Raw genomic sequence first — 57,163 nt, 5'->3', positions numbered from 1 at the left:
CCGCCTGCACGGTACGCGCGATGGCGTCCGGGCTGAGATCGGTCGAAGACGCGCTGCCTTTGCGATTCTGATGATAAACGGTAATGCCTAAAGCGCCGTCGCTGTTAAATTCAACGTTTTCTACTTCGCCGTAGCGGGTGCTGACGCCGATCCCCGTGGTTCTGGTGACGGCGACTTCCGCCCCATCGGTGCTGGCTTTGGCCAGCTCGAGTGCTGTTGCGACCGCCTCTTCGAGGGTTTTACGCTGTTCTGCAACTTGGGAGAGTAATTTCATCGACCTACCATATAATTAACAGAGGGCTTTTCTGGGTATACGCCACCAGATTTCCGGACTCTTCAGGGTTTCAGGTTTACCTGAGTCTAACAGACTCAGCGAACAATTTCGCAGTAGCCTGAGTTTCCTGATAGCATTAGCCTCTTTTTTAGGGAGCCTCCCATGACCAAACAGCCTGACGACTGGCTCGATGATGTACCAGATAACGAAGAAGAAGATGATGAAATTATCTGGGTCAGTAAAAGTGAAATTAAACGTGATGCCGAAGAGCTGAAGCGCCTGGGCGCCGAGCTGGTAGAACTGAGCGGTAACTCGCTGGATAAAATCCCGCTGGATGAAGATCTGCGCGCCGCCATCGAGCTGGCTCAGAAGATCAAGAAAGAGGGACGCCGCCGTCAGCTGCAGCTGATTGGCAAAATGCTGCGCTCGCGCGACGAAGATCCTATCCGGCAGGCGCTGGACAAGCTGAAGAACCGTCACAACCAGCAGGTTGCGCTGTTCCATAAGCTGGAGATGCTGCGCGATCGTCTGGTTGCCGAAGGCGATGACGCGATGGCGGACGTTTTACAGCTTTATCCGAACGCCGATCGTCAGCAGCTGCGCTCGATGATCCGCAACGCCCAGAAAGAAAAAGCGGCCAATAAGCCGCCGAAAGCTTCCCGCCAGATCTTCCAGTATCTGCGCGAGCTGGCCGAAGCCTCCTGAAAACGCTGCGGGTTTGCTTGCCCGCAGCGCCGACTGGCTGGCCCGTTACGCCAGCCGATCCAGCAGCTTCTGATGAATGCCGCCAAATCCCCCGTTGCTCATCACCAGGATGTAGTCGCCCGGCTGCGCCGTTTTAGCAATCATCTCTACCAGCGTATCCACGTCCGCGCTCCAGTGAGCGGGCTGTACGCACGCCTCTGCCACTTCGGCGACCTGCCACGGAATATGGTGCGGCTGCAGCAAAAACACCTCATCGGCCCGGCCCAGCGCAGGCGCTAAATCGTCTTTGCTGATGCCCATTTTCATGGTGTTGGAGCGTGGCTCCAGCACCGCCAGGATACGCGCTCTGCCGCCTACCTTGCTGCGCAGCGCGGTCATGGTCGCCAGAATGGCGGTAGGATGATGCGCAAAATCATCGTAAACCTTAATGCCATTGGCTTCGCCGCGCAGTTCCAGGCGACGGCGGGCGTTGATAAAGTCGTCCAGCGCCTTGCCGGCATCTTCCGGCTTCACGCCTACGTGGCGTGCAGCGGCAATGGCCATCAGGCCGTTATGCATGTTGTGCTCGCCCACCAGCGACCAGTTCACTTCCGCCACGCGCTCGCCGTCCAGCCAGACTTCCCAATGCGAGGCGTCCGGCGTCAGCTTTTTCGCCTGCCAGCGGCCGTTTTCGCCGGTGCTTTCCTGCTCGCTCCAGCAGCCCATCGCTATCACCTGCTTCAGGTTGCTGTCCTGCTCCGGCACGATAATCCGTCCCTGACCCGGCACGATGCGCACCAGATGATGGAACTGCCGCTGGATCGCTTTTAAATCATCGAAAATATCCGCATGGTCGAACTCAAGGTTATTCAGGATCAGCGTGCGCGGGCAGTAATGCACGAACTTTGAGCGCTTATCGAAGAACGCGCAGTCATATTCATCCGCCTCAATCACGAAGAATGGGCTTTTTCCTAAAGTTGCGGAAACGTCGAAGTTACCCGGCACGCCGCCGATGACAAAGCCCGGCTCCAGCCCGCACGCCTGCAGGATCCACGCGGTCATGCCCGCCGTAGTGGTTTTTCCGTGCGTTCCGGCAACCGCAATCACCCAGCGGTCGCGCAGGACGAAATCGTGCAGCCATTGCGGGCCGGAGAGGTAAGGAATATTCCGTTCCAGCACCGCTTCCACACAGGCGTTGCCGCGCGTCATGGCGTTGCCGATGATCACTAAGTCGGGCGCGGGATCGAGCTGGGAAGCATCATATCCCTGAATTAAATCAATGCCTTGCTTTTCTAAAAGCGTGCTCATCGGCGGATAAACGTTGGCATCGGAACCGGTCACTTCATGACCCAGCGATCGGGCCAGCATTGCCAGACCGCCCATGAATGTGCCGCAGATACCGAGGATGTGAATACGCATAAAAGGTCCGTTTACTGAAAGGGTCGGTGCACAGTGTAGCGTCCTCATCGTGCGGAAGAAACGGAATTTGCCCTATGTTCTTTAGCCCTCATTCGGCTAAACTGCCTCGACATACGTTGGCAGTTTGTATCGCAGGCTGCTGTTCAACCGCAGATTCAGGGATTGTGTTATGAAAACGTTAGGCGAATTTATCGTCGAGAAGCAACACGACTTTCCTCACGCCACAGGTGAACTGACGGCGCTGATTTCAGCTATCAAGCTGGGCGCAAAAATCATTCACCGTGACATCAACAAAGCGGGGCTGGTCGATATTCTGGGCGCCAGCGGCGTGGAAAACGTGCAGGGCGAACAGCAGATGAAGCTCGATCTGTTTGCCAACGAAAAACTCAAGGCTGCGCTGAAAGCGCGCGGCATCGTAGCCGGTATCGCTTCTGAAGAAGAAGATGAAATCGTTATTTTTGAAGGCGTTGAAAACGGTAAATACGTGGTGTTGATGGATCCGCTGGACGGCTCTTCCAACATCGACGTCAACGTTTCCGTCGGCACAATTTTCTCTATCTACCGCCGCATCACGCCGCCAGGCACGCCGGTAACGGAAGAAGATTTCCTGCAGCCGGGCAGTCAGCAGGTTGCCGCGGGCTATGTCGTCTACGGTTCCTCTACCATGCTGGTTTACACCACCGGCTGTGGCGTGCACGCTTTCACCTACGATCCTTCGCTGGGCGTTTTCTGCCTCAGCGCGGAAAAAATGGCTTTCCCGGAAAAGGGCTACACCTATTCCATTAACGAAGGCAACTACATCCGTTTCCCGCAGGGCGTGAAGAAATACCTGAAGTTCTGCCAGGAAGAAGATCAGCTGACCCATCGCCCTTATACCTCGCGCTATATCGGCTCGCTGGTGGCGGATTTCCACCGCAACCTGCTGAAAGGCGGCATCTATCTCTATCCAAGCACCGCCAGCCACCCACAGGGCAAGCTGCGCCTGCTGTATGAGTGCAACCCGATGGCGTTTCTGGCCGAACAGGCCGGCGGCAAGGCCAGCGACGGCAAAAACCGCATTCTGGATCTGGTGCCGGAAACCCTGCATCAGCGCTCGCCGTTCTTTGTCGGCAACACCGATATGGTTGACGACACCGAGCGTTTCCTGCGCGAATATCCGGACGCTTAAGGCCGACGGCTATGCAGACAGGGCGATCTTCGGATCGCCCTGTTTTTTTTGCGTGCGCTTTGCCAGCACGTTAAATAATCGGCCAGCGTACTGGAGCATTCTGAAAGCCCAAAAAGGGGGCATACTTTCATATCCAGTTGGCTATAATGAGCGTCACTTGATTTAAGACGATTAAAGGAATTCACCATGAGTTTAAACCAGGTTCCAGCGGGTAAAGATCTGCCAGAAGATATCTACGTTGTTATTGAAATCCCGGCCAATGCCGATCCGATCAAATATGAAGTAGATAAAGACTCCGGCACGCTGTTTGTTGACCGTTTCATGTCTACCGCGATGTTCTATCCGTGCAACTACGGTTACATCAACCACACGCTGTCTCTGGACGGTGACCCGGTAGACGTGCTGGTGCCGACGCCATACCCACTGCAGCCAGGCTCAGTGATCCGCTGCCGTCCGGTTGGCGTGCTGAAAATGACCGACGAGTCTGGCGAAGACGCCAAGCTGGTTGCGGTTCCGCACACCAAGCTGACCAAAGAGTACGATCACATCAAAGATGTGAACGACCTGCCGGAACTGCTGCGTGCGCAGATCACCCACTTCTTCGAGCAGTATAAAGCGCTGGAGAAAGGCAAATGGGTGAAAGTGGAAGGCTGGGACAACGCTGAAGCGGCGAAAGCTGAAATCATCTCCTCTTTCGAGCGCGCGAAGAAGTAAACCGCCGCCCGGACAGTAGATAAAAAAACACCGCTCAGTGAGCGGTGTTTTTATTTATGTCACGCGTGTCAGGCAGGATCCTGGTTATCCCGCAGCAGCCAGTCTCCGCTGGCTATCCGCTGCTTGCCCTCTACCGAACGCTGATAAACGTACAGCCATGCGCTGCCGTAAGGCGTCGGCATCAGCTCGCGCTTATACTCTCCGCCTTTGGTTCTGAGCGCGTCCAGCTCGCCCAGCGTGGAGGCGTCCACCCGGTAGACCTCGCAGTAAACCTGCCCGCTACCCGCGACGACGCCGGGGTAGAGACCCAGATTATATAGCTCGTAGCCGTCGATCTGATGATCGCCCAGCCACTGCCCGTTGGTCATCCAGTGACTGTTGCCTTGCTTGCGTCTCAGGCTGCCGTAGACAATTATTCGCATTGCTAGAACTCAAACTGATAGAGCACATCAAGCGCCTGGTCTACACCAGACACCGCTTCCAAATAAAGTTTGGGCATCAGGCGATAACGTAAAGTTAAGGTCGCCAGTGAATCAAATATGCCAACACCATATTTTACCTGTAGACCCGGCAGCACGTAACCGCTGACCTGAACCTGCTGGCTGTCGCCGACGCCCGCCGTGTCCAGCGCGAGATTACTTACGCCGAAAGTCTCCCCGATTTTACCCACAACCTGCCCACTTTGTGCAAGCCCTAATCCCACCAGCGCCGAGGTTAATGCGCTGCTGTCGCTGCCGGTCGCGTCCAGACCCTGTCCACGCAGCAGATAAGAGAGCGCTTCCTGCTGCGACATAGCCGGATCGGAGAAGACTTCCGCCTTCGGCTCGTCGGCCAGACCGGTAACGCGCACGCCTGCTGTGACGTCATTTTCCGTGGCTTCCGGGTTGCGGATAGCCTCGATGTTGAGGTAAGGCTGGTTGGCCGGGCCAGAGAATTGCAGCTCGCCTTTACGCACGATCAGATCCTGACCGTAGGCATGGAAACGCCCGGAAGGAATGTTGATCTGGCCGTTCAGCCCCAGCCCGCGTTTATCCTGCGCCAGCTTCAGATCGCCGTTCAGCTTCGCTTTCAGCCCAAAGGCGCTCAGACGCACGTCGTTACCGACGTGAATAACCAGGTTGCTGTTGATCGGAATCGAGGTGCTTTTCGGCGCAATCGGCTTGAGGTTTTCATCCAGCAGCACTTCATCCGACGAGACGCCAACGGCGCTTTCCGGCACTTCCTGGACGGTCACGCGCGCCCAGGGAATATCGACGCGGCCGTTCAGGTTAAACGCCTGCGGCGTGGCTTCAAACTCCAGATCCGGCGAAACGTCCATGCGGATCATCGGCGGCACCGTCACGCGGATTTTGCTGCCCTTCGCCGCAATACGCGCCCGCCAGGCGTCCAGCTGCGCCCAGTCCGCGTCGCCGCTGAGCGCCAGCTGCCCCTGAGACGTCTCGATCAGACCCTGTAGGGTAGAACTCATGCCGTTAAAGACCATGTTCAGATTGGCTGAGGTCAGATCGACCGGCATAAAGCTGCCCTGAACATCGACGTTTTTCAGCCCCAGTTGACCAAAGACCTGCGGTTTTTGCAGGCTGCCGCCCAGGCGCAGCGCGCTGTTAAGCACGCCAGCCACTTTTTCGCCCTGCATCAGCGCCGGATTGAGCAGCGTCAGATCGATGTTTTTAATATTAACGTTGCCGGAAAGCCCGCGTTTGTTCTGCGGATCGGCGATCTGCACATTGCCATCCAGCTGGCCGTTTTTAGCGATGCGGATCAGCCAGTCGAGCTGGGCGCGACCGTTACGCAGCGCCGCGTTCAGGTTCAGCGTATCAAAGGCTACGGGCAGCGTATTGCCGTCCACATCCTGCGCGACCTTCACGCCGTTGCCTTTCAGCGAGACGCGGCCCTGCGGCAAACCGCCGTCTGCTGTCCAGCTGACGTCGGCATCGCCGCTGAAGACACCGCTGAGTTTGGTTTCATCCGTCAGGAAAGATTTCACCATCGCCAGATCGAAACGGTTGAGCGTCACCTTCGCATGGCCGGACGGGCCGGCTTCGATGGTTTGCGGCACGCACAGTTCAGCGTTGGGGTTTTGCCAGCAGTGCGGGCCAACCGAGACCGTCTGGCTACTGTTGAGATAGTCCAGCGCAATGGCGCGCGTTAAGCGCCATTCCCCTACCGGGGTGTCGAAGCGGGTATTGTTCAGCGTGCCGCGCCAGCGCTGCTGGCTGCGATCGAAGCTGCCGTTCAGCTGGAGCTGGCCGGAAACCGGATCGCCATTGACCGTCAGCTTCAGCTGGTGCGCTTTTTCATCGCCGCTGGCGTCCAGATCCAGCCGGTTAACCGTCAGCGTGTCCTGCTTCAGCCGATCCACGCGCAGCGCCAGCTTGCCCTGGATCTGCTCGCCTGATTTCACGTCGCCCTGTAGCGCGACGCGGGCGATGCTCATCGCCTGCCAGCGGAGGCCGGTAGCGGTTAAATCAGCCAGCAGCTGCGGCGTTTTCAAATCGCCGCGCGCTTTGATGGTGCCCTTCGCCACGCCGCCCAGGCCAGGCAGCGCGTTATCCAGATGCTCAGCGTCAATATTGGCGTCCAGCGACAGCTTGTCGCCGAGCGAGCCTTTAACATCGACATTATTACGGCCCAACACCAGTTTGATGCCGGGAATATCCCACTGGTTGTAGCTGTTGCCGTAAAGCGAGCCGTCAGCGCTAACCGCATTCTGTTTCACGTTGCCGCGCAGCTTCAGTTCAGGTACGCGCATTTGCCAGCTGCCGCCGTACAGGCTGCCGCGCGTGGTGATTTTACCTTCCAGCTTCGCTGGCCAGTCGGGATACTGCCGGGCGGTGTTGATGCCGTTAAGCTGAAGCTCGCTGCGCCAGCTGATCGCCTTGCTCCAGTCCACCAGCGCCGTCAGGTCGGTGGTGCCCTCCAGCGCGGCCAGCCGCAGCTTATCCAGCGAGAACTGCTCCGCGTTACCCTTGCCGTCCAGCGTAAGCGTGGCGGGCGGAATGGCCTGGCCGCGCAGCGCGGCTTTCAGCGACATAACATAGTCCGTCGCTTTGCCTTTTATGCTGAAGTTCAGGTTATCGGCCTGATACTGCGTTTCGCCGGTCAGCGGCCAGCGCAGCTGCGCGCTTTGCATCGTCATCGCCAGCGGCAGGCCCGCTTCGGCCAGCTTCGTTTGCGCGTTCAGCTGCATCCGCACGGGGCCGGAAAGGTTCAGTGCCAGATCCAGCTGCTCACGCAGGCCGCCGCCGACGGTCATTTTGATCTTCTCGCCTTTGATCGGATCGACGTTAAGCGAGCTGGTGAGGTTGAAATTCACCGGCCAGGCATCCGCCAGCTGTGCCTGACCGCTGGCGTTGAGCTGACCCTGCGGCGAATCTACATCCAGCGTTTCCAGACGCAGCAGGCGATCCTGCGTTTGCGCCTTCACCAGCAGACGCGTGATGGCGATATCGGTATCGCCGGTAATGCGCAGCTGCTCGCCGAGGATCTGCTGGACGTTTACATCCAGCGGCATTTTGAAATCAGGCAGATCCGGCAGCAGCGGTTTGGCGAACATCGCCTTCAGCGTTTCGCCCAGCGGCGGCTCGTTAGCCTGCGGCTGCTGCACTTTTGGCTGCACCACCTGCTCGTCGGCCACTTTGGCCGCCTTCGGCAGCGCAATCAGCAGGCCCTGAATATGGGTCGGCGTTAAGGTCAGCGCGCGCTGCTGCCAGCTGAGGCCAGAGGTAAAGTCCGCCAGCGAGATCGCCGTGTCGTCTACTTTTACCGTGACGTTATGCAGCGCCAGCTGGCGCAGCGTAATCGGGTACGGCGTGCTGAGATCGCCGGAAGAGGCTTCATCCTCTTTCGCTTCCGGCGCGGGCGGCCCCAGCTTTTTGCTGTCCACCACCACGCTGACGTCGCGCAGTGCAAGGTCATTGACGCAGAACGCGCTGTTTTTCAGGCAGCCCAGCTGCAGGGCCAGATGAAACTCGCCGGCATTAACCGTCACGCCAGGCATCTCATACTGCACGCCTTTTAACGTCAGGTTACGCCAGCCGCCGCTGACCTGTTTGATGTCCAGCCCCGGCACCCAGCGCGCCGCGCCGTTCAGCACCAGATGTAATCCGGTGGTGGTGCCAATTAAAAATGCCACGCTGCCGAGCAGCACAACCAGGAAAATCAGGATGCCAATAAGGACCTTTTTCCAGCGACTCATAATTCAGGCCCCAATCCGATATAAAACTGTATGTCCCGATCTTCGCTGTCGCCGACCGGACGGGCGATATCCAGCTTGATCGGCCCAACCGGCGACTGCCAGCGCACGCCGAAACCGGCGCCGGTTTTGACATTGCTCTGCTTGATGTCGTTGACCGCTTCGCCGGAATCCACAAACACCGCGCCCCACCATTTACCGGTTACGTTGTACTGATATTCCACCGATCCGGTCGCCAGCTTCGAGGCGCCGGTCAGCTTGCCATCGTCGTCGCGCGGCGAAATGCCTTTGTACTTGTAGCCGCGAATGCTGCGGTCGCCACCGGCGAAAAAGCGCAAATCAGGCGGCACGCGTTCAAAATCGTTGGTTTCAATCCAGCCGAGATTGCCGCGCAGCACGAAGCGATGTTTATCCGCCAGCGTGCGGATCCAGACGTTTTGCGCCTGCACCACGGCGAAATCGATATCCGAGGCCCAGGTCGTATCGGAGACATCCAGCGAGTAGCGCTGCGAGTCGCCCCACACGGGCATCAGACCGCCGCGCGAACGGGTGCGGTTAACGCTGACGCCGGGATAGATCAGCATGGTGGTGTTGGTGACGTTACCCTGGGTAAAGTGATCCAGGCTCCAGTGCAGATTAATGGCGCGCTGCCAGCCCGTAGAGGATTCCCAGTAGCGGGACGCGGCCAGCGTGGTGGAGTCGGATTTGGTGTCGTTCAGGTCGGTTCTTTTCAGGCCGCCCTGCAGCAGGTAATACTGCTCGACCGGGTTTTTCAGCAGCGGGATTTTATAGCTGAAGTCGAGCTGCTGCTCCGGCGCAGAGATATTGGCGCTGGTGGTAAAGCTGTGGCCGTAGGAGTTTACCCAGGGCCTTTTCCAGGTCGCTTTAACGCGCGGGCCGACGTCGGTGGAATAGCCCACGCCCGTTTCGATGGTGTTTTCCGTACGCGGACTGACCACGCCGTGCAGCGGTAATATTTTATTTTTGCGGGATTGATCGAACTGCGGCGCGACCACCACGGAATTAAACCAGCCGGTAGAGGAAAGGCGGCGGTTCAGCTCGGCCAAATCGCGCGAGCTGTAGTAGTCGCCCTTTTTAAACGGCACCAGGTTTTGCAGGTATTCCTCGCGGATCTGCGACCCTTCAAAGGTGACGTCGCCAAAGCGGTAGCGCTGACCGCTGTCGTAATCGATATCCCAGAAAGCTTCGTGCCGCTCGACGGAAACGCCCAGCTGGCGTTTGCGGTAGTCGCCGTCAAAATAGCCTTTGCGCAGCGCCAGATTGCTGAGCGAGCTTTTAAAGCTGTCGTAGTCGCTGTGGTTAAGCACGCCGCCGATTTTGGCTTTGCCGGTGCGTACCAGCGTCTGGTAATCCTCGTCGGTGCGCGCGCCACCGCGAATAATCACCGTTTCGCCCGCCAGCTTCACCGGCGGGCCGGGCGTGACTTTCGTCAGCAGCACCGGACGTCTGCCGCCCGCAGGCGGCGGCTGCAGTTCAAATTCAATTTCCGGCTCGTAGTAGCCCAGCGCCTTAAGTCCTTCCTTAACCGCTTCGCTGACGCGCGCGCGGAAACGCCCATCGGAGGTCACTTCCTCGCTTGCGATGGTCGACAATCTTGCGCGCACGTTTTTTTGTAATTCCCCAGACAGGCCAGTGACCTGCAAACGCACCGTAGCCGCCTGAGCGGCAGGCACGGCTGCGATCAGACCTAACATGCAATAGACATGGATTCGTGGCACGCTAACTCCTGAATTTATTGCCGGCCCGGATTCCAGATGGGCGCAACTGCTGAATCTTGAAAATAGCCCGCTTAAGCATGGCAACTTTTTACGGGTTCAGAGGCTCTTTTTCACTGAAAGGCCGAAATTTGCGTTATTGTGTGCAAAGAATCGCCAGGTTACAACCATGGATCGTGAGGGAATGTTACGCTATATCAGCCTGCAATGCAGACTCGGATAAATCTCACCGCCGGTTCGCCTGCAGCGCCGTAATTGTAAGCAATCCTCACCACAGCTATAATCTCTGGCAGAGGCCGCGCTGCGGCCAGTTAACGTCTTTCTGCCCAAGCCAAATGGCGCAGACATTTTTGGCACGGATAGCCCGGTGCCGCTCACAGGTACAGAAGGTCAGCTGCTCCTCATCTGCTGCCCAGGCCAAAAATGACAGGTAATCAACTTAAGGCCTGCTTTAGCGCATTTTCCTCTGAAAGCGCCTGAAGCGGCCATTTAATGGATGTTTTATGTTAGACAGCTTGCTTGTCATCTTAATGCTGATCGCCATCAGCTCATTTTTTTCACTTTCGGAAATCTCTCTGGCCGCCTCGCGCAAAATCAAGCTGAAGCTGCTGGCGGACGACGGCAACATCAACGCCCAGCGCGTGCTGAAGATGCAGGAAACGCCGGGGATGTTTTTTACCGTGGTGCAGATAGGCCTGAACGCCGTGGCTATTCTGGGCGGTATCGTGGGCGATTCCGCGTTTTCGCCCGTGTTCCGCTCGCTTTTCGATCGCATCACCGGCCCGGTACTGGCGGAGCAGCTGAGCTTTATCGCCTCTTTTACCGTGGTGACCAGCCTGTTTATCCTGTTCGCCGATCTTTTCCCAAAACGTCTGGGGATGATCGCGCCGGAAACCGTCGCGCTGAAAATCATCAATCCAATGCGGATGTGCCTGTTTATCTTTCGGCCGCTGGTGTGGTTCTTTAACGGCGGCGCCAATATTATTTTCCGCCTGTTTAAGATCCCGCTGGTGCGCAAGGACGATATCACCTCGGACGATATCTACGCGGTGGTAGAAGCGGGCGCGCTCGCTGGCGTACTGCGCAAGCAGGAGCACGAGCTGATTGAAAACGTGTTTGAGCTGGAGTCGCGCACCGTGCCCTCCTCCATGACCTCGCGCGAGAACGTGGTGTGGTTCAATCTGCATGAGGATGAGTCGAGCCTGAAGGAGAAGATTGCCAATCATCCGCACTCCAAGTTTCTGGTCTGTAATGACGATATCGACCATATCGTCGGCTATGTCGATTCCAAAGAGCTGCTGCTGCGCGTGCTGGGCAACCAGAGCATGGCGCTTAACAGCGGCGTGCAGATCCGTTCGGCGTTGATCGTGCCGGATACGCTGACGCTCTCCGAGGCGCTGGAAAGCTTTAAAACCGCAGGGGAAGATTTTGCGGTGATCATGAACGAATATGCGCTGGTAGTGGGGATCATTACCCTGAACGATGTGATGACCACGCTGATGGGCGATCTGGTTGGCCAGGGAATGGAAGAGCAGATCGTGGCGCGCGACGAGAATTCCTGGCTGGTGGAAGGCGGCACGCCAATCGACGACGTGATGCGCGTACTGGATATCGACGAGTTCCCGCAGTCAGGCAACTACGAGACTATCGGCGGCTTTATGATGTATATGCTGAGAAAAATCCCTAAACGCACCGACTTCGTGAAGTTTCACGGCTATAAGTTCGAGGTAGTGGATATCGACAGCTACCGTATCGATCAGCTTCTGGTGACGAGGATTGATGAAACCCGACAGGGTGCCGCCGTGCTGAACAAAATGGTCGAAGAATAAAAACAGAAAAGGCGCGAATTTCGCGCCTTCTTTCTTTTGAACCGGCCTGCCGGTTGCTAGTTGAACTCGGTCTGCAAACGCAGCACCTGACGGTTCACTTCTGACATCACGCTATAGTGCTGCTTATCTTTAATGCGTGGGATCAGGATCTTACCTTTATCGAACTCAAATGCGCCTACATCTTTGATGTAGATCCGGCCACGGAACAGTGTTTTGACATATTTGGCCACCTGCAGCGGATTATAGCGCTGGAAAATCTTCATGTTACAACTCCTGAAAGATGATGCGTGCTGCGTCGTTTCCAAGTTCGGTACGAATCTTTGCAGCACAAAGTGGATACACTATAGACCAGGTTTCACTTCTAAAATTCCTAAAACCGAGTTTTTTTACTGTTTTTACACATCATGACAGTAGGCTCTTTCACCCGGCTGCATGAACGCAGTATAAACCTTCGACCTTTACGGAATTGTGCGTTGTGTTGCAAAGATGTTGTATCGCTGCGACAGACGCATCATCCACGTTTATTATTGCAGAAACATGACTAATGAGTTCAATCATGATTTTTCGTCTTTTACTGCTGCTGTTAACGTTGCTGTCGTGCGCCGCCAGCGCCCATAACCTGGTTACAGGCCAGCGCGTGCCGCCTGTCGGCATTACCGATCAAGGCGAGCTGCGTTATCAGCAGGAGCAGTTCAGCTATCGAGTCTGGAACAGCGCCGCGCTGCCGGGCAAAGTGCGCGTTCTTCAGCACATCGCCGGACGCGCCTCGGCCAAAGAGAAAAATGCGGCGCTGATCGAGGCGATTAAATCGGCCCGGTTTCCCCACGATCGCTATCAGACCACCACGCTGGTGAATACCGACGATGCTATCCCCGGCACCGGCATGTTTGTCCGCAGCAGCATTCAGAGCAATAAGAAACAGTATCCCTGGTCGCAGTTTATCGTCGACAGCGACGGCACGGCCAAACGGGCCTGGCAGCTGCAGGATGAAGGGTCGGCGATTATTGTGCTGGATAGCGGAGGAAAGGTGCGTTTCGTCAAGGATGGCGCGCTGACGCAGCAGGAAGTCCAGCAGGTGATTATGCTGGTGCGTCAGCTGTTACGCTGACGGACAGAGGGAGGCGCCGGTGCCGCCTCCCCTGGCCGATTAAAAGATCGAGACGCGGAAGCCCGGATTCAAAAAGGCTTCGCGCGGCGCATAGTCCAGCGTTTTCCCCTGCCAGTCATGCACGTGCGCGCCTGCGGCAATGGCTACGGCGTGGCCTGCACCGGTATCCCAGATATTCGTTGGCCCAAAGCGGGGATAGAGCTGCGCCTTGCCTTCCGCGACCAGACAGAACTTCAGCGAGGAGCCAATAGCAATGGTCTGATGCTCGCCCAGCTGGCTAAGGTAATCCTCCAGCTCGCTGTCGGAATGCGAACGGCTGACCACCACCAGCGGCGGGCGCGCCTCGCGCACGTGGATCTGCGTTTTTACGCCGCCCTCTTCCTTCCAGGCTTTCCCCTCGGCGGCCGAATACATCACGTCCATCACCGGCGCGTAGACCACGCCCAGCACGGGCTTGCCGTTTTCAATCAGCGCAATATTGACGGTGAACTCGCCGTTCCGCTTGATAAACTCCTTGGTGCCGTCCAGCGGATCGACCAGCCAGTAGCGCTGCCAGTGCTGGCGGATCTCCCAGCCCGGCGGATCTTCTTCAGACAAAACGGGCACGTCGGGCGTCAGCGTGGTCAGCCCCTTCAGGATCACCTTGTGTGCGGCGATATCCGCTGCGGTGACCGGCGAATCATCGGATTTTGTGGCAACATCAAGCGGCGCCTGACCATCGTATATCTGCATGATGGCAACGCCCGCGTCTCGTGCCAGCTGGCATATATTCTCTAACATTGTCCACCTCTTGATTTGCTGGCTGGCGCTGGCTATCACTTTGCCAGCGCCAGCGCTCTCTGTTGATCATAGTCGATAGCAAAGATCGAAGGCCAAACGATCCGCCAGCGCTTAATTATCAATAGCATAAATTATTTTACGCCGCAGGGGCTGCTGTTTTTCATCAGGTTGACCCCGCAACGACCTTAATCGTTCCCGACGGGCCGGGCCATAAGAGATAAATATTTGTAGCTGCTCACATAATTATGAGAAAGAAGGTATTAGTTTCATAAAACTTTGCGACGTTAGGGATTACACAAACGCTATTAAGGAGAAACAATGATTAAGTCCGTTGTGACGCCCGTTGCGCTGCTGGTCAGCTGCGCGCTACATGCTGCCACGGTCGATTTCCGCCTGCTGGAAACCACCGACCTGCACAGCAATATGATGGATTTCGATTACTACAAGGATACCCCAACGGAAAAGTTCGGGCTGGTGCGTACCGCAACGTTAATTGAGGCGGCGCGTAAAGAGGCCGCCAACAGCGTGCTGGTGGATAACGGCGACATTATTCAGGGCAGCCCGCTCGGTGACTATGTGGCGGCCAGGGGCTTACAGCAGGGCGAAATCCATCCCGTTTACAAGGCGCTGAACACGCTGGATTACACGGTAGGCAACCTGGGCAACCATGAATTCAACTATGGCCTGGATTACCTGCAAAAAGCCATCAGCGGCGCGAAATTCCCCTACATCAATGCCAATATCATTGATATCCACAGCGGTAAGCCGCTGTTCACGCCTTTTTTGATTAAGGCGACGGAAGTGACGGATCGCGAGGGCAACAAGCATCAGCTCAAAGTGGGCTACATCGGTTTTGTGCCGCCGCAGATTATGGTGTGGGACAAGAAAAACCTCAGCGGTAAAATTACCGTGGAGGATATTACCGAAACCGCCCGTAAATGGGTGCCGGAGATGCGCCGCCAGGGCGCGGATCTGATCGTGGCTATCCCCCATTCTGGCCTCTCCAGCGAGCCGTGGCACGCGATGGCGGAAAACTCCGTTTACTACCTCAGCCAGGTTCCCGGCATCGACGCCATCCTGTTTGGCCATGCGCACGCCGTTTTCCCCAGCAAAGATTTTGCCGCGATCAAAGGTGCCGATATCGCTAAAGGTACGCTGAACGGGATACCGGCGGTGATGCCGGGCATGTGGGGCGATCATCTGGGCGTGGTCGATCTGGTGCTTAATAACGATGCAGGCCGCTGGCGGGTAAGCGAAGCGACCGCGCAGGCCCGGCCCATTTACGATACGGCGGCGAAAAAATCGCTGGCGGCGGAAGATCCGGCGCTGCTGAAGGTGATGGCGCCCGATCATCACGCCACGCGTGAATTTGTCAGCCAGCCTATCGGAAAATCGGCAGACGTGATGTACAGCTATCTGTCGCTGGTTCAGGACGATCCGACCGTGCAGATTGTGAATAATGCGCAGCGCGATTATGCAGAGCGCTTTATTCAGGGCGATCCGGATCTGGCCAATCTGCCCGTGCTTTCCGCCGCCGCACCGTTCAAAGCCGGCGGCCGTAAAAACGATCCGGCCAGCTATGTGGAAGTGGAAAAAGGCCCGCTGACCTTTCGTAACGCAGCGGATCTTTACCTCTATCCCAATACGCTGGTGGTCGTAAAGGCCAGCGGTAAAGAGGTAAAAGAGTGGCTGGAATGCTCGGCGGGTCAGTTTAACCAGATCGATCCGGCCAGTACTAAACCGCAGCCGCTGATTAACTGGGATTTTCGTACCTATAATTTCGACGTTATTGACGGCGTGAGCTACCGAATCGACGTCACGCAGCCTGCCCGCTACGATGCGGAATGTCAGTTGATTAATGACAAGGCTTCCCGTATCCGCGATTTAACCTTCCAGGGAAAACCAGTCGATCCCGAGGCGACTTTTCTGGTGGCGACCAATAACTATCGCGCCTACGGCGGCAAATTTGCCGGAACCGGCGAGGATCACGTCGCTTTTGCTTCTCCGGATGAAAATCGCGCTGTCGTAGCGGCATACATTACGGCGCAGACCCGGGTGCATGGCGAAGTCAGCCCGCAGGCGGATAATAACTGGCGGCTGGAAAATATTAACGCTAAGGTCCCTCTGAATATCTTTTTTGAGACCTCGCCATCTTCAAAAGCAGCTGAATTTATTAAAAACCATGGCCAATATCCGCTGAAGCAAGCAGGCCAGGACGATATCGGCTTTGCGCTTTACCATATTGGCCTTAACTGACGAATCTTTCATAAAAAAGCCAGCCTGGCATACAAGGCTGGCTTTATTTATTACCAGTGGTAATAAACTTATGCGCCGGTAGAGGATTTCAGGCTATTAATGGAGTCAATACCATATTTGACCAGGCCAACCACGCCCGCACCAATATCGTTAATCGCACCGGAAATGTTTAACTCCAGTATTTTACCAATTCCGCCGCCCAGTTGGGAAACAGCGTCAACGGAAGAAGTTGTTAAGCCACCGGCAGAGGCGCCCTGGTCGATCACAGAACCGATAAGAAAGCCAATACCTTTGCCGATATCAGAAAAAAGCCCGGCGCCTGCAACCGCGGCCATTTCATTGTTGGTCAACTCGCGCATTTATAGTTCTCCTTGATAATAATATCATCAGCATTACTATGGCATTCATTGCCACGTCGAGAACTTATTTCAAAAAAGCGGCGTAGTCAAACCTTCCTTCAGGATCAAAATAATCCAGCAGGGTATTTTCAGAATCGGCTGAATATATTTTCAACGCGTGAGAAAAGGCTATTAGTTAAAGCATCCGCGTTATTTAACGCGTAATAAAATTCATATCAGGCAATATTGAGGAATAACAGGTATCCTGCCGGAACAACAACAATCGTTATCCCGGCAGGATCGGCTGTTACAGAATTTCTAACAGCTCAACTTCAAACACCAGCGTGCTGAATGGCGGAATGGAAGCGCCAGCGCCGCGCTCGCCGTAGGCCAGGTTCTGTGGGATAACCAGCTCCCACTTTGAGCCGACCGGCATCAGGGTCAGCGCTTCGATCCAGCCTGGGATAACGCCGCTGACCGGGAACTCAGCCGGTTCGCCGCGCGCCACGGAGCTGTCAAACACGCTGCCGTCGATCAGTTTGCCGGTATAGTGAACGCGAACGCGATCCTGGCGAGACGGAATAGCGCCGTCGCCCTGCTTGATGACGCTGAACTGCAGGCCGGATTCGGTGCTGCTCACGCCGTCACGCTGACCGTACTCTTCCAGGAATTTCTGGCCTTCGGCGGCCATCGCCTGCTGACGCTCGCGACGAACCACGTCGGCACGCTCGTGCACTTCACGCAGCGCGCGGTGAACAACGTCAACGGGCACAGCCGGGGAGTTCCCTTCCAGCGCGTCGCGCAGGCCAGCCAGCAGCGCTTCTGGCTGCAGCCCCTGCAGCCCGGATTCCAGCAGCTGCTGGCCAACCTGTAAACCGATACCGTAGCTTGCTTGTGCTTCTACGCTGTCTAAAGAAGGGGTAGTCATGGATTTTCCTTTACTGGTAATAAAACTGAGGACGAAGCATAACAGCGCAGGCAACAGGGGTAAAACGCCATCTTCTTCAGGTGACATTTTCAGCGTAAAAGGAAACAATAACGCTGCTCCGCTTACGCTATAAAAGCCGCGCGGAGAGTGCGCTATCAGCTATATTTCAGTAGAGGTTAACATGGGCCATATTGCCCGCAGACGAAGGAAACGCCGGCCGGCTTTGTTAAAGCGGTTTATTTTATTCGCGCGAGGATCGCGCAAGGAGGACGACGCCATGCCCGTCACTAAAGCGTCACCAGCATCGAAGTGGTTCAACTGGCTCTGGCACCTGGCGGATTCCGCGCGCTGGATGGATCCGCTGCCGTCTTTCCACCGTCGCGGCATTATCCTGGCCGGGGCGCTGGTTTTGCTGGCTTTTTTGTGGCCTTCGCCGCGACAGCCGGAGCAGACGGAGCGCCCCGTTAACGTTGAGCGCACCACAACAGACGTGCCGCTACAGGCGGAGCTTAGCGGTCGGGTGGATAACAGCCAGCAGCCTAAAGGCGATGCTCAGGGACAGTGGACAAACTACCAGATTGCCAACGGGCAAACGCTGGCGCAGCTGTTCCGCGACCACAATCTGCCGGTAAATGATGTATTTGCAATGGCCCGCGTGGAGGGCAACGACAAGCCGCTGAGTAATTTGCAGGCCGGTCAGGCGGTCAGGATCCGCCAGAATTCGCACGGCGTGGTGACGGGACTGGCCGTAACTACGGAGCAGGGGGAAATTTTATTTACCCGCCAGCCGGACGGCGCGTTTCTGCAGGTTCATTAGCCAAACAAAAACGCCGACGCGATGTCGGCTTTTTACATTACAAACTTGCTCAGAAAACGCTTTTCACAAACAAAAACGCCGGCACAAGGCCGGCGTTTTTAAGCGGTAGAGAAGCGATTAAGCTTCAGTAACCACGTTTACAGTCAGTTTAGCGAAGACTTCGCTGTGAACCTGGAAGTCCACTTCGTGCTCACCGGTAGTGCGCAGAACGCCGTTCGGCAGGCGAACTTCGCTCTTGGCTACTTCAACGCCGGCTGCAGTTACAGCGTCAGCGATGTCGCGAGTACCGATAGAACCGAACAGTTTACCTTCGTCGCCTGCTTTAGACGCGATGGTAACGGTGCCCAGTGCATTGATTTTCTCAGCGCGAGCGTTAGCAGCGGACAGAACGTCAGCCAGTTTGGCTTCCAGCTCTGCACGGCGTGCTTCGAAGAACTCAACGTTTTTCTTGGTAGCAGGAACAGCTTTGCCCTGTGGTACCAGGAAGTTACGAGCGTAGCCCGCTTTAACGTTTACCTGGTCGCCCAGGGTGCCCAGGTTTGCTACTTTATCAAGCAGAATAACTTGCATTACCTTATCCTCTTAAAGTCGTTAATTGACAACAGCCGTTACTGATGACGATCGGTATACGGCAGCAGAGACAGGTAACGCGCGCGCTTGATAGCACGAGCCAGCTGACGCTGGTATTTAGCGCGAGTACCAGTGATACGGCTTGGTACAATCTTACCGCTTTCAGTAATGTAGTTTTTCAGCGTTGCGATATCTTTATAATCGATCTCTTGAACGCCTTCCGCGGTGAAACGGCAGAACTTGCGACGACGGAAATAACGTGCCATTTGGCTAGTCTCCAGAATCTATCAATTCAATCTGCTCGGCATGCAGCACCGTCTTATTCAGCCCATTGCGCCCTTGATGGCTGCTAATGAAACCTGAAACGGTGACCGGCGTGCCGACCGTTATACTTTGAGTAATGGCCTGATGGGCTTTGCCGCTGATAATCACCGGCATGCGACACCAGGCTTGCCGGGTAAAACCGGCCTCCACCTGCATCGATCTGTGCTCAAGCACGAACTGGCAGTGTGGAATACCTGAGGGGCTTACTTTACGCATCGGCGTCTTGCACACGGTGCCAGACAGCGTCAGCCGATTAGCCTCCACGGTCAATTACTCTTCAGAATCCCCAGCATCTGCTTCATCAGAGGTTTCGTTAGCAAAATCTTCACGACGCTCACGGCGCTCGTCTTTCGCTTTAACCATCGGAGAAGCTTCAGTTACCGCGTGCTTAACGCGCATAACCATGCTGCGGATAACGGCGTCGTTGAAGCGGAAGTTAGTTTCCAGCTCATCGATCGCTTCCTGCGGCGCTTCAACGTTCAGCAGAACGTAGTGAGCTTTGTGCAGTTTGTTGATCGGGTAAGCCAGCTGACGGCGGCCCCAGTCTTCCAGGCGGTGGATCGTACCTTCTGCACCAGTGATGGTCGCAGAGTAGCGCTCGATCATGCCAGGAACCTGTTCGCTCTGGTCAGGGTGAACCATAAATACGATTTCGTAATGACGCATCGAATTTGCTCCTTACGGATTATTCAGCCTCCTGTCGGGGTCAACCGCGGCCCATGGAAGCAAGGAACGTTATAAGCCGTGACCTGACAACTATCGGGTCACAACCTGAGAATGCGGCTGAAAAATTGACGCGTAATCATACTGGCGGCGGGGGGGAAACTCAAGGTAAAGTCGCGGCCTGATGTAAATTATTTGTCAGCCTGAGCCAGGCTGCGGTGGGAAGCGAAAGGGATCAGGCAATTAGCCTGTTTTTTCGCCCCTAAAGCGCGACGGTAAAAAGCAAGAATTACTAATACACTTTATCGCGAACGGCGCTAAACTTACAGGGTGAAGACAAGACCCTGACGCCCGGCGTCAGATTTGTTACCTGATTGTGGAGTTGAATCATGAAAACCATCGCAATCGCCACCTTACTCGGACTCGCCCTTTCCACCCCCGCCCTTGCCGATACCGACTGTGGGCAGAGCGTAGCCAGCCAGGCGGCGAACAGCTACGTCTATGTAAACCGTATCGATTCGCCAACGGGACAGATGACGGACAAGCCTTTGGTGACGATCCCCGCTGCGCAACGACTGGCGCAGCAGCTGTGATCCCGTCTACAAATGACGTTTGAAAAATGCTGTCGTGGCTTCCAGCGCCGACGGCGTGATGCGATGCCCGATGCCCTGCTCCGTGAGAAACGTCAGCCCGGCATCGAGCTTCGCTTCTCTTAACGCTTTTTCCAGCCGCACGCTCTCTGCCACCGGTACCATCTCATCCGCTTCACCATGCCAAATCAGCAGCGGCCGATCGGCAATTTTCTCCAGCTGCCGACTGATATCATAATCCGCCAGCGGCGCCATTCGCTGAGCAAAAGCCTGCGCCTGCTCGGGCGTATGCACGGCCAGCGGCGGAAACAGCGTGTGGGACAGCGACATATAATAGCCCGACCCCATCAGGCAGGCGACGCTGGTAAAACAGGGGTAGCGCGCCATCGCGCCCAGCGCGGTCATGCCGCCCATTGAGGCACCCGCCGCCGCAAGGCGCGTACCCTCAATCAAATTCTGCTGCCGCAGCGAGGCTATAAGCTGCGGTACTTCATCAATATTGCTTTTCAGGATTTCCCAGAAGTGGGACAGGCGATATTCGCTATCGCCGTTATAGCGCGCGCCGTGCATATCCGCGTCGGGCAGGATCACGCGAAAGCCCGCCAGCGCCAGCGCCACGCCGAAATAGCTATAGACCTCTTTCGACGAGGTAAACCCGTGATAAAAAAGGATAGTAGGCAGCGGCTCGTCTCTTTTGCCTGTCGGCGCGGCGTGCAGGCATTCAATCCCCGCAAAAAATTCCGTACTGACTTCAATCATCACTTTCCCCTTAAGTCGTTGCGCTACAGGCTACAAATACAAATAGCCAGCTAATCATGCTGTTATTTGAGTTTATTGCTTATTTAATTGATCTGCATGCTGAAGCGCTCACTAAATATTTTCTTTTTCCAGCCGTTAACCGTTATGACCCCCCTCTTTTAATACAGGCTATTTTATGAAATTTCTCGCATTTGGGCGCTGGAGCCTCGGCGTTAAGCTGTCGGTAATAACCTCGCTAAGCGTAGCCGCATTATTTTTAGTTTTAACGCTGGCGCTGACCAATAACGCGTCGAATCAAATGCAGGCGTTAACGCTGGAAAATATGGAAAACCAGGTCGACGGCATCGGCGATATGGCCACCATGTTCAACAGCACGCTGAGGGAAGAAGTTGCTAACTATACCGCGCTTTTTCAAAGCTTTTTGCCGAAGCAGTTCTCCATCGATCCTGGCGAACGCGTAACGATTGGTGCCGAACAGGCGCCAGTCCTGCGTGCGGGGCTAAAAACGCTGAATCTGGACGAAAGCCTGGTGGATGATTTTCTGGCGCGCACCGGCGCTATCTCGACCGTTTTCGTGCGTACCGGCGACGATTTCCTGCGCGTGTCGACCTCGCTACGCAAAGAGAATGGCGAGCGTGCTATCGGCACCCGGCTGGATCGCGCCAGCCCGGCCTGGAAAATGGCGCAGCAGGGCCAGATCTTCCAGGGCGTCGCCATGCTGTTTGGCAAACGCTATATCACGCAGTATCAGCCGGTAAAAGACGCCAGCGGACAGGTGGTCGGCATTCTGTTTGTCGGCGTGGATATTACCAAACAGTACGCGTTGATTAGAGAAAAAGTGCTGGTGAAAAAGCTGGGCGAAAGCGGTCACTTCTCCGTGCTGAGCGATGCCGCAGGCAAAACACGCGGCCAGTATGTCTTCCATCCTGAACGCGAAGGCCAGCTGCCGGCCTGGCCGGAAGCCACCCGCCAGCTGCTGCTGAGCCAGACTTCTGGCAAGGTGGAAGTCAAAGACGCCAACGGCGAAACGCAGATCATGGCCTGGCATCATCTGCCAGACTGGCACTGGATAATTCTGGGCGAAGTCAATAAAGCCAGCCTGCTGGCGCCGATCCAACATACCCGCAATCTGTTCCTGACGCTGGGCGCCGCGCTGGTTGCGCTGTTCGCGCTGGGCTTTATCACCACCACGCATCGTTGGATAAGCAGGCCGCTACAGCAGGTCATCGAGCTGGCCGAGCACTACTCTGCCGGTAATTTGCAGGCCACGCTGGAAACCCGGCGCCATGATGAAGTGGGCAAGCTGATCGTCGCAATCAACGGTATCGGCGACGGGCTGGATCGTATCGTTTCTCAGGTGCGTGAAGCCGCTCAGGAGATCAGCAGCGGAACGGATGCTATCGCCTCCAGCAGCGAAAACATCAGCGAGCAGATCACGCGTCAGGCGGCCAGCGTGGAAGAAACCTCGGCCAGCATGGAGCAGCTGAGCGCTACCGTGGCGCAAAACGCCGCTAACGTTTCCCAGGCGTTGACGCTGGTAGGCGAAGCGGCGGCGGCGGTCGGTAAAGGCGGCGAAACGGTGACGCGTTCCGTGACGACCATGACCGATATCAAGAGCGCTTCGCAGAGCATTGCCGATATTACTCAGGTGATTGAATCTATTGCTTTCCAGACCAATATCCTGGCGCTGAACGCCGCAGTGGAAGCGGCGCGCGCGGGCGAGCACGGTAAAGGCTTTGCGGTGGTGGCGGCGGAAGTCCGCGCGCTGGCGCAGCGCAGCGCCACGGCGGCCAAAGAGATTGACGGCCTGATTGAAAACTCGCTCAGCAAAGTGGTACAGGGCCACAATCTGTCCGAGCAGACGCGCCAGTCAATGGAGGATATCGTTGGCCGTATCGAGCAGGTGAAAGTGCTGATGAGCGAAATCAACATTGCGTCTAAAGAGCAGTCGGCGGGCATTGGCCAGGTCAATATTGCCATGAACCAGATTGGCCAGGCGACGCACGAAAGCACCGAGCTGGTCGCCACCTCAGAGCTGACCGCGCAAGAGCTGAGCCGCAAAGGCCATCACCTGACCGCTCTGGTGCAGGTTTTCCGCGTCAAGGCATAAAGCATCGGGATAGCTTACACTTCAGGCAGTCCATCAAGAGGAGTGCTTATGTCCAGGTTATCCCTGTTTTTCGTGCTGCTGCTTACGGGCTGTAGCCTGACCCAAACCACGCCGCAGCCGCCCCCGCCGGTACAGGCGCAGGCGCAGGAGATCACGCGCGCGCAGAGCACGACGCTGACGCGGCTCGGCACCGTCAGCGTGTCGGTACGCGGCTCGCCAGATGATGCCGCGCGGGCTATTGCCGCTAAAGCCAACGAGGCGGGCGCGAAGTATTACGTCATCCAGATGGTCAGCGAAACGGTCATGCCGGGCCGCTGGTATTCAACGGCGGTGCTTTATGGGCCGTCAGCTAATGCCGGTGGCGCGCAGTAGCAAACGCTGACAGACTTTTTCCGACAGCGGCGCCGGCCCGCGCAGCTGTCGGCACCAGGCGTCGGCTATGCAGGGTTCCAGCTGCCTCATGACCTGCACGCCGCAGGCCAGGTTGAACAGGCTTTCGCAGATTGCACGCGCCTGGGCTTCCTGCGGATGGCGCAGCAGCAGCTTTAACTGGCGCCAGGCACCGTCGAAGTAGCGGCTTTGCCCTTTCACCGCCTCAAACTCTCTGGCCAGCAGCTCCATGGCGGCTGGCTGCTTACTCAGCACGCGCAATACGTCCAGGCACATCACGTTACCGGCACCTTCCCAGATGCTGTTAACCGGCATTTCACGATAGAGCCTCGGCAGCTCGCTCTCCTCGCAGTAGCCGATACCGCCCAGCATTTCCATCGCCTCCGCGACAAAGCTGATGCCGCGTCTGCACACCACGTATTTCGCCGCAGGCGTAAACAGTCGGCTGAAGAGTTTGCCCGCTTCACCGCTTTCCGCCGACCACGCGCCGGCCAGCCGCAGCAGCATCGCCGTCTGCCCTTCCAGCAGCAGGGCCTGCGAGCAGAGCTGCTGACGCATCAGCGGCTGATCGACCAGGCTTTTGCCCTGCACCTGACGCTGATGGCAATGATAAAGCGCAATGGAAAACGCGCGGCGCATCATCGCATGGCTCGCCAGCGCGCAGTCAAAACGGGTATAGCCGCCCATTTTTAAAATCTGCCGGACGCCTTCGCCCTCTTCGCCAATCAGCCAGCCGCTGGCCGCAAAGAACTCCGCTTCGCTGCTGGCATTGGACCGATTGCCCAGCTTGTCCTTCAGCCGCTCCAGATGCACGGCATTACGGCTGCCGTCCGGCAGCAGGCGCGGCAGGAAAAAGCAGGAAAGCCCGCCTTTGGCCTGCGCCAGCACCAGATGCGCATCGCTTTGCGGCACTGAAAAAAACCATTTATGGCCGGTGAGCCGGTATTCGCCGTTGCCCACGGGTTCGGCGCGTGTGGTGTTGCTCAGCACATCGGTGCCGCCCTGTTTTTCAGTCATGCCCATGCCGATAAGCAGCCCGCGCTTGTGCTCGCCCGGCTGCAAATGCGGATCGTAACGGTCGGAAAGCAGCGGCGTAAGCCAGCCGCGAAAAGGCGCAGGCAGATGGGATTTCAGCAGCGGAATAGCGCCGAAAGTCATGGTGACAGGGCAAAGCGTGCCCGCTTCCACCTGGGCGTGCAGGATAAAGCGGGCGGCCCGCGCGACAAAGGCTGCGGGCGGCGCATTCTCCTGCCACGGCAGGTTATGCACGCGGTTGCTGCACAGCCCCTGCATCAGCAGATGCCAGGCGGGATGAAAGCGCAGATCGTCCAGCCGTTCGCCTACAGCATCGTAGCGCAGCAGCTCCGGCGGATAGCTGTTGGCCAGCCTGCCCAGCTCTGACGACTCGGCGCTGCCCAGCTGCTGCCCGACGGACGCCAGCAGATCGCAGTCCCAGCCCGCGCCTTCGCGCAGCACGGCCTCGCGCAGCGGCGTATCGGAAAGAAAAAGATTGCTGTTGGTCAGCGGACGGGGCTGATTAAAGACGTGGTGGGTACGGTTCATCCTGACCTCCTTCTGTAGGCACACACTCAGTATGCAAAAGAGGACGGCGCAGGCGAGGAGCAGAGAGGGATTTCGGGGCGCGGATCACGCCCCGGCGTGATTATTTCGCGCGCTGACGCACGGCCTCAAACAGGCAGATGCCGGTAGCGACCGATACGTTCAGCGAGGAAACGCTGCCAGCCATAGGAATGCTGATTAGCTCGTCGCAGTGTTCACGGGTCAGACGACGCATGCCTTCGCCTTCCGCGCCCATCACCAGCGCCATCGGGCCGGTCATTTTGCTCTGGTACAGCGTATGATCGGCTTCACCCGCCGTGCCGACGATCCAGACGTTGGCTTCCTGGAGCATACGCATCGTGCGCGCCAGGTTGGTGACGCGGATCAGCGGGACGTTTTCCGCCGCGCCGCTGGCCACTTTTTTCGCCGTGGCGTTCAGCTGAGCGGAGCGATCTTTCGGCACGATCACCGCATGAACGCCAGCCGCATCGGCGCTGCGCAGGCAGGCGCCCAGGTTATGCGGATCGGTTACGCCGTCCAGGATCAGCAGGAAAGGTTTCTCCAGCTTTTCCAGCAGATCCGGCAGATCGTTTTCCTGATACTGGCGGCCGGCTTTGACGCGCGCCACGATCCCCTGATGCACGCCGCCCTCGACCTGGCTGTCCAGCCACTGACGGCTGGCGACCTGGATCACGATGCCCTGCGCTTCCAGCGCCTTCACTACCGGCTGCAGACGGCGATCGTCACGGCCTTTAAGGATAAACACTTCCTGAAAGCGCTGCGGATCGCTGTCAAGCAGCGCCTGCACGGCATGGAGTCCAAAAACTATTTCACTCATTCACTGTTACTCAACTGGTCGTTACATGCCGCATCCGGGATGCGGCGAGGTTATGCGTCTGCCTGCCTTCAGGATGCGGGCGTATCGGTCTTTTTCGCGGCGCGTTTGGAACGCGTCGCGGCGGCGATTTTACGGCTTTTATCCGACGGCTTGCGCGGTTTTTTCTCGCTTTTCGCGCCGTCTGCCGCACCGGCCTTGCTTTTGCCGTTGCGGAAGGCGCTGTCCGGCTCGAAGTTCACCTTTTTGCCCTGGTCGCGACGGCGTTTGCCGCTGTGCTGGGCGGCGGGTTTCTTCGCCCGATCGCGCTCGGTTTTGCCTTCGCCACGCGGTTTGCGCGCGCTTGAAATCAGCGCGAAGTCAATTTTGCGCTCGTCCATATGTACCGCGTCCACGCGCACTTCAACCGTATCACCCAGGCGATAGGATTTGCCGCCGGACTCGCCAACCAGGCGCTGCCCGATGGCGTCAAAGCGGTAGTAGTCGTTGTCCAGCGTGGAAACATGCACCAGCCCGTCGATAAACAGATCGTTTAAGCGGACGAAGAAGCCGAAGCCGGTAACGCTGGAGATCACGCCGGTAAAGGTTTCGCCCACCTGATCCTGCATAAAGTCGCACTTCAGCCAGTCGGCTACGTCACGCGTCGCTTCGTCCGCACGGCGTTCGGTCATTGAGCAGTGCTGACCAAATTGCAGCATCTGCTGCATTTCATAGTGATAGCCACCGGTCGGCGTGGTGTTGCCCTGCAGCGTGTTGTTCTCTTTCGCCAGCAGGTATTTGATGGCGCGATGCAGCAGCAGATCGGGATAACGACGGATTGGCGACGTGAAGTGCGCATAGGACGCCAGCGCCAGGCCGAAGTGGCCACGGTTTTCCGGGTCGTACACCGCCTGCTTCATCGAGCGCAGCAGCATGGTTTGCAGCATTTCGGCATCGGGACGCGAAGAGATCTGCGTCAGCAGCTCGGCGTAATCCAGCGGATGCGGCTTGTTGCCGCCGCCCAGCGTCAGGCCCAGCTCGTTCAGCACGGAACGGAAGCTTTTGATGTTTTCTTCACTTGGACGATCGTGATCGCGGAACAGCGCCGGCTCGTGGTTTTTCTCCACAAAGCGCGCTGAAGCGATGTTCGCCAGGATCATGCACTCTTCAATCAGCTTGTGGGCGTCGTTGCGCGCCACCTGCTCAACGCGCTCGATACGGCGATCGGCGTTGAAGATAAATTTGGCTTCGTCGGTTTCAAAGGAGATACCGCCGCGCTGCTCGCGCGCTTTTTCCAGCACCAGATACATGCGGTGCAGCTCTTCCAGATCCTTCACCAGCGGCTGGTACTGTTCGCGCAGCTCCTGATTGCCCTGCAGGATGCTCCAGACCTTGTTATAGGTCAGGCGCGCCCAGGAGTTCATGACCGCTTCGTAATGCTTGTAGCCGGTCAGCTTGCCGGTGGCGGAGATGGTCATTTCACAGACCATACAGAGGCGATCCACCTGCGGGTTCAGCGAGCAAAGCCCGTTGGACAGCACTTCCGGCAGCATTGGTACCACCTGCGACGGGAAATAGACCGAGGTGCCGCGGTTAACCGCTTCGTCATCCAGCGGCGTGCCCGGACGAACGTAATAGCTGACGTCGGCGATAGCTACCCATAAGCGCCAGCCGCCGCCGCGTTTTCTTTCGCAGAAGACGGCGTCATCAAAGTCGCGGGCGTCTTCGCCGTCAATGGTGACCAGCGGCAGATCGCGCAGATCTACGCGGCCCGCTTTGGCTTCTTCCGGCACTTCTTCCTTCAGCTGGGCGATCTGGCGCTCCAGCGCTTCCGGCCAGACGTGAGGAATATCGTGGGTACGCAGCGCCATTTCGACGGCCATGCCGGTACCCATATTGTCGCCGAGCACTTCCACCACTTTACCGATAGCCTTGCTGCGACGGGTAGGACGCTGCATCAGCTCCACCACCACCACATAGCCCATACGGGCGTTCATCAGCTCTTCCGGCGGGATCAGGATATCAAAGCTCAGTCGGCTGTCGTCCGGCACCACAAAGCCGACGCCGGCTTCGGTAAAGTAGCGGCCAACAATCTGGTTATTACGCGGCTCCAGCACGCGCACTACGCGCGCTTCACGGCGGCCTTTGCGATCGGCGCCCATTGCCTGGGCCAGGATCACATCGCCGTGCATACACATCTTCATCTGCTCGGCAGAGAGATAAAGATCGTCTTTGCTGCCCTCGGCACGCAAAAAGCCAAAGCCGTCGCGATGGCCGATAACCTTGCCGCGCAGCAGATCGAGACGCTCCGGCAGCGCATAGCACTGGCGACGAGTGAACACTAACTGTCCGTCGCGCTCCATCGCGCGCAGGCGGCGGCGCAGCGCTTCGGTTTGCTCTTCGCCAGAGATAGAAAGTTCATCCGCCAGCTCTTCACGGCTGGCGGGCTTTTCGCGTTTATCTAAATGGGAAAGGATAAATTCGCGGCTGGGAATGGGGTTCTCATATTTTTCAGCTTCCCGTTCCTTAAATGGATCTTTTGACATAGCGGTTCCTCCGTTGTCATCAGCTGCGGAAAGAGGGTTGCTCAATTCGCAGCAATTGGTAGAGCGGATGGTTGTCGGTAACCAAATCGGCCAGCGTGTAGCCGTCCAGCACGGCGAGAAAACACTGTACGGCCTCGTGCAGCGCCGTTTTCAGGCGGCAGGCCGGGGTGATGTGGCAAAAGTCACTGTGGCAGTTCACCAGCTGGAGCGGCTCCATATCGCGGACGACCTGGCCTATCACGATCTCGCTGGCCGGTTTACCCAACCGGATGCCGCCGTTTTTGCCCCGTACCGCAGCGACATAGCCTGCCCGACTCAGCTGATTGATAATCTTAACCATATGATTACGCGAGACGCCGTAAGCCCCGGTGACTTCCGTGATGCTGGTCATCCTGCCTGCGGGCAGCGCGGCCAGAAAAATCAGCGCGCGTAAACCATAATCAGTGAAACTTGTTAGCTGCACGGTTACCTCAACGGCACGGCGCTAAACGCGCCAGCAATCCGCTCAAAAATGAGTGTGTTGTCAATGATGATAAACCAGCCTTCGCATTCGAGGCCATTTTATTTCAGTAAGCGCTGATAAAGAGAGGGCGGGACGAGAGAGCGGGAGAGGAAATCAGGCCGGATATTGTCCGGCCTGGCTAACATCTTATGCGTCAAAAGGGTCACGCAGGATCATCGTCTCGCTACGGTCAGGACCGGTAGAGATGATGTCTACCGGCACGCCGGTCACTTCTTCAACGCGCTTGATATAGTTGCGCGCCGCCTGCGGCAGGCCTTCCAGCGTTTTCACGCCAAAGGTGGTTTCGCTCCAGCCCGGCAGGGTTTCATAAATCGGCTCAATGCCTTCCCAGCCTTCTGCTGCCAGCGGCGTGGTGGTCACTTCGCGGCCGTCCGGCATACGGTAAGCGACGCAGATTTTAACTTCTTTCAGGCCATCCAGCACGTCCAGCTTGGTCATGCAGAAACCAGACAGCGAGTTGATCTGCACCGCGCGACGCACGGCAACCGCATCCAGCCAGCCGGTACGACGACGGCGGCCGGTAGTGGCGCCGAACTCGTTACCCTGCTTGCACAGGAATTCGCCGGTTTCGTCGAACAGCTCGGTCGGGAACGGGCCTGCACCAACGCGGGTGGAATAGGCTTTTACGATGCCCAGCACGTAATCCACATAGCGTGGGCCCAGACCGGAACCTGTCGCTACGCCGCCTGCGGTGGTGTTAGAAGAAGTTACGTACGGATAGGTGCCGTGATCGATATCCAGCAGCGTGCCCTGCGCGCCTTCAAACATGATCAGGTCACCGTTTTTACGCGCGCCGTCCAGCAGTTCGGAAACGTCCACCACCATGCCGGTCAGGATATCGGCAATGGCCATGATATCGTTCAGCACTTTGTCGTAGTCGACCGCTTCTTCTTTGTAGTAGTTCACCAGCTGGAAGTTATGGTACTCCATCACTTCTTTCAGCTTGGCCGCAAAGGTTTCTTTATTGAAAAGGTCGCCAACGCGCAGACCGCGACGGGCAACTTTGTCTTCATAGGCTGGGCCGATGCCGCGACCGGTGGTGCCGATCGCTTTGGCACCGCGCGCTTTTTCACGCGCCACGTCCAGCGCGACGTGATATTCCAGGATCAGCGGACAGGCTTCGGAGATAAACAGGCGGTCGCGTACCGGAAAGCCGCGATCTTCCAGACCCTTCATCTCTTTCATCAGCGCGGCCGGTGAAAGCACCACACCGTTGCCGATGATGCTGGTTACGTTTTCACGCAGAATACCAGAGGGAATTAAATGGAGGACGGTTTTTTCACCGTTGATGACCAGCGTGTGGCCCGCGTTATGACCACCCTGATAGCGAACCACGTATTTCGCACGTTCGGTCAGCAGGTCAACAATCTTTCCTTTACCTTCGTCACCCCATTGGGTGCCCAGTACGACGACGTTCTTACCCATTTCTAAAATCACCGATTGCTTAAAAATGGATTCTACCACCGTAAAACACGTCTTTCAGCTCTTTTAGCACACGTTTGCGTACTTTTTTACCCGTCGCGCGGTCCGGTGCCGACGGGCGCTTTTTCGTACCGTTATCCGCCGCCGTGGACGCTGACGCTATACCAGATCACCAGGCCCGCGACCACCAGCCCGCCGCCGAAACGACGCAGTAATCGGTCGGGAACCTGCGCCATCGTGAGGATCAAACGCCGCCAGATACGCGGCAGCAGCATCGGGCCAATCCCTTCTAAAATCAGCACTAATGCCAGCGCTAACCAAACATTTGCATTCATAAATGACGATCCGGAAAAAAGAGCCGTAGTATGCCACGGCTTTTTACCGGTTTGGCCGGGAAAATGAAAGAAATCATGTTAAAGCGCTAAAACTGTATTCCCGCTTTCAGCCACCACGAGCTGGCGCTGCTGGCGTGCTCGCTGCGTTGCCCTGAACCGTTATAAAAGCGGGACGAAGGCGCAAACCAGGCGGCGCTGGCCTCTATTCGGATATGCGGCGACGCTCGCCAGCCCGCCACGATATCCAGCGCCGATCCCAGCTTTTTCGTACTCAGACGATCGTATTTAGCCTGCAGCGCCGTACTGTTTTTGACCTGCTGGCCCAGGCGATCCTGACGGTAGTAATGGCCGATAACATCAAGCGAAAGACGGTCAGTGATATTCACACCCACGCCTGCGGTGAGGATATGGATATTGCTCAGTTCAGGATCGAGCGTGTCGCCATAGATTTTATATTTCGCCAGGCCGCCGAACCGGGCCTCGTTCCCCTGTAATCCGGTCTGTCGATAGCGCCTGGAAATGTTATCGCCATCGCGGTCGCCGCTGCCCCAGGCGTAGCCCAGCGTCAGCCGGGGACGTAACGCTATCTGTTTAAAGGTCAGCGTGACGCCGCCGTCCAGCGCATAGCCCCGCAGCGCCTGCCGCGCTTTTTGCCCGCGTACCGCGCCGATATCCAGCCAGTGGCTGACCGGTGCCTGCGGAGGCGACCAGGATCGCAGCCCCATGTTGAGCTGCCTGTCGCCTTCTGCGGCGCGATTATACTGCCAGAAGCTATAGCCGCCGACTCGCCACTGTGGGTTGATCCCGTAACGAGAAAACAGCATCAGCAGCGTGGTCTTATCGCCGCGCGTGTGGCTATCCAGCAGGTTTCGCTGCCAGTAATTGACGCGTCCCACGCCTACTGCCGTTTTTAGCGCATCGCCAAAGCGCGCATGGACGCCATCCACGTTTTCATCAACCAGCCATTCCCGCTCGTCGCGCAGCAGCCAGCGCCCCAGCCGCAGTTCGGTTTCCGGCAGCAGCAGGTTATCAACACGCAGCCAGAGCTGGTTGAAGTTCAGCGTATCGGTGGTATTGCCGCCGCTTCCCGTCTGGCGCTTTCGTTTCTGGATCAGCTCCAGCTCGCTGAAAAAAGAGACCGGCTCGTCTTTAAATCCCCGCACGTTCAGCCGCAGCGTCGGCTCGGTTTCTGTTTGATTGCTGCGATCTTCGCCATATCTGAGCTTGCTGTTCTGCAGCGTTTTCGCCTCGTAAATCGCCCGCCATTGAAAGCTGACCGGCTCTGCCTGCGCCTCGACCGGGTAAAAATGCGGCAATACTATAAGCACAAGCACGCCGCGCCGGATCATCAGCATCCTCTCCGTGCAGCCGCGTGCTTTAGCCGCGCCTCGCAAAGCGCCAGCAGACTGGCCGTTGTGTGGTGACGTTCAGGAAAGAGCAGGCTGATGGCGATATGGCGCGCCAGCGCCAGCGTGGTAAAAATGCTGATATTAGCGATATCCGCTGCGGCCGATCGCGCCAGCCAGGCCGCCAGAAAAGCATCTTCATGCACGGCCAGCGCTTTGTCGTCGCCGTAGTCCCGCAGCGCCTGCTCGCGCAGATGAGCGATATAGTTGCCTGCATCCAGCGATGGCGGCCCCAGGGCGGCAAGATCGAAATCCAGTACGGCAAGCTGCCCTGGCCGTGCGTCCGTCAGCAGCAGCTGGGCGGGATAGAAATCACGATGGAGAAAAAGGCCGGGCGTGGGGCTTAGCGCCAGCGCCAGCTGCTCACAGGCGCGGCTGACGTCGGCTATCCTGGCGGCCCATGCAGGGCGCGTCGTCGCGGCTTGTTTCAGCCGCTGCCGCAGCGTTTCCAGCTCGTCTTTTACCGACCAGCGCTTACCCGCAACGGCCCGCTGCGCGGCGCGGCTGTGCTGTAGCCGGGCCAGCGCCGTGCCGACCAGCTCGCCCGTTGCCGCCAGCTGTTTATTATCCGGCGACAGCGCTTTAGTGACGCGCTCACCGGCGATATGCTGCTGGAGCCAGAGATTTTGCGCTTCGAGCACGGCCAGAGGCTCAGGCACGATAATATCGCTGTCACCGCTAAAACCGTTGCGCCACAGCGCCTGCTGGACAAGAAAACCATGCGGCTCGAACCCTTTATAACGGTATTTGCCAATAATGCTCAGTTCGTCCGGCGCTGATGTCCAGCGCCAGGCCAGCACTGCGCGACGACCGGGCTTGTGGGTAACGAGCGTAGCCTCCTCCAGCATGGCGGCGGCAGGCAATCCCAACGCCTGACGCAGCAGCGGCGCTATGCGCGGCTTGCTCAGCAGCCCGGACAGCGTCGCTGCCGGATCGGCGGGCGGCTCGCGCTGCGCCATCAGCTCTCCGGCCCGCTGCAACAGTTCGTCGATATGCTGCGGCCAGCCCGCCGTGCGCTTGCGAAACGGTTCAGCGGCCAGCTGCAACAGCGCCAGCGCCGTATAATCAGCCAGCAGCGGCGGCAGATGGCCGCGCTGCTGACGATATCCCTCATGTAGCGCGGCGACAATCCGCCTGGCCTGGTTTGGCGTCAGCGTTTTCTCAATGACCTGCAGTTCCAGCCTGGCCTGAAAAGCGGCCAGATCGACGGCGGGATGACCGGCTGTGGCTCTGTCCCAGTCAATCAACCGCAGCTGGCTCTCCACGGTGCGTTTGACCACCTGATCGACAGTGAAATCGCCGTGGATAACCACGCGCCGGAACAGGCGACCCGTCAGTTTTTTTGCCAATCCGGTTAACAGTGAGATAAATTTTTCTTGCTGGATGGGCACCACAACCTTCAGCGTGTTCAGCACCTGCCATGCGTCCCTGATGCCGTCCGGCAGCGGCGCGTCTGGCAGCGATATTTTCAGGCTGTGCAGCCTGGCCAGTTTGCCTCCCAGCAGGAAAACATCCTGCTCCGTCAGGTTGCCGGCCTGCTCCACGCACAGCGTTTCCCCCTCAATCCAGCGGGCGATCAGCAATCGTTGCTCGGGCAGCGCCGCCAGCAGTTCAATTTCGCCGGTGGCGTGCCCCAACCGGTTGCCTGTCAGCATTGCCTGATAACGTTCATCGCTGGCAAAACGCAGCGTGGCCCAGGGCTGACCGCAGCAGCGCAGCAGCGCCAGCAGCCTGCGTTCCGGCTTATAGCGCAGGATGTTCAGCTCAAGACGCGCCCCGACGGCAATGTCAGGCAGCCAGCTGCGCAGCTGCGCGTCCCGCTCACGCGAGCCATTCAGCAAAGCGAGGCCGGGAAGCGCGCGATCGTGCTGTGGATAGCTCAGGATGATCCCCAGCTCGGGAATAGCCAGCGGGGCAAAAGGATCGCCGTTGTTAATGAGCTTTTGCCGTCTGGGATGCCGCCAGGAAACCTCGAAGCGCGTCAGCGTCAGCGCCTTGGCGGCCAGCCAGCGCCGCTGTCCGTCAGCGAACTGGAGGATCAGCGTTGCGACGCAGCTGGTGGCGGGTTTATAACGGATATAGTCGATTTTAAGCGAGCGCAGCCCGGCAAACGGCGGTAAAGCACGTATTTTTGCCGTCAGCAGATCTTCATCAAATAGCGCCGCCAGCCCCGGCAGGTCGCCGTCTTTCCCGATCGGTTCATGTTTATCCCGTAGCATAGGATACGTCCCTGTTGTTGCTTTGCTGTAGTGCCCACAGACAGGCGTAGCGCCCGCGCCTTTCCAACAGCAGCTCGTGCGTGCCCTGCTCAACGATTTCGCCCTCTTCCATTACGAGGATCCTCTGGGCTCGCGCGGCAAAGGAAAGGTTATGCGTTACGATAATCGTGGTGCGGCCAGCCATCAGCCGGGTCAGCGCGCCGGTCAACCGATGCTTGCTTTCGCAGTCCAGGCCCGTATCCGGCTCGTCCAGCAGCAGCACCGGGCTTTGCCTGACGGCGGCGCGTGCAATCGCGATACGCTGGCGCTGGCCGCCGGACAGCGAGTGTCCCCTTTCGCTGAGCACGGTGTCGTACCCCTGCGGCAGCCGCATAATAAACTCGTGCGCGCCTGCCAGCCTGGCGGCGGCGTAAACCTGTTCATCCGTCACGGCTTTCAGCGCCGCCATGGCAATATTTTCCCGAACGCTCAGGCCGAATAACAGGCTGTCCTGAGGCACATAGCTGATATTTTGCCGCACGCTTTTAATCGTACAGTGCCGAATATCCCGCCCGTCGAGCAGAATACGGCCCGCCTGCGGATCGTACAGCCGCAGCAGCAGGCTAAGCAGCGTGGATTTCCCCGTGCCGGAAGATCCGACAATAGCCAGCGACTCGCCGACGCCCAGGGAAAAGCTGATATGCCGCAGCGTGCCGTGCTGTTGCGAGGCCGAATAGCTAAAGCCGACGTCTTCGCAGCAGATTTCGCCGCGAACGCTGACCGTCTGCGCGTCCGGCCGATCGACAATTACCGGCCGGACATCCATCAGGCTGGTGACGCGCTCGCCTGCGGCCAGCGCTTTGGACAGGCGTCCGGCATATTTAGCGTACTCGCGCACGGGCCGAAATGAGTTTTTAAGGTAGGAGACAAAAATCAGCAAATCGCCGGGCGACATCCGGCTTTTCAATACTTCGCTTGCGCCATAATAGAGGACCGCTGCCGTGGCGAAAGCGATGATCAGATCGGCTTTCCGTTCCAGGCCCGCCAGCAGGCGACGGGACTGTACGTTTTGCCGCAGGCTTTTTACGTCGTCAACCGCGAAACGGCCGGCGGCGACGGACTCCAGCGACAGCGCCTGCACCACGCCTATCGCACCGAGAAATTCAGCGGCGCTGGCAGCCAGCGCCCCTTCCCGCTTGCGCTGATCGCGGCTGACCTTATGCACCTTCACGCTGGTGCGACGAATGCTGAACAGCAGCAGCGGCATCAACAACAGCGACAGCAGCGTCAGTTTCCAGTTGATATAGAGCATCATGCCGAACATGCCGGTCAGGATCAGGATATTCGCCAGCATGGGCACCATCGCCGTAATCATCGCCTCGCGCAGCATGCCGATATCGTTGATCAGCCGCGTGGTGAGATCGCCGCTCTTCGCCTGATGATGAAAGCTTAACGACAGGCTTTGCAGATGACTGAACAGCGCCTGACGAAGCATGCTGATGATGCGATTGCCCGCCATCGCCAGGCCGACGGTGCTCAGGTAGCTCAGGCCGGCTTTGACGGCGGCAATCAGGATGACGCTGCCGGCGCAAAGCAACAGCAGACCCGCCGCGCTAAAATGGCCAACCAGCGTATTCAGCCTGCCCGTAACCGGCGCGCCAGGCTGCGCCAGCACCTCGTCGATAATAAAGGCCAGCGGCCACGGCTCCAGCAGGCGCATGCCCGTCGCCAGCAGCAGGAAAAGGAACGAACGCACGATTAAGCCGCGCTGCTGGCGAAGCCAGGGAGCGAAACGGGCAGCAATGGGCAGCCAGGGCAGAGACATTAGCTTGCGCTCCCGACAGGCATTTGCGCCAACCGCAGCGTCTCGCTGACTATTTTATCCCAGCTGTGATGCTCCGTGACGAAGCGTCGGGCGGCTACCCCCAGGCGCTGGCGCAGCAAAGGCTGATCCACCAGCTGCCGAAGCAAAACGCAAAGCGCCGTGGCATCGCCTGGCTCTACCAGCATGCCCGTGACGCCGTGGTCAATCACTTCGGCAAGATGGCCGACCCGCGTTGCCACAACCGGCAGCTGCGCGGCCATATACTCATAGATTTTCAGCGGCGAAAAGTAGAAGTCCGCCAGCTGCGGATAGGGCGCGACGGCAATGTCTATCCTGTTCAGCCAGTCCGGCACCGTCGCCGGGCTAACGGCACCGGCGAAAGCGACGCCGGAAATCGCTCTCGCCTGCACCGTTTTTTGCAGTTTCTGCCGCTGTGGCCCATCGCCAACAATCAATAGCCAGACGTCAGGACGCTGCAGCTGGAGCAGTACAAAAGCATCCAGCAGCGTTTCTACGTCGTGCCAGGCCTTAAGCGTGCCGACAAAGCCGATGGTTATCGCTCCCCAGCTGGTTTCCGGCTGTGGCGGCGCGATGGGAGGCCGAAAGCGCAACGGATCGACACCGTTAGCAATAATGTGGATGCGTTCAGCAGAACCGGCAAAGTCAGTCAGCCACTTTTTTACGCCGGGCGAAACGGCAATAACCACCGTCGCGCTGGCAAGCAGCTTTTTCAACACCGCCACGGCCTTCTTTTCTGCCACCAGCTCGCGGTAGCGTTTTTGTTCCTCAATCAGCGGCGCGTTGACTTCCAGCACCGTGCGCCAGCCCTGTCGGTGCGCATACGCCAGTCCGGCGAAGCTCCACAGGGAATAGCGTTCATAGACCAAATCAAACGGGCCTTCCGCCTGGAGCGCCTGCTCCAGCTGAGAATTAACGGCCAGCGCCGTTTCAACCCGCGTCAGCGCATTGTCCACCGCTGGCGGATCGAAGGGATCGAGCGAAACAAGTTTGATCCCTTGCAGATCGTCGGGCGGCGTGGCAATGCGACGAGCAAAAAGCACGATCTTCGCGCCCTGTCGGAGAAGCGCGCGCAGCACTTCCTGAATATGGACGGATGCACCCTTACAGCCAAAAACGGGGATCCCGCTATCTGCACAGATGAAAGCAACTCGCATAAATGAAAATCCTTTTTTCATACGCAGAATTTATTTCTGCTGTGGAGTAAATATCTTTTGCATTTCCATGATGTTACGGTCGATGTCGTAGTCGCGAACAATCATCCTGCGCGCCTGCCTTGCCAGCTTTTCACGCATATCCTGCCCGCTCAGCAGCATCACTATCGCATCGGCCAGCCCGATGGCATCATCAGGGTCGACGCACAGCCCGGTTTGACCATCAATGACCAGCTCCGGGATCCCTGCCACGCGTGTGGAAATCACCGGTGTACCCAACGCCATCGCTTCAACCAAAATGGTTGGCAGACCGTCGCGATCGCCGTCCTCGCTAATGGTGCAGGGCGCAACCACCATGGCGCTCTCCTGCATCGCTGCCGCCACCTGCTGGCGCGGTAACAGACCGGTAAAAGTCACCTGTGCCTGTAGCTCGCAGGCCGCGACAGCCGCCTCAAGCGCCGCCCGTTCCGGGCCGTCGCCAATCAGCGTGCAGTGGAACGGAATGGCTCTGGCCTGCAGCTGCGCCAGGGCGGCAAGCAGCGTCCGAAACCCTTTTTTAGGCACCAGCCGCCCCACCGCCAGAATAGCGGCCTGCCGCCTGAGCGGGGAAAGCCAGGGAAACTGGCGCAGATCCAGACCGTTATAAAGCCGGCTGACTTTCTGCCAATCGCCGCCGTAACGCTTGCATAGCCAGGCAAGATTGTAATCGGACACGGTTATCACATGGCTGGCGTCCTCTATTTTGCGGGCCAGCCGGATATCCGTGTCATAGCGGTAATAGATGTCTTTTGCATGGGCGGTAAAAGACCAGCTTATGTTGCTGAACTTTGCACCAAGCCGCGCCACGGTAGCGGCCTGGGTGGCAAAATGCGCATGCAGATGCCGCAGTGCGTGCTGTCTGACGGCCAGCGCGAGCGCTATGCCCTGCGCCAGCTCGTGCACGTCGTGATCCCGCTCCTCTGCCAGCCGGGTGGCAAAATCAGGCAGCACCTCCAGTGCCTCTTTTACCAGGCTCCAGAAAAGTTCGGTGTTACGCTGCTTATTCGCCAGGCGAATAACCGGCGCTTTCACCGTGCCGATATCGGGCTGAAAATGCGTTTCCATCACCGGCCCGAGCGCAAAAATCGTCAGGCTGAGGCCCGTACGCTCATGCGCCAGGATTTCACTGACGACAAATGTTTCTGAGAAACGTGGGTAGCGTTTCAGCACGTAGCCCACGCGCAGCGGTTCAGACGCCATCAGACATACTCCCCGATACGCCTGCCGTTGAGTATTTGCCGGACGCTGACGGCTACCTTTTCCAGACCGTCAAAATTAAGCTTTTCACGCGGATTAACAAAATGGCGCGGCTGCTTCAGCCAGTCGCCCAGCCGTTCCTGGGTCAGATGAGCCGGATGCAGCGCGTCAATCAACCCCAGCGCGGCAAGTTTCGTCGCTCTGATCCACTGTTCCTGGCGGGGAGCGATGCGCGGCACAATCAGCGCCGTTTTATTAAAAGCCAGGATTTCCGTCAGGGTATTATATCCGCCCATCGCAATAACGCGGCTGGCGTAGCGCAGCAGTTTTAGCGGTTCCGCCACGAATTCCACCACGGTTTTTTCAGGAAACCCTACGGCCAGTTTTTTTAGCCGTAGCCGCTGCGGCTCGGGCATCATCGTTCCGGTCACTAATACGCCGTGCATCCCGTTGGGCAATACGGTGCTGACAAAGCTTTCCGCCAGGCGAAAGCCATCCTGCCCGCCGCCCACGACGCACAGCGCATAAGGCCGGGCGACAGGCGCAGCCTCATCATCACCAAAGCTTTGAATGCGGCGCGTCGCGTCCAGATAGCCGGTAAAAATCATCTTATTTTTGGTCGCGGCGTCAAAGTGATATTCGCGAGCCAAATCGTAAAGCGCCCTGTCGCCGTAAACCCAAATCGATGAATAAAATTTCCTGAGCGCCGCACTGTTTTCTTGCTTATACCACTGTTTTTTCACCGCTTCGGGGTCGTCAATAATATCGCGCAGGCCTAATATCAGATGCGTTTTTTTAGCGGCCAGCAGCGGCAGACTGAGATCCAGCTCGCGCATGGCGCCGCGCGGCACGTTATCCACAATCATAATATCCGGTGAGAAAGCGTTGATAGCCGCGTAAATAATTTGCGAGCGAAGCCTGACCAGCGGCTGAACCTTTTTGCCCAACGCGCGGGGGCGATACTTTCCCTCTACGGTCTTCTGCCAGGAAGGCAGGATAAGGCTGTCTGCGCCGGGCGGCAGCATAAAGGCACCGGCTGCACGCACGCCTGAAATAAGCAATATCTCAGCATCAGGGCAGGCTGCTGTTATTGACTGACTGAGCAACATATTTCGGCGTATATGGCCGAATCCCATTGTATCATGTGAATAAAAGACACAGCGGGGATTTCTGGAAGGATCCATTTCCATTCATCCTGTTATTAACGCTATTTTAAGATGGCTGCCCGGCTATTTCACCCGTAAAACTCCCGGCTTATTTAAAAGCGGCAAATGCTTATCATGGTTAAATATTTGCAGCCATTAATCATTTAATAAAATAAGCGTAAAAAAAGGCTACACAAAGCGCGGCAGGCCGTCAACGGCAAGGGGGAAAAAGCGGAATAATCACATTTTTGCGAGAATATTAATTAATAATTAATTAACAAATGCATTACGCTTGCGGCGAGAAATAAAAAAGCCGGGGAGGATCCCCGGCCTGAGTGTGAAGATGCTTAGCGAGTCGCTTTGGAAGGCGACTGCATAAAGCGGAAGAAGTCGCTGTCCGGGCTCAGTACCATTACGTCCTGATTGCTGTTGAAGCTGCTGTCGTAGGCGCGCAGGCTGCGGATAAAGGCATAAAAATCCGGATCCTGACTGAAGGCGTCGGCAAAGAGTTTCGCCGCTTCGGCATCCCCTTCACCGCGCGTCATCAGCGCGGTACGCTGCGCTTCGGCCAGGGTGCGCGTGACCTCATAGTCAGCGCCCGCACGCAGTTTCTCTGCCTCTTCCTGACCCTGTGAACGCTGGCTACGAGCAACCGCTTCACGCTCGGCGCGCATACGATTGTAGATAGCGTCAGACACCTCGGTCGGCAGGTTGATCTGCTTGATACGCACGTCAACGACCTGAATGCCCAATGCCGCCATACTGTTCGGATTCACCGCTGGCTCTTTGCTGCTGGTTTCGCGCTCTACGCGCGCCGCAGCGGAAGCGATAGCATCATCGGCCGCTGGCGTGGCGATCTCGTCATCCTGGCCTGCGCTGCCGGTGTTCAGGGCGTCACGCACGTCGGTAGTCAACCGTCCACGCGAGTCGGTAACGATATCTTTAACGTCCAGACGACCAATCTCAGAACGCAGACGGTCGCTGAATTTACGTTTCAGCAGCACTTCCGCCTGCGAAACGTCGCCGCCGCCGGTAGCCAGATAGTAGCGGCTGAAATCGCTGATGCGCCATTTGATATAGGAATCCACGATCAGATCTTTCTTCTCTTTGGTGACGAAGCGATCGGCCTGGTTATCCATCGTCTGCAGGCGCGCGTCCAGCGACTTCACGGATTCCAGGAAAGGGATCTTGAAGTGCAGGCCCGGCGCATAGACCAGCGGTTTATTTTCATCGTCGCGCAGTACTTTGCCAAAGCGCATAACGATGCCGCGCTGGCCTTCCTGCACCACAAACAGCGATGCGTAAAGCACCACCAGCACCACAATTAATACCACGATTAATGGCTTACGCATCCTTAATCTCTCCCTTCGCGCTGGGTGTCGTTACGCTGAGCATTAACCCGACGCTGATCCATAATGCTGTCCGGGCTGAACGACGAGCCGTTGCTGGCGCGTTCATTGCTGCCCGAGGCTGCCGGCAGATGGAGCAGGCTGTTATTGTTCTGCCCCGCTGACGCTGGGGCGCTCTGGCCGCGCATCAGCTGATCCAGCGGCAGTACCATCAGGTTGTTGCCCTTATCGTTAACCAGCACCTTACGGGTGTGGCTCAGTACGCGCTCCATGGTTTCAATATAGAGACGCTCGCGGGTAATCTCCGGCGCGGCTTTATATTCCGGCAGCAGCTTGGCGAAGCGTGCCACTTCACCCTGCGCTTCCAGCACGGTACGCGTTTTATAAGCGCGTGCTTCTTCCAGAATACGCTGAGCCTGGCCGTTGGCGCGCGGCTGGACTTCGTTGGCGTAGGCTTCCGCTTCACGAACGTACTGCTCGCGGTTTTCACGCGCGGCAATGGCATCGTCAAAGGCGGCTTTCACCTCTTCCGGCGGACGAGCGGCCTGGAAGTTGACGTCCAGCAGCGTAATGCCCATATCGTAAGGACGGATCGTCTCTTCCAGCTCGCGCTGGGTATCGCTACGCACGACGGTACGACCTTCTGTCAAAATGCGATCCATCGTTGAGCGGCCGATTACGCCGCGCAGCGCGCTGTCCGTCGCCTGGCGCAGGCTGTCGTCCGCGCTGGTTACGGCAAAAAGATAGCGTTCCGGGTTGGTCACGCGGTACTGCACGTTCATTTCCACGCGCACCACGTTCTCGTCCGAAGTCAGCATCGTTCCTGATGCAGCCAGTTCGCGTACCGCCTCAACGTTGACGGCACGAACCTGATCGATAAAGGTCGGCTTCCAGTTCAGGCCCGGCTCTACCAGATGGCTGAACTTGCCAAAACGTGTTACCACGCCGCGCTCCGCCTCTTTAATGGTATAGAAACCGCTGCCTGCCCAAATCACTACCGCAGCAACGGCAACGATGCCGATCAGGCGACCGCCGCGTCCCGGCGCCTGCTGGCCGCCGTCGTTTTTACCACCGCCGAAACCGCCAAGCTTTTTGCTTAACTTGCGGAAAATATCATCCAAATCAGGAGGCCCTTTATCGCGCCCTCCTTTGTTTCCCCCGGGGTTGCCGCCTTGATTATTGCTGCTCCCCCACGGGTCGCGGTCCTGTCCGTTATTCCCGGGCTGATTCCACGCCATGTTTCTGCTCCATTTATTGTGTATGCGGTGTTATCCCAGAGCCGGGATACGCGAGTCGGGCGTCAAACAATGTAATCCACCAGCTCCGGTTCCTGTTTACACAGGCGGCGCCAGTCAACGATGGGCATGCGTATCTGTAACCCTACGCTGCCGTCATCTTCATTCCACTCTTTTTCTATCGCCTGCAGCTGATAAAAGCGGCTGCGCAGCCGCCCCGCTTCCGGCGGCAGGCGTAAATCGTATTGGGCTATTTCGCCTGCCAGCCGCTCGGTCAGCGCCTGAAACAGCAGCGGAATGCCTTCGCCCGTTTGCGCGGAAACCCAGACGCGAACCGGCAGGTTTTCATCATTGCGATCGATCCTGGGGATAAAATCTTCCAGCGCATCAATCTTATTCATCACCTGTAGCGTCGGAATGTCGTTTGCTTCGATCTCTTCCAGCACTTCTTCTACAGCTTCAATATTCTCATCCACGCGCAGATCGGCGGCGTCGATAACGTGCAGCAGCAGCGTGGCCTGCCGTGTTTCCTGCAGCGTCGCTTTAAAAGCGGCGACCAGATCGTGCGGCAGGTGACGGATAAAGCCAACGGTATCCGCCAACACCACTTCGCCTACGTCCGCCACGTCCAGACGACGCAGCGTGGGATCCAGGGTCGCAAACAGCTGGTTGGCGACATAGACCTCGGCAGAAGTAATGCGGTTAAAAAGGGTGGATTTTCCGGCGTTGGTATAGCCGACCAGCGAGAGCGTAGGCACATCGGCCTTGTTGCGCGCCTGACGTCCCTGATCGCGCTGCTTCTCTACTTTCTCAAGCCGGGAAAGGATAAGCGTGATGCGGTTGCGCAACAGACGACGGTCGGTTTCCAGCTGTGTTTCACCCGGGCCACGCAGGCCGATACCGCCTTTCTGGCGTTCCAGGTGGGTCCAGCCGCGTACCAGACGCGTGGCGAGATGGCGTAGCTGAGCCAGCTCGACCTGAAGTTTACCTTCGTGGGTACGCGCACGCTGCGCGAAGATATCCAGGATCAGGCCGGTGCGGTCGATTACGCGGCACTGGCACAACGCTTCAAGGTTGCGCTCCTGAGCCGGACTAAGGGCGTGATCGAAGAGCACGACAGAAGCGCCGCTGGCTTTAACCGCCTCGGCTATTTCTGTGGCTTTACCTTCACCAACAAAATATTTTGGATGTGGCGCCTTGCGGCTTCCGGTAATTACGCGTAGTGCTTCGACACCAGCGGAAGAGACAAGAGTTTCGAACTCCTGTAAATCTTCCATATCTCTGTCTTGGGAGAAATAGATGTGTACCAGTACGGCCTGCTCACCGGCATCATAACGGTCAAACAAACTTAAAACCTCTCAGAACCTTGTTGAACCTGCTTTACGATGGCCATACTGCCTGGGATCAGAGGCAAAATGCACATTTGCGCTAACTAGCGACGCCCGTTCGCCTTTTCCTGAGAAGAGGCGCGAGTCAGGGACATTGCCAGGACGGGCGAGCCGGCCCGTCCTGAAAGAAGAGCGATTACTCTGCGTCGTCACTTTCCTGCTGGGGCTGCGATGATGCTCCCTGATTACTGCCACCGTGATGATAGTTGCTGCTTCCGCCACCCGCGTTGTTGCTATGATGGGAGACCGGACGGGACGGAACAACGGTAGAAATGGCATGTTTATAAACCATCTGGCTAACCGTGTTTTTCAGTAAAATTACAAATTGGTCAAATGATTCAATCTGACCCTGCAGTTTAATACCATTCACCAAATAAATCGAAACCGGAACACGTTCGCGACGCAGTGCGTTCAAGAACGGATCTTGCAATGATTGCCCCTTAGCCATTCTATCTTTTCCTTATATGCTTGTTGTTTACTACTTAAGAGCTTGCGCTCTGAAATACTGCGTAAAAATTTGCGCACGATAACGCACCAATTGTACACAATCACCCAGCCTTCGCACTAAGAACCTGTAATACCTCTGCCAGCGCCGCCTCAGGTTGTTCGCTATCCAGCCAGTGAACATCCTTCCAGCCGCGCAGCCAGGTTATCTGGCGCTTGGCTAATTGCCGTGTTGCGCAAATTCCCCGATAAACCATTTCATCGTAATCGATCTCGCCCTGCAAAAATGACCACATCTGGCGATAACCCACACAACGAATGGAAGGCATGTCCGTATGCAAATCACCTCGTGCAAAAAGTGCCCGAGCCTCCGCTTCAAATCCTGACGCTAACATTTGCTGAAAACGCAGCGCGATACGCTGATGGATGGTTTCCCGCTCACGAGGAGCGATGGCGAACTGCACCACCTCGTACGGCAACGCTTCACCTGCGGTTTTCGTCAGTTCTGTTAAAGTTTTACCTGAAATAAAAAAAACTTCCAGTGCTCGCGAGAGTCTCTGGGGATCATTCGGATGAATACGATTTCCAGCAATGGGATCTATTTCACATAACTGACGGTGAAGCGCTTCCCATCCCTCTTCACTCGCCCTTTGCTCTATACGCTGGCGTACTTCAGGATCGGCCGGGGGCAACGGCGATAATCCTTCCAGCAGCGCCTTGTAGTAGAGCATGGTACCACCAACAAGCAGCGGGATACGCCCGCTTCGGGTAATCTCTGCCATTTCCGCCAGCGCATCGCGGCGGAACTCCGCCGCCGAGTACGTTTCAGCGGGATCGCGAATATCCAGTAAACGATGGGGCGCCAGCCGCAGCTCCTCTGCCGAGGGCTTGGCGGTGCCGATATCCATACCGCGATAAATCAGGGCGGAATCGACGCTAATCAGCTCAACCGGCAGCTGCTGGCGCAAGGCTATCGCCAGCGCCGTCTTGCCGGAGGCCGTAGGCCCCATCAAAAATATAGCCTTAGGCCGGCCAGCCGTAGATAAGTCACTCATGCTTCAGGGCATTCATCGCCAGTTCAGTATCAACATACTGTAGTAGTCCGGATGGCGGCGATTTAATCAGCTGCGGGCAAAGTCTTTCGACCTCTGCCAGCAGCGCAATCGCCTGCGAGTGATTCCAGTGCGGACGCTCGGTCACAGCGTGCCGCGCTAACCATTGCGCCACCTGCCTGACCGCAATCTCCGGCTGTTGAGCAAGGTAGCCTAACAGTTCTGGAATCAAGATTTGTAAATTTTGTTGGCGCAATGGTAAAGGTACGGCGCGCAGCGTGATGTGCTGCCCGTCCGCTTCCAGCTCTATGCCCATTTGCTGCAATAACGACGCTAAACGACTGGCAGCTTCGCGCTCCGGCTTCGCCATTTTTATCCTGACCGGGATCAGCAGCGGCTGCGGTTTTAACCCTTCTTCGCCAGGCTCCAGCTGCGCCTGCTTCAGCCAGCGCTCCGCCACCGGCAGCGAAATCAGAGCCAGGCGCTCGCGAGATTCCACCAGCGCAAAGTCGTTATGCAGCACGGTCAGCACGCGGCCAAAGCTTTCGCTGTGACCGCTGAGCGTTGGCTCGGGTTCAGGCTGCGCGCGTGCGCTTTTTGGCTCAACCGGACGCGACGACGCCTCGCGCGCGGCAGGCAATTCAGGCGTTTGCAGCAGCTGGCGATAGAGCGCGCCCTCTTTTTTCTGGTAGCCTGGCTCCTGATGTTGCCAGCCTGCCGCGGCTTTCCCGCCGCTGTTGCCTCCGCCGTTACTTCCGCCGTGGCCGCCAGCATTACCTTCACCATTACTTCCGCCGTTGCCGCCGCCATTACCTCCACCGTTACTGCCAGCGTTTCTGGCCGGTGCAGGCGCGGAAAAATGGTTGCCGCCCGCCGCCTGTCGGTTCTCTGGCTGCCAGCGCTCGGTCGGCGCTTGAGCCGTCACGCCCGGCAGCGTCTCCGCACCGGCTTCCTGCAGCACGCTGATCACGCCCTGATAGATAAAGTCATGCACCAGCCGCGACTGATGGAAACGCACTTCATGCTTGGCAGGATGCACGTTGACATCTACCTGATGCGGATCGATGGTCAGGTAAAGCACATAGGCAGGCTGATGGTCGCCCAGCTTATCCTGATAGGCCTGGCGGATAGCATGATTGATCAGGCGATCGCGCATCATGCGGCCGTTAACATAGCAATATTGCAGATCGGTAACGGCGCGAGCGCCGATCGGATCTGCGACCCAACCCTGTAGCACGAGATCGCCGTGCTGCCATTCGATAGCCAGCGCATGGCTGAGAAAAGCAGTTCCGCAGATTGCGCCCAGGCGGCGTTCACGCTGCTTGCTGTCGCTGACGGCGCGATACTGGCGGATAAGCTTGCCGTTATGGGTCAGCGAAAACGCCACGTCGAACCTTGCCAGCGCAATACGCCGGATCACCTCGTCGATATGGGTGAATTCGGTTTTCTCCGTGCGCATAAATTTCCGGCGGGCGGGCGTATTATAGAAGAGGTCCAGCACTTCAAGCGTGGTGCCGACCGGATGCGCCGCAGGCTTGATGGTCACGTCCATCTCTCGCCCTTCCGCGTAGGCCTGCCAGGCTTCCGCCTGTTCAGCCGTACGCGAGGTCAGCGTCAGGCGCGAAACGGAACTGATACTGGCCAGCGCTTCGCCCCGAAAGCCGAGGCTCATAATGGCTTCCAGATCGTCAAGCGTGGTGATTTTACTGGTGGCGTGGCGGGCCAGCGCCATCGCCAGCTCGGCTTTGCTGATGCCGCAGCCGTTATCGCGGATGCGGATCAGTTTGGCGCCGCCTTTATCGATCTCGATATCTATTCTTGTCGCGCCAGCGTCCAGGCTGTTTTCGACCAGTTCTTTCACCACCGACGCCGGACGCTCTACCACTTCACCTGCGGCAATCTGGTTGGCAAGCTGTGGCGGCAGTACCTGAATCGGCATAAAAGATCCTTGTTTACGAGGTTGGAATAGTTAACGTCTGCCCCAGCATAACATTTTGCGATTTCATATTATTCGCCTGCTGTATCGCTTTCGGGCTGACGCCATAGTGTGCGGCAATGGCGGTCAGCGAGTCACCGCGCACCACTTTATGCCGCTGCGGCCGGCTGGCGCTCACGCTCTGCGCGCCGGAAGCCGGCACTTTCAGCCGCTGGCCGACCCAAACGACATCCTTCTTCAACGTATTCATCGAACGCAGCATCGCCATGCTGACGCCGTAGTGGTCGGCAATCCCGGAAAGCGTCTCGCCTCTTTTCACCACGTGGCGCGTTACCGCACCGGCATAGCGCGTGCTGACCGGGGCGGGATTAGGCTGAACATTAACCGCCGTTGCGGACTGCAACGGTCGGTTTTCCTCCTTTGGGATGGATTGCAGCGGGTGCGCCAGGAAGTAGTTGCGCAGGCCTTTATAAATCGACTCGGCAATCTTCTGCTGGTAAGCGCTACTGCCGAGCAGTCGCTCCTCCGAAGGGTTACTGATAAAGCCGGTTTCCACCAGCAGCGAAGGGATATCCGGCGAGCGTAATACCCCCAGGCTGGCGTGTTCCGGGCGTCGTTTGTGCAGCGAGCCAACGCGCTGTAGCTGGGCGATAACCTTAACCGCTACGTCATAGCCAACGCGCTGCGAGTGGCCGAACTGCAAATCGAGCACCGCCTGGCTGAGATAGGGATCGGCCTGGCTGTTAGCCAATAGATCGCCCGCGCCGCCCAGCAGCTCCGACTGTTTCTCGTGCTGCTCCAGCCATCCCGCCATTTCGCTGTTGGCGCGGCGGTTAGAGAGTACCCAGACGGACGCGCCGGACGCGCTACGGTTCGGCGCGGCATCGGCATGGACAGACACCAGCAGATTAGCGTTCTGCTTACGCGCCACGTCCGAGCGGCCCATCACGGAGATAAAATAGTCGCCGTCGCGGGTCATCACGCCTTTAAACATAGGATCGGCATTCAGCAACGCTTTTAATTTGCGCGCTATGGCGATAGTCACATTTTTCTCTTTCAGCCCGTTCGCGCCGATAGCACCCGGATCCTGGCCGCCGTGTCCGGCATCTATCGCCACGATAATAGCTTCGTCAACGGCACGCACCGTTCTGCCCGGCACCGCGACTTCGTTGCCGTTGCTGACCGCCGTAACGGCGTTGCCCTTAAACGGATTGTCTGCCGGAACGGGCCGCGAAACGCTGCTGACGGCGGCAGATCGCGGAGCCGGACGCGTGCCGTTGATGGTGAAAACCACGTTATAGGTGCTGCCGTTACGCTGGGTCACGGCGCGCGTTTTTCCCGGCTGCGTCAGCTCGAACACCAGCCGGATGCTCTGCTTATCCTTTGGCGTGCTGGCGCGAATACGCTTCACCATATTATCGCCGCTGAACGTCAACGGCAGGCCTTTGATCACGCCGCTCTGGCGAATATCCAGCACCACCCGTTCCGGATTGTGCAGCGGAAAGAAGCCATACACCGGTTGACCACCGAAGCTCAGCGTGATCGAGGCCCTGTCGTTGCCGTTTGAAACCTGTATATCCGATAAATTAGCGGCCAGAGTGGAAAACGTACTCAGTAAAGCAGCCAGCAGCAGTCCCAGCTTGATCATTGTCCGTCTTTCTCCATGCGGGCCAGGATCGCCTCGCCCTCTGCCGAGCAGGCCTCAAGCTCTGCCTGACGGGCTTCGCCCTGATAACTGAGACGCAGTTCAATATCCGGCGGCGGAAGAAAGCCCGCACCCTGCTGCGGCCATTCGACCAGGCAAAGGCTGTCGCCGCCGAAATAGTCGCGGATCCCCATGAATTCCAGCTCTTCAGGGTCGGCCAGCCGGTAGAGGTCGAAATGATAAATGCGACGATCCGGCAGAACGTAAGGCTCTACCAGCGTATAGGTCGGGCTTTTCACGTTGCCCTGGTGACCCAGCGCCTGTAAGAAACCGCGACTGAACGTGGTTTTCCCCGCGCCCAAATCGCCATACAAATAGAGTGTTGCCGCGCTGTGACAGGCGCGGGCCAGGCTGGCTCCCAGTGCGAGAGTGGCAGCCTCGTCGGACAATGCGATAGCGGTCTTCATTCTTTTCTGTTCAGGATCTCTGGGTTAACAAACAGGTACAGCTCGGAAAACAGATCGGTCGCCAGCATCCCGCGCGTGCCCAGACGTTGCGATACGGCTTCCGCCGCAGCGCCGTGGGCCACGCAGCCTGCGCAGGCCGCTTCATACAGCGAGAGCTTCTGGCCTGACAAACTGCCGATAATGCCGGAAAGCACGTCGCCCATGCCGCCGGTCGCCATACCGGCGTTACCGACATCGGCAATCGCCATCTCGCCCGCTTCACTGGCAATCAGCGTGCCGGCCCCTTTCAGGACCACCACGCCGCCGTAGCGTTTAGCCAGGCTGCGAGCGGCAAGTAAGCGGTCACTCTCTATTTCGCTGGTTTTTACATTAAGCAGACGGGCCGCTTCGCCCGGATGCGGCGTAATGACTCGATTTTGACGTTTATCGCCAGCGATTGCCAGCAGGTTAAGCGCGTCAGCATCCCAAAGCATCGGTTTAGACGATTTTTTTACTTTTTCCAGGGCATCTTTACCCCAGTCACGCTGCCCCAGCCCCGGGCCAATCACAATGACGTCGGCCCATTCCAGCGCCTCATCAAGCGCCCGATCGCTTAGCGTCTGTACCATTAGCTCGGGCCGCGCCGTTAACAGCGGTGAGACATTATCTTTGTGAGTAAGTACTCGCACTAAGCCTGCTCCGGCGCGCAACGCGGCTTCGCCCGTCATCCGGATGGCGCCAGCCGTTCCCTGATCGCCACCGATTATCACCAGCTTGCCATGGTCGCCCTTATGAGAAGTGGGCTTACGCGGCGGCAGCCAGCGCGTCAGCACGGAAGCATCGTAGCGCGCCATCGGTGCAGTTTGCCCTGCCAGCCAGGCATCCAGCCCAAGGGCATGGAAATGTAGCTGACCGACGCAATCCCGTGCTTTACCGGTCAGCAGACCCGGCTTAAGCGCGATAAACGTTAGCGTATGGGCGGCGTTAATAACTGCGCCGGGAGTGGTCCCGTTAGCAGCCACTAACCCGGAGGGTATATCTACGGCAAATACCGGCGCGCTGGCCGCATTCGCTTTCTCAATCAGCCGGGCGTATTGGTCGCCAGGGGCGCGGTTCAGCCCGGTGCCCAGTAGCGCATCGATAATAATATCGCTTTGTTCAGGCCAGGGCGTGTCCGCCGCATGGATTTCCCCGCCTGCCGCCAGCCACGCGTCGCGCGCCTGTGTCGCTTCTTCCGGCAGCGCCTTCGATCCTTCGCAGGCAATGACCGTCACCTCCTTCCCTGCCGATAGCGCCAGGCGAGCCGCAATAAAACCGTCGCCGCCGTTATTGCCATGGCCGCACAGGATCAGCCAGCGTTTCTTCTCCGGGTACAGGGCCTGAACGTGGCGGAATGTCGCTTCGCCCGCCCGCTGCATCAGCTCAAACAGCGTGATCCCCAATGCGTCCGCGCCCTCGCGCTCAAGTTGCGCAATCGCCTCTACAGGCCAGACAGAATAGGGTAAACTGGTCGGGTTATTTAGCTGGTTCAGGTTAGTCATGTCGCATCCTCTCGATCTTTCTCAATTCGCCCTGGAAATTAAACAGTGGGGGCTGGAACTCGGCTTTCAGCAGGTCGGTATCTGCGATACCGATCTTAGTCTGGAAGAGCCGCGCCTGCAGGCCTGGTTAGACAAGCAATATCATGGCGAAATGGACTGGATGGCGCGTCACGGTATGATGCGCGCCCGCCCTCATGAGCTACAGCCCGGCACGCTGCGGGTTATCAGCGTGCGCATGAATTATCTGCCCGCTAAGGCGGCGTTCGCCAGCACCCTAAAAAATCCGCAGCTTGGCTACGTTAGCCGCTATGCGCTGGGACGTGATTACCACAAAGTATTGCGCAATCGCTTGAAAAAGCTCGGCGATCGTATCCGTGAGCGCTGCGAAGAGGCTGAGTTTCGGCCTTTTGTCGACTCGGCCCCGGTGCTGGAAAGACCGCTGGCGGCCAAAGCGGGGCTGGGCTGGACGGGCAAACATTCTCTGATCCTGAACCGAGAAGCCGGCTCGTGGTTTTTTCTTGGCGAACTGCTGATCAACCTGCCTTTACCGGTCGATTCACCGCAGCAGGAGCAGTGCGGCCGCTGCGTCGCCTGCCTGACCACCTGCCCGACCGGCGCGATAGTCGAGCCTTACGTCGTGGATGCCAGGCGCTGTATCTCCTATCTGACCATTGAACTGGAAGGCACCATTCCGGAAGAGTTCCGGCCGCTTATCGGCAATCGCATTTACGGTTGTGACGACTGTCAGCTAATCTGCCCCTGGAATCGCTACGGTCAGCTAACGGATGAGGATGATTTCAGCCCGCGCGCCGTGCTTCATGCGCCGCCCTTAACCGACCTGTTTGCCTGGGACGAGGCGACCTTTTTGCGCGTGACGGAAGGATCGGCGATCAGACGTATCGGTCATCTTCGCTGGTTGCGCAACGTCGCGGTAGCGCTGGGCAATGCGCCCTGGTCAGAGGAAAACGTGGCGGCCTTACAAAACCGTCAGGGAGAAAATCCGATGCTGGACGAGCATATTACCTGGGCGCTGACCCGTCAGCTGGCAAGGCGAGCGGAAAACGCGATTGAGGTGCAGAGCGGCCAGCAAAAGCGGCTGGTGCGCGTCATAGAAAAAGGATTGCCGCGCGACGCATAAATAACCACGTAGGCTGCCTGCGTCGTTAAGCCACTTTTCCACACGCTGTGCATAAAAATAAAAAGCCGTTGTCATTCAACTGCCACAGAAAGCGCAAGCGATCTCTATAACATTTTGAAATATTAATTTTTCTTTATAAATCAAAAAGATAAAAAATGTGCGTAACGTCTTTTATTCCTGAATAGCAGGCAGGGGTAGATCGCAACCTGTGGATAACTCTGTTGAAGGTTATTCTGTACAGGCTGAAAAAAGCGAAACCCAGCCGCTAAAGGGCTGTGGATAACTCGATCAGAAATGATAATGATGAATGTTCTGGAGCGGGAAACGAGACTCGAACTCGCGACCCCGACCTTGGCAAGGTCGTGCTCTACCAACTGAGCTATTCCCGCAAAGAGATAATACTAAGAGTTAACCGCGTTAAAATTGTTAACTTGTTGATTTTAAAAGAATTGTTATTCTCTTATGGTCGAACGGGTGCGATTATGAACGTATCATTGAGCAAAAACAAGCTTTTTTCTGCTGTCTGCGGCTAATTGTTGCTGGCGATCGTCGCCTTGCTACGCATCTATGCGTAGGCTGACAGACAGGGTGATAAACGCTCCTCGAATGCAGAGTAAACCCTCGGGCTGCGCGTTTATACCTCATGGAGAGGCCCTTCCCCTTCTTACTATGTTGTTTCATCACTTCGGCTCGTTTCCCTTGTTGGCGTTCCCTGCCGGGCTGCTGCCTGCTCTTAAACCCTACCGGTCATCCTGAACAGGCGAACCGTTAGCTGATTTAACAAAGCCTGCTGTTTAGGGGCAGCCCTCGCCATTATCCTGACCTGCTCCACAGCTGGTCATTAGCACCTCTCATAGATAACCTTCGATAACCTGTTCTTATCCGTATTTCCAGCAGTGACGCCTCCATTAATTTTATTACTTTAAAACTCTTTATAAAAAATATTATCAGGAAGGGTTTGATGACAGTTATCCACTGAAATGCCTTTATAGCCCATGCCAGCAATTTCTCCTTCGTACTCTCTGCGTGTTACAGGAACCGCAGGCTGCCCATGCTGAGTACTGAGCGCAAGGCCGGCTGATGTTTCCCTTTTCCATTTTAACGGCAACAGGCATATCCTGAACGAAAGTAAGCCACCCCCCTAAAATTAATGTCAACATTCTCAGCACAAGCAGAGAGGTTATGAACCACTAACCGCAAAACCCATTAAAATGTTGCTTTATAGTTAAACACTCAAGGCTAATGTTCGCTCGATCATCACGTTATCACCTGAATAAAGTAAACCATCGGCTTGTGAGCAGTCTGAAACTTCTAAAAAAACAATTCATTACCTCGCTAACCATCCCGTTCTTCCTTAAAAAAATCATTAAATATTAGCCAATTATATCTGATTCCTTTTATTTTTCGCTTAGCCTGTTATTTTCTCCTGTCTTAATTAAGGGGCGTCCAACTATTACCTGCCCTCGGTTACATTTGTGGCCCCCTGCCTGCCTTTTTTATGTTCCCATACAAGCAGATACGCTGGATCTCACTTTTTCCAGCCTGACACCAGGCTATGTTAAAAGTTATTAATATCTTCATCATATATAATTTACCCGGCTATTTAATTTACGGCTAAAGTGATTCATCCGACCAGTAAAAAAAAGATTGAATACAGGGGAAGTTGGCCGCACACTTACTTATGACATTTCTTTGTTATTGCAAAGGATAAAAGCATTGACAAAGATACGCGTTCTGGCGTTTACGGTAAGAATTGATAATTAAAAGGTGTTAAAGCATCCCAGCGCCGTCGACTTTATTTTTAAAAAATTACATTAATTAACAGTAAAACAGACGCGCGCGCCTGACGAGGCAAAAAAATTTCAGGCTCAGCCATGCGCCTGTGGCTGGTTATTAAAAACACATAACAATATCTTCAGGATATGCCACTTATTAAGGACGATAAGCACCATGGATAATAAAGATTCTATTGTTTATTGCATTAACAATCAGATCCATTTTGTTCCTCAGCAGAATAAGCTTATCTCGTGCAAAACGGGAAAAGAGCACGTCACTTACGTTACCGCTTCGCGCTGTTTGCATTTGCTGATTTGCCAAAGCGGGGAAATGGTCTCTCATCATTCCCTGTATGCGGCGGGCTGGGAAAATCATGGGAAAATCGTCACCCCGAATACGCTTTATCAGACTATTTCAAAATTAAGAAAGCAGCTACAGGATGCCGGACTGACGGAAAATATTATTCAGACTCACCCGCGTCGGGGATGGAGTATCAGCGACAAGGTTCCCATTGAGGAAAAAGCGATCGGTGCCATAGCGGATACGATGCTCCAGCAGCAAGGTCTGAAAGGGTTTTGTAGAAAAATTTTTAGCGCTTATCCAAAAAAAATGCTGACTTCCATTGCTCGTTTCCGCTAATCCGCTGTAGCGACGTCCTGTTACAAGCGGGTTCAGCATAACGCATCAGGCAGGGAAGGGTTCCGTGACGTAGCCAGTCCCTGTATTCGTTGTTATTACGCTGCGAGGAGGCGTAAATAAAGGAAGTGCTGCGCCATCTGTTACTCAACAGAAACGGCCAGGCTGGGTCTCAAAAGCAGGTAAGTTTATAAGATTGTGAAATCAGAAACAGAGGGAAAATGGGATAACTACTGACATCAGGATAGGTTACAAAAAGCATTTTGGGAGGATAATACTGGAGCGGGAAACGAGACTCGAACTCGCGACCCCGACCTTGGCAAGGTCGTGCTCTACCAACTGAGCTATTCCCGCTTGGGGTGGTGCAGTAAAACGTTTTGGAGCGGGAAACGAGACTCGAACTCGCGACCCCGACCTTGGCAAGGTCGTGCTCTACCAACTGAGCTATTCCCGCTTGGGGTGGTGCAGTAAAACGTTTGGAGCGGGAAACGAGACTCGAACTCGCGACCCCGACCTTGGCAAGGTCGTGCTCTACCAACTGAGCTATTCCCGCTTGGGTGGTGCTGTAAAACGTTTGGAGCGGGAAACGAGACTCGAACTCGCGACCCCGACCTTGGCAAGGTCGTGCTCTACCAACTGAGCTATTCCCGCTCTGCGTATCAGGTAAAAACTCTTCCTGTACGGGGAGCGCATTATACGAGAAATGAGAATCGCCGCAAGCCTGCAACGCCACTTTTTTTCGCTTTGCCGCCTGATTGCTGACAAAACCAGCATAACGCTAATTTTGTCAGCGCTTCGCTCCTAGAGTTGGATAAAATGCTCGCGGTACCAGGCCAGCTCGGCAACCGACTCCCGAATATCATCCATCGCCTGGTGCGTGCCCTGCTTTTTAAAACCGGCAAGGATTTCCGGCTTCCAACGGCGCGCCAGCTCTTTCAGCGTGCTGACGTCCAGATAGCGATAGTGGAAGTAGGCCTCCAGCTCCGGCATATATTTAAACAGGAAGCGACGATCCTGAGCGATGCTGTTGCCGCAGATTGGGGAACTGTTCTCCGGCACCCACTTTTTCAGGAACGCCAGCGTCGCCTGCTCGGCGGCGCGATCGTCGTACTGACTCGCTTTCACTCGCTCCACCAGCCCGCTGTTGGTATGGGTGTTCACGTTCCACTCATCCATCAGCGCCAGCTGCGCATCGGACTGATGGACGGCGAACACCGGTCCTTCCGCAAGGATATTCAGATCGGAATCGGTCACCAGCGTGGCGATTTCGATAATACGATCCTGTTCCGGGTCCAGGCCGGTCATTTCAAGGTCAATCCAGATCAGATTACTGGCATTTACTGTCATAGGGTTTCTCGCCGTGGCTTATATCATCAAACGTTAGGGTGTATCATAAACGTTTTGCCCTGTCAGGGCGAAGCTAAGCCTGTGAGGAAGCGTGAGCAAGAACAAACTGTCTAAAGGTCAGCAACGTCGCGTCAGTGCCAACCATGAGCGCCGTCTGAAGCAGCGCGCCGACAAGCCGGAGCCGGATGATAGCCTGTTTGGTGAAGCGCGCGACGGCGTGGTGATCAGTCGTTTCGGGATGCACGCCGACGTGGAAGATGCGGACGGCAGCGTCCACCGCTGTAATATTCGCCGCACCCTTCGTTCGCTGGTGACCGGCGACCGCGTACTCTGGCGGCCCGGCGTGCAGAGCGCCAAAGGCATTGTGGAAGCGGTGCACGAGCGCACCTCGGAACTGACCCGTCCTGACTTCTACGACGGCGTAAAGCCGATTGCCGCCAATATCAATCAGATCGTTATCGTCTCGGCTATTCTGCCGGAGCTGTCGCTGAATATTATCGACCGCTATCTGGTGGCCAGCGAAACGCTGGATATCGAGCCGCTGCTGGTGCTGAATAAAACGGATCTGCTGGATGACGAAGGCATGGCCTTTGTGCAGGAGCAGATGACTATTTACCGCAACATCGGCTATCGCGTCGTGATGGTCTCCAGCCATCGCAAGCAGGGCCTGAGCGAACTGGAAGCCGCGCTGGTTGATCGCGTCAGCATTTTCGCCGGCCAGTCGGGCGTAGGGAAATCCAGCCTGCTTAATGCGCTGCTGGGGCTGGACTCTGCGGCAGAGATCCTCACCAACGACGTTTCCGACGTCTCCGGTCTTGGTCAGCACACCACTACCGCAGCCCGTCTTTACCACTTCCCTAACGGCGGTGACGTTATCGACTCGCCGGGCGTGCGCGAATTCGGTTTATGGCATCTGGAGCCGGAACAAATCACCCGCGGATTTGTCGAATTCCGTGAGTTTTTAGGTCACTGCAAATTCCGTGATTGCAAGCATGACACCGATCCGGGCTGCGCTATCCGCGAAGCGGTAGAACGCGGCGATATCGACGAGTCGCGTTTTGCCAACTACCACCGAATTCTGGACAGCATGTCGGATATGCAGCTAAAAACGCGACGCAGTTTTTCTGAAAACAGCGACTGAGATCCGCGCGGCGGGCGTCGTAGCCTGAATGCACGGACGCTGTTACAATCCGCACCCTTAATTATTTCAGAAAGCCAGGAGGCTATTGTGTTGGATCGTCTGAAGCTCGGCCTGAATGCTGTTTTGCCGAAAAAAGGCCTTACTGAACTGGCCGGTTGGGGCGCAGGCAAGCGCGCCGGCTGGCTGACTAAAGCCGTTATCGATATTTTTGTCTGGTTCTACAAAGTTGATATGAAAGAGGCGCAGAAGCCCGAT

At 56.9% G+C, this 57,163-nt stretch carries 51 protein-coding genes and 5 tRNA genes (2 of these 56 running past the window's edge); 14 read left to right on the top strand and 42 right to left on the bottom strand.

Annotated elements, in window-relative coordinates:
• A protein-coding gene (gene pmbA / locus AB6T85_RS07220) for a metalloprotease PmbA (protein ID WP_301252913.1) crosses the window boundary here: on the bottom strand, positions 1-274 show its start. The gene continues 1,067 nt to the left of window position 1, outside the view; 274 of the gene's 1,341 nt are visible here — the first part of the coding sequence; it begins with the start codon at positions 272-274; its stop codon lies off the left edge, out of view.
• Positions 275-436: 162 nt separating this feature from the next.
• Between pmbA and yjgA the strand changes: the two genes are divergently transcribed.
• Positions 437-979, top strand: coding sequence for a ribosome biogenesis factor YjgA (gene yjgA / locus AB6T85_RS07215; RefSeq protein WP_253455830.1), 543 nt, complete (start codon positions 437-439; stop codon positions 977-979).
• Positions 980-1,024: 45 nt separating this feature from the next.
• On the opposite strand, the gene mpl is transcribed toward yjgA, so the two are convergent.
• Entirely contained in the window at positions 1,025-2,377 is a 1,353-nt protein-coding gene (gene mpl, locus AB6T85_RS07210; protein ID WP_125290337.1) for a UDP-N-acetylmuramate:L-alanyl-gamma-D-glutamyl-meso-diaminopimelate ligase, read from the bottom strand.
• Between the two features lie 169 nt (positions 2,378-2,546).
• Here mpl and fbp point away from each other — a divergent pair, with 169 nt between their 5' ends.
• Entirely contained in the window at positions 2,547-3,545 is a 999-nt protein-coding gene (gene fbp / locus AB6T85_RS07205; RefSeq protein ID WP_253455834.1) for a class 1 fructose-bisphosphatase, read from the top strand.
• A gap of 186 nt (positions 3,546-3,731) precedes the next feature.
• Entirely contained in the window at positions 3,732-4,259 is a 528-nt protein-coding gene (gene ppa / locus AB6T85_RS07200) for an inorganic diphosphatase (protein WP_125290335.1), read from the top strand.
• A gap of 68 nt (positions 4,260-4,327) precedes the next feature.
• Here ppa and AB6T85_RS07195 read toward each other — a convergent pair whose 3' ends face one another.
• The 3 genes from AB6T85_RS07195 to tamA are packed head-to-tail and all read right to left on the bottom strand — an operon-like array spanning position 4,328 to position 10,169.
• Positions 4,328-4,681 (bottom strand): gamma-glutamylcyclotransferase family protein, encoded by a 354-nt coding sequence (locus tag AB6T85_RS07195; protein WP_125290334.1) that lies wholly within the window; start codon positions 4,679-4,681, stop codon positions 4,328-4,330.
• 2 nt (positions 4,682-4,683) lie between these two features.
• The gene (gene tamB / locus AB6T85_RS07190) at positions 4,684-8,457 is read right to left on the bottom strand and encodes an autotransporter assembly complex protein TamB (protein ID WP_369895136.1); all 3,774 of its coding nucleotides are present in this window, start codon (positions 8,455-8,457) and stop codon (positions 4,684-4,686) included.
• Positions 8,454-10,169: an autotransporter assembly complex protein TamA gene (gene tamA, locus AB6T85_RS07185; protein ID WP_369895296.1), complete on the bottom strand. Its 1,716-nt coding sequence runs from the start codon at positions 10,167-10,169 to the stop codon at positions 8,454-8,456. Before tamA ends, tamB begins: the two co-directional genes overlap by 4 nt.
• Positions 10,170-10,693: 524 nt before the next feature.
• Between tamA and paeA the strand changes: the two genes are divergently transcribed.
• Positions 10,694-12,019 carry a polyamine export protein PaeA gene (gene paeA / locus AB6T85_RS07180; RefSeq protein WP_253455841.1) on the top strand — a complete coding sequence of 442 codons (1,326 nt, stop codon included), beginning with the start codon at positions 10,694-10,696 and terminating at the stop codon, positions 12,017-12,019.
• A gap of 56 nt (positions 12,020-12,075) precedes the next feature.
• On the opposite strand, the gene AB6T85_RS07175 is transcribed toward paeA, so the two are convergent.
• Positions 12,076-12,282: a DUF1107 domain-containing protein gene (locus tag AB6T85_RS07175; RefSeq protein ID WP_246760837.1), complete on the bottom strand. Its 207-nt coding sequence runs from the start codon at positions 12,280-12,282 to the stop codon at positions 12,076-12,078.
• 290 nt (positions 12,283-12,572) lie between these two features.
• Between AB6T85_RS07175 and AB6T85_RS07170 the strand changes: the two genes are divergently transcribed.
• Positions 12,573-13,127 carry a YtfJ family protein gene (locus AB6T85_RS07170; protein ID WP_369895295.1) on the top strand — a complete coding sequence of 185 codons (555 nt, stop codon included), beginning with the start codon at positions 12,573-12,575 and terminating at the stop codon, positions 13,125-13,127.
• 39 nt (positions 13,128-13,166) lie between these two features.
• Here AB6T85_RS07170 and cysQ read toward each other — a convergent pair whose 3' ends face one another.
• The gene (cysQ, locus tag AB6T85_RS07165) at positions 13,167-13,907 is read right to left on the bottom strand and encodes a 3'(2'),5'-bisphosphate nucleotidase CysQ (RefSeq protein WP_253455845.1); all 741 of its coding nucleotides are present in this window, start codon (positions 13,905-13,907) and stop codon (positions 13,167-13,169) included.
• Between the two features lie 318 nt (positions 13,908-14,225).
• On the opposite strand from cysQ, the gene AB6T85_RS07160 reads away from it, so the two are divergent.
• Positions 14,226-16,163: a bifunctional 2',3'-cyclic-nucleotide 2'-phosphodiesterase/3'-nucleotidase gene (locus tag AB6T85_RS07160; RefSeq protein ID WP_369895134.1), complete on the top strand. Its 1,938-nt coding sequence runs from the start codon at positions 14,226-14,228 to the stop codon at positions 16,161-16,163.
• 68 nt (positions 16,164-16,231) lie between these two features.
• Here AB6T85_RS07160 and AB6T85_RS07155 read toward each other — a convergent pair whose 3' ends face one another.
• Complete coding sequence (locus AB6T85_RS07155) at positions 16,232-16,522, bottom strand: hypothetical protein (protein ID WP_369895133.1); 291 nt, start codon at positions 16,520-16,522, stop codon at positions 16,232-16,234.
• Positions 16,523-16,808: 286 nt separating this feature from the next.
• Positions 16,809-17,429, bottom strand: a complete 621-nt coding sequence (bamJ, locus tag AB6T85_RS07150) for a BamJ family beta-barrel-assembly machinery protein (protein ID WP_125290327.1) — start codon at positions 17,427-17,429, stop codon at positions 16,809-16,811.
• Positions 17,430-17,706: 277 nt separating this feature from the next.
• Here bamJ and AB6T85_RS07145 point away from each other — a divergent pair, with 277 nt between their 5' ends.
• Positions 17,707-18,246, top strand: a complete 540-nt coding sequence (locus AB6T85_RS07145; RefSeq protein ID WP_253455851.1) for an OapA family protein — start codon at positions 17,707-17,709, stop codon at positions 18,244-18,246.
• A gap of 117 nt (positions 18,247-18,363) precedes the next feature.
• On the opposite strand, the gene rplI is transcribed toward AB6T85_RS07145, so the two are convergent.
• From rplI to rpsF, 4 genes are read right to left on the bottom strand one after another with little or no spacing between them, the layout of a single operon-like run.
• The gene (gene rplI, locus AB6T85_RS07140; RefSeq protein ID WP_125290325.1) at positions 18,364-18,816 is read right to left on the bottom strand and encodes a 50S ribosomal protein L9; all 453 of its coding nucleotides are present in this window, start codon (positions 18,814-18,816) and stop codon (positions 18,364-18,366) included.
• Between the two features lie 38 nt (positions 18,817-18,854).
• Positions 18,855-19,082 (bottom strand): 30S ribosomal protein S18, encoded by a 228-nt coding sequence (gene rpsR, locus AB6T85_RS07135; RefSeq protein WP_000135199.1) that lies wholly within the window; start codon positions 19,080-19,082, stop codon positions 18,855-18,857.
• 4 nt (positions 19,083-19,086) lie between these two features.
• Positions 19,087-19,404, bottom strand: coding sequence for a primosomal replication protein N (gene priB / locus AB6T85_RS07130; protein WP_125290423.1), 318 nt, complete (start codon positions 19,402-19,404; stop codon positions 19,087-19,089).
• 6 nt (positions 19,405-19,410) lie between these two features.
• Positions 19,411-19,806 carry a 30S ribosomal protein S6 gene (gene rpsF, locus AB6T85_RS07125; RefSeq protein WP_125290324.1) on the bottom strand — a complete coding sequence of 132 codons (396 nt, stop codon included), beginning with the start codon at positions 19,804-19,806 and terminating at the stop codon, positions 19,411-19,413.
• Positions 19,807-20,192: 386 nt separating this feature from the next.
• Here rpsF and AB6T85_RS07120 point away from each other — a divergent pair, with 386 nt between their 5' ends.
• A complete protein-coding gene (locus tag AB6T85_RS07120; RefSeq protein WP_253455853.1) occupies positions 20,193-20,396 on the top strand; it encodes a hypothetical protein in 204 nt (67 codons plus the stop codon).
• A gap of 6 nt (positions 20,397-20,402) precedes the next feature.
• Here AB6T85_RS07120 and yjfP read toward each other — a convergent pair whose 3' ends face one another.
• Positions 20,403-21,152, bottom strand: coding sequence for an esterase (yjfP, locus tag AB6T85_RS07115; RefSeq protein ID WP_253455855.1), 750 nt, complete (start codon positions 21,150-21,152; stop codon positions 20,403-20,405).
• Between the two features lie 175 nt (positions 21,153-21,327).
• Between yjfP and AB6T85_RS07110 the strand changes: the two genes are divergently transcribed.
• Together AB6T85_RS07110 and bsmA are read left to right on the top strand one after the other, a co-directional pair.
• The gene (locus AB6T85_RS07110) at positions 21,328-23,262 is read left to right on the top strand and encodes a methyl-accepting chemotaxis protein (protein ID WP_369895131.1); all 1,935 of its coding nucleotides are present in this window, start codon (positions 21,328-21,330) and stop codon (positions 23,260-23,262) included.
• 48 nt (positions 23,263-23,310) lie between these two features.
• Entirely contained in the window at positions 23,311-23,634 is a 324-nt protein-coding gene (gene bsmA, locus AB6T85_RS07105; RefSeq protein ID WP_253455860.1) for a biofilm peroxide resistance protein BsmA, read from the top strand.
• On the opposite strand, the gene AB6T85_RS07100 is transcribed toward bsmA, so the two are convergent.
• From AB6T85_RS07100 to nnr, 21 genes are all read right to left on the bottom strand, one after another.
• The gene (locus tag AB6T85_RS07100) at positions 23,608-25,215 is read right to left on the bottom strand and encodes an isovaleryl-CoA dehydrogenase (RefSeq protein ID WP_369895129.1); all 1,608 of its coding nucleotides are present in this window, start codon (positions 25,213-25,215) and stop codon (positions 23,608-23,610) included. The genes bsmA and AB6T85_RS07100 overlap by 27 nt on opposite strands.
• Before the next feature lie 100 nt (positions 25,216-25,315).
• Positions 25,316-26,050, bottom strand: coding sequence for a 23S rRNA (guanosine(2251)-2'-O)-methyltransferase RlmB (rlmB, locus tag AB6T85_RS07095; RefSeq protein ID WP_253455864.1), 735 nt, complete (start codon positions 26,048-26,050; stop codon positions 25,316-25,318).
• Positions 26,051-26,118: 68 nt separating this feature from the next.
• Positions 26,119-28,572, bottom strand: a complete 2,454-nt coding sequence (gene rnr, locus AB6T85_RS07090; protein ID WP_253455866.1) for a ribonuclease R — start codon at positions 28,570-28,572, stop codon at positions 26,119-26,121.
• 19 nt (positions 28,573-28,591) lie between these two features.
• The gene (nsrR, locus tag AB6T85_RS07085) at positions 28,592-29,035 is read right to left on the bottom strand and encodes a nitric oxide-sensing transcriptional repressor NsrR (RefSeq protein WP_253455868.1); all 444 of its coding nucleotides are present in this window, start codon (positions 29,033-29,035) and stop codon (positions 28,592-28,594) included.
• Between the two features lie 186 nt (positions 29,036-29,221).
• Positions 29,222-30,520 carry an adenylosuccinate synthase gene (locus AB6T85_RS07080; RefSeq protein ID WP_253455869.1) on the bottom strand — a complete coding sequence of 433 codons (1,299 nt, stop codon included), beginning with the start codon at positions 30,518-30,520 and terminating at the stop codon, positions 29,222-29,224.
• A 131-nt stretch (positions 30,521-30,651) separates the two neighbouring features.
• Positions 30,652-30,852: a DUF2065 domain-containing protein gene (locus AB6T85_RS07075; protein WP_125290314.1), complete on the bottom strand. Its 201-nt coding sequence runs from the start codon at positions 30,850-30,852 to the stop codon at positions 30,652-30,654.
• An 86-nt stretch (positions 30,853-30,938) separates the two neighbouring features.
• Positions 30,939-32,180, bottom strand: a complete 1,242-nt coding sequence (locus AB6T85_RS07070; protein ID WP_369895126.1) for an alginate export family protein — start codon at positions 32,178-32,180, stop codon at positions 30,939-30,941.
• Between the two features lie 20 nt (positions 32,181-32,200).
• Complete coding sequence (locus tag AB6T85_RS07065) at positions 32,201-34,477, bottom strand: phosphotransferase (protein ID WP_369895125.1); 2,277 nt, start codon at positions 34,475-34,477, stop codon at positions 32,201-32,203.
• Complete coding sequence (locus tag AB6T85_RS07060; protein WP_369895124.1) at positions 34,464-36,281, bottom strand: ABC transporter ATP-binding protein; 1,818 nt, start codon at positions 36,279-36,281, stop codon at positions 34,464-34,466. The genes AB6T85_RS07065 and AB6T85_RS07060 overlap by 14 nt, the downstream gene beginning before the upstream one ends.
• The gene (locus tag AB6T85_RS07055) at positions 36,281-37,456 is read right to left on the bottom strand and encodes a glycosyltransferase family 4 protein (RefSeq protein WP_253455881.1); all 1,176 of its coding nucleotides are present in this window, start codon (positions 37,454-37,456) and stop codon (positions 36,281-36,283) included. The genes AB6T85_RS07060 and AB6T85_RS07055 overlap by 1 nt, the downstream gene beginning before the upstream one ends.
• 30 nt (positions 37,457-37,486) lie before the next feature.
• Positions 37,487-38,692, bottom strand: a complete 1,206-nt coding sequence (locus AB6T85_RS07050; RefSeq protein WP_369895123.1) for a glycosyltransferase family 4 protein — start codon at positions 38,690-38,692, stop codon at positions 37,487-37,489.
• Positions 38,692-39,714, bottom strand: coding sequence for a glycosyltransferase family protein (locus AB6T85_RS07045; RefSeq protein ID WP_369895122.1), 1,023 nt, complete (start codon positions 39,712-39,714; stop codon positions 38,692-38,694). The genes AB6T85_RS07050 and AB6T85_RS07045 overlap by 1 nt, the downstream gene beginning before the upstream one ends.
• 467 nt (positions 39,715-40,181) lie before the next feature.
• Entirely contained in the window at positions 40,182-41,186 is a 1,005-nt protein-coding gene (hflC, locus tag AB6T85_RS07040; protein WP_253455887.1) for a protease modulator HflC, read from the bottom strand.
• A 2-nt stretch (positions 41,187-41,188) separates the two neighbouring features.
• On the bottom strand, positions 41,189-42,421 hold the full coding sequence (gene hflK, locus AB6T85_RS07035; protein WP_125290307.1) for an FtsH protease activity modulator HflK: 1,233 nt from the start codon (positions 42,419-42,421) through the stop codon (positions 41,189-41,191).
• A 62-nt stretch (positions 42,422-42,483) separates the two neighbouring features.
• The gene (gene hflX, locus AB6T85_RS07030) at positions 42,484-43,764 is read right to left on the bottom strand and encodes a ribosome rescue GTPase HflX (RefSeq protein ID WP_253455889.1); all 1,281 of its coding nucleotides are present in this window, start codon (positions 43,762-43,764) and stop codon (positions 42,484-42,486) included.
• 178 nt (positions 43,765-43,942) lie between these two features.
• On the bottom strand, positions 43,943-44,254 hold the full coding sequence (hfq, locus tag AB6T85_RS07025; protein WP_246760812.1) for an RNA chaperone Hfq: 312 nt from the start codon (positions 44,252-44,254) through the stop codon (positions 43,943-43,945).
• 100 nt (positions 44,255-44,354) lie between these two features.
• Positions 44,355-45,305, bottom strand: coding sequence for a tRNA (adenosine(37)-N6)-dimethylallyltransferase MiaA (gene miaA, locus AB6T85_RS07020; RefSeq protein ID WP_301730308.1), 951 nt, complete (start codon positions 45,303-45,305; stop codon positions 44,355-44,357).
• On the bottom strand, positions 45,298-47,241 hold the full coding sequence (mutL, locus tag AB6T85_RS07015) for a DNA mismatch repair endonuclease MutL (RefSeq protein WP_253455893.1): 1,944 nt from the start codon (positions 47,239-47,241) through the stop codon (positions 45,298-45,300). The genes miaA and mutL overlap by 8 nt, the downstream gene beginning before the upstream one ends.
• Positions 47,242-47,254: 13 nt before the next feature.
• The gene (gene amiB / locus AB6T85_RS07010) at positions 47,255-48,886 is read right to left on the bottom strand and encodes an N-acetylmuramoyl-L-alanine amidase AmiB (RefSeq protein ID WP_369895121.1); all 1,632 of its coding nucleotides are present in this window, start codon (positions 48,884-48,886) and stop codon (positions 47,255-47,257) included.
• Positions 48,883-49,350, bottom strand: a complete 468-nt coding sequence (tsaE, locus tag AB6T85_RS07005) for a tRNA (adenosine(37)-N6)-threonylcarbamoyltransferase complex ATPase subunit type 1 TsaE (protein ID WP_253455898.1) — start codon at positions 49,348-49,350, stop codon at positions 48,883-48,885. Before tsaE ends, amiB begins: the two co-directional genes overlap by 4 nt.
• Positions 49,347-50,870, bottom strand: coding sequence for a bifunctional ADP-dependent NAD(P)H-hydrate dehydratase/NAD(P)H-hydrate epimerase (gene nnr / locus AB6T85_RS07000; protein WP_301252883.1), 1,524 nt, complete (start codon positions 50,868-50,870; stop codon positions 49,347-49,349). The genes tsaE and nnr overlap by 4 nt, the downstream gene beginning before the upstream one ends.
• On the opposite strand from nnr, the gene queG reads away from it, so the two are divergent.
• Complete coding sequence (queG, locus tag AB6T85_RS06995) at positions 50,869-52,008, top strand: tRNA epoxyqueuosine(34) reductase QueG (protein WP_253455902.1); 1,140 nt, start codon at positions 50,869-50,871, stop codon at positions 52,006-52,008. The genes nnr and queG overlap by 2 nt on opposite strands.
• A 313-nt stretch (positions 52,009-52,321) precedes the next feature.
• Here queG and AB6T85_RS06990 read toward each other — a convergent pair.
• Both AB6T85_RS06990 and AB6T85_RS06985 read right to left on the bottom strand, forming a co-directional pair.
• A tRNA-Gly gene (locus tag AB6T85_RS06990) sits at positions 52,322-52,397 on the bottom strand.
• 533 nt (positions 52,398-52,930) lie between these two features.
• Positions 52,931-53,116 carry a hypothetical protein gene (locus AB6T85_RS06985; RefSeq protein ID WP_301252882.1) on the bottom strand — a complete coding sequence of 62 codons (186 nt, stop codon included), beginning with the start codon at positions 53,114-53,116 and terminating at the stop codon, positions 52,931-52,933.
• Between the two features lie 842 nt (positions 53,117-53,958).
• On the opposite strand from AB6T85_RS06985, the gene AB6T85_RS06980 reads away from it, so the two are divergent.
• Positions 53,959-54,423: a winged helix-turn-helix domain-containing protein gene (locus tag AB6T85_RS06980; protein ID WP_253455906.1), complete on the top strand. Its 465-nt coding sequence runs from the start codon at positions 53,959-53,961 to the stop codon at positions 54,421-54,423.
• A 275-nt stretch (positions 54,424-54,698) separates the two neighbouring features.
• Here the strand turns inward: AB6T85_RS06980 and AB6T85_RS06975 are convergent.
• The 5 genes from AB6T85_RS06975 to orn form a co-directional block, all read right to left on the bottom strand.
• Positions 54,699-54,774 (bottom strand) — tRNA-Gly (locus tag AB6T85_RS06975).
• 24 nt (positions 54,775-54,798) lie between these two features.
• Positions 54,799-54,874: transfer RNA gene (locus tag AB6T85_RS06970), tRNA-Gly, on the bottom strand.
• A 23-nt stretch (positions 54,875-54,897) separates the two neighbouring features.
• Positions 54,898-54,973: transfer RNA gene (locus AB6T85_RS06965), tRNA-Gly, on the bottom strand.
• Between the two features lie 22 nt (positions 54,974-54,995).
• Positions 54,996-55,071, bottom strand: a tRNA-Gly gene (locus AB6T85_RS06960).
• Between the two features lie 150 nt (positions 55,072-55,221).
• Entirely contained in the window at positions 55,222-55,767 is a 546-nt protein-coding gene (gene orn / locus AB6T85_RS06955) for an oligoribonuclease (protein ID WP_253455908.1), read from the bottom strand.
• Between the two features lie 91 nt (positions 55,768-55,858).
• Here orn and rsgA point away from each other — a divergent pair, with 91 nt between their 5' ends.
• Both rsgA and asd read left to right on the top strand, forming a co-directional pair.
• Positions 55,859-56,908 carry a small ribosomal subunit biogenesis GTPase RsgA gene (rsgA, locus tag AB6T85_RS06950; RefSeq protein ID WP_369895117.1) on the top strand — a complete coding sequence of 350 codons (1,050 nt, stop codon included), beginning with the start codon at positions 55,859-55,861 and terminating at the stop codon, positions 56,906-56,908.
• Positions 56,909-56,995: 87 nt separating this feature from the next.
• On the top strand, positions 56,996-57,163 hold the 5' end (the start) of the coding sequence (gene asd, locus AB6T85_RS06945; protein ID WP_253455913.1) for an archaetidylserine decarboxylase. It continues 732 nt past the right edge of the window; only the first 168 of its 900 coding nucleotides appear in the window; the start codon lies at positions 56,996-56,998; its stop codon lies beyond the right edge, outside the window.

Source organism: Erwinia aeris (assembly GCF_041224955.1).
Lineage (GTDB): Bacteria > Pseudomonadota > Gammaproteobacteria > Enterobacterales > Enterobacteriaceae > Erwinia > Erwinia aeris.
The sequence above is the reverse complement of the archived record's forward strand: the minus strand, read 5'-3'. Positions and strand labels throughout refer to the sequence as shown.

Excerpts from the sequence above, each read along its gene's own strand:
- yjgA (WP_253455830.1), top strand. The coding sequence starts at position 437 with ATGACCAAACAGCCTGACGACTGGCTCGATGATGTACCAGATAACGAA.
- mpl (WP_125290337.1), bottom strand. The coding sequence starts at position 2,377 with ATGCGTATTCACATCCTCGGTATCTGCGGCACATTCATGGGCGGTCTG.
- fbp (WP_253455834.1), top strand. The coding sequence starts at position 2,547 with ATGAAAACGTTAGGCGAATTTATCGTCGAGAAGCAACACGACTTTCCT.
- ppa (WP_125290335.1), top strand. The coding sequence starts at position 3,732 with ATGAGTTTAAACCAGGTTCCAGCGGGTAAAGATCTGCCAGAAGATATC.
- AB6T85_RS07195 (WP_125290334.1), bottom strand. The coding sequence starts at position 4,681 with ATGCGAATAATTGTCTACGGCAGCCTGAGACGCAAGCAAGGCAACAGT.
- tamB (WP_369895136.1), bottom strand. The coding sequence starts at position 8,457 with ATGAGTCGCTGGAAAAAGGTCCTTATTGGCATCCTGATTTTCCTGGTT.
- tamA (WP_369895296.1), bottom strand. The coding sequence starts at position 10,169 with ATGTTAGGTCTGATCGCAGCCGTGCCTGCCGCTCAGGCGGCTACGGTG.
- paeA (WP_253455841.1), top strand. The coding sequence starts at position 10,694 with ATGTTAGACAGCTTGCTTGTCATCTTAATGCTGATCGCCATCAGCTCA.
- AB6T85_RS07175 (WP_246760837.1), bottom strand. The coding sequence starts at position 12,282 with ATGAAGATTTTCCAGCGCTATAATCCGCTGCAGGTGGCCAAATATGTC.
- cysQ (WP_253455845.1), bottom strand. The coding sequence starts at position 13,907 with ATGTTAGAGAATATATGCCAGCTGGCACGAGACGCGGGCGTTGCCATC.
- AB6T85_RS07160 (WP_369895134.1), top strand. The coding sequence starts at position 14,226 with ATGATTAAGTCCGTTGTGACGCCCGTTGCGCTGCTGGTCAGCTGCGCG.
- AB6T85_RS07155 (WP_369895133.1), bottom strand. The coding sequence starts at position 16,522 with ATGCGCGAGTTGACCAACAATGAAATGGCCGCGGTTGCAGGCGCCGGG.
- bamJ (WP_125290327.1), bottom strand. The coding sequence starts at position 17,429 with ATGACTACCCCTTCTTTAGACAGCGTAGAAGCACAAGCAAGCTACGGT.
- AB6T85_RS07145 (WP_253455851.1), top strand. The coding sequence starts at position 17,707 with ATGCCCGTCACTAAAGCGTCACCAGCATCGAAGTGGTTCAACTGGCTC.
- rplI (WP_125290325.1), bottom strand. The coding sequence starts at position 18,816 with ATGCAAGTTATTCTGCTTGATAAAGTAGCAAACCTGGGCACCCTGGGC.
- rpsR (WP_000135199.1), bottom strand. The coding sequence starts at position 19,082 with ATGGCACGTTATTTCCGTCGTCGCAAGTTCTGCCGTTTCACCGCGGAA.
- rpsF (WP_125290324.1), bottom strand. The coding sequence starts at position 19,806 with ATGCGTCATTACGAAATCGTATTTATGGTTCACCCTGACCAGAGCGAA.
- AB6T85_RS07120 (WP_253455853.1), top strand. The coding sequence starts at position 20,193 with ATGAAAACCATCGCAATCGCCACCTTACTCGGACTCGCCCTTTCCACC.
- yjfP (WP_253455855.1), bottom strand. The coding sequence starts at position 21,152 with ATGATTGAAGTCAGTACGGAATTTTTTGCGGGGATTGAATGCCTGCAC.
- AB6T85_RS07110 (WP_369895131.1), top strand. The coding sequence starts at position 21,328 with ATGAAATTTCTCGCATTTGGGCGCTGGAGCCTCGGCGTTAAGCTGTCG.
- bsmA (WP_253455860.1), top strand. The coding sequence starts at position 23,311 with ATGTCCAGGTTATCCCTGTTTTTCGTGCTGCTGCTTACGGGCTGTAGC.
- AB6T85_RS07100 (WP_369895129.1), bottom strand. The coding sequence starts at position 25,215 with ATGAACCGTACCCACCACGTCTTTAATCAGCCCCGTCCGCTGACCAAC.
- rlmB (WP_253455864.1), bottom strand. The coding sequence starts at position 26,050 with ATGAGTGAAATAGTTTTTGGACTCCATGCCGTGCAGGCGCTGCTTGAC.
- rnr (WP_253455866.1), bottom strand. The coding sequence starts at position 28,572 with ATGTCAAAAGATCCATTTAAGGAACGGGAAGCTGAAAAATATGAGAAC.
- AB6T85_RS07080 (WP_253455869.1), bottom strand. The coding sequence starts at position 30,520 with ATGGGTAAGAACGTCGTCGTACTGGGCACCCAATGGGGTGACGAAGGT.
- AB6T85_RS07075 (WP_125290314.1), bottom strand. The coding sequence starts at position 30,852 with ATGAATGCAAATGTTTGGTTAGCGCTGGCATTAGTGCTGATTTTAGAA.
- AB6T85_RS07065 (WP_369895125.1), bottom strand. The coding sequence starts at position 34,477 with ATGCTACGGGATAAACATGAACCGATCGGGAAAGACGGCGACCTGCCG.
- AB6T85_RS07060 (WP_369895124.1), bottom strand. The coding sequence starts at position 36,281 with ATGTCTCTGCCCTGGCTGCCCATTGCTGCCCGTTTCGCTCCCTGGCTT.
- AB6T85_RS07055 (WP_253455881.1), bottom strand. The coding sequence starts at position 37,456 with ATGCGAGTTGCTTTCATCTGTGCAGATAGCGGGATCCCCGTTTTTGGC.
- AB6T85_RS07050 (WP_369895123.1), bottom strand. The coding sequence starts at position 38,692 with ATGGCGTCTGAACCGCTGCGCGTGGGCTACGTGCTGAAACGCTACCCA.
- AB6T85_RS07045 (WP_369895122.1), bottom strand. The coding sequence starts at position 39,714 with ATGCTGCCGCCCGGCGCAGACAGCCTTATCCTGCCTTCCTGGCAGAAG.
- hflC (WP_253455887.1), bottom strand. The coding sequence starts at position 41,186 with ATGCGTAAGCCATTAATCGTGGTATTAATTGTGGTGCTGGTGGTGCTT.
- hflK (WP_125290307.1), bottom strand. The coding sequence starts at position 42,421 with ATGGCGTGGAATCAGCCCGGGAATAACGGACAGGACCGCGACCCGTGG.
- hfq (WP_246760812.1), bottom strand. The coding sequence starts at position 44,254 with ATGGCTAAGGGGCAATCATTGCAAGATCCGTTCTTGAACGCACTGCGT.
- miaA (WP_301730308.1), bottom strand. The coding sequence starts at position 45,305 with ATGAGTGACTTATCTACGGCTGGCCGGCCTAAGGCTATATTTTTGATG.
- mutL (WP_253455893.1), bottom strand. The coding sequence starts at position 47,241 with ATGCCGATTCAGGTACTGCCGCCACAGCTTGCCAACCAGATTGCCGCA.
- amiB (WP_369895121.1), bottom strand. The coding sequence starts at position 48,886 with ATGATCAAGCTGGGACTGCTGCTGGCTGCTTTACTGAGTACGTTTTCC.
- tsaE (WP_253455898.1), bottom strand. The coding sequence starts at position 49,350 with ATGAAGACCGCTATCGCATTGTCCGACGAGGCTGCCACTCTCGCACTG.
- queG (WP_253455902.1), top strand. The coding sequence starts at position 50,869 with ATGTCGCATCCTCTCGATCTTTCTCAATTCGCCCTGGAAATTAAACAG.
- nnr (WP_301252883.1), bottom strand. The coding sequence starts at position 50,870 with ATGACTAACCTGAACCAGCTAAATAACCCGACCAGTTTACCCTATTCT.
- AB6T85_RS06980 (WP_253455906.1), top strand. The coding sequence starts at position 53,959 with ATGGATAATAAAGATTCTATTGTTTATTGCATTAACAATCAGATCCAT.
- orn (WP_253455908.1), bottom strand. The coding sequence starts at position 55,767 with ATGACAGTAAATGCCAGTAATCTGATCTGGATTGACCTTGAAATGACC.